The organism is Maribacter aestuarii (assembly GCF_027474845.2).
GTDB classification, from domain to species: Bacteria; Bacteroidota; Bacteroidia; order Flavobacteriales; family Flavobacteriaceae; genus Maribacter; species Maribacter aestuarii.
In genome coordinates this window covers 2,260,948-2,318,618 of sequence record NZ_CP107031.2, presented here as the reverse complement: position 1 = coordinate 2,318,618, position 57,671 = coordinate 2,260,948, and the positions used below count along the sequence as shown (strand labels likewise).

The 57,671-nt window shown below is 39.5% G+C and carries 54 protein-coding genes; 29 read left to right on the top strand and 25 right to left on the bottom strand.

The window, feature by feature from the left end; translation table 11 throughout:
• Nucleotides 1-37: 37 nt before the first annotated feature.
• On the top strand, nt 38-1,426 hold the full coding sequence (locus N8A89_RS10440) for a dipeptidase (protein ID WP_281542211.1): 1,389 nt from the start codon (nt 38-40) through the stop codon (nt 1,424-1,426).
• Nucleotides 1,427-1,484: 58 nt separating this feature from the next.
• Here the strand turns inward: N8A89_RS10440 and N8A89_RS10435 are convergent, their stop codons facing one another.
• A complete protein-coding gene (locus N8A89_RS10435) occupies nt 1,485-2,063 on the bottom strand; it encodes a PhnA domain-containing protein (protein ID WP_281542210.1) in 579 nt (192 codons plus the stop codon).
• A gap of 140 nt (nt 2,064-2,203) precedes the next feature.
• Here N8A89_RS10435 and N8A89_RS10430 point away from each other — a divergent pair, with 140 nt between their 5' ends.
• From N8A89_RS10430 to tamL, 5 genes are all read left to right on the top strand, one after another.
• Complete coding sequence (locus N8A89_RS10430) at nt 2,204-2,569, top strand: BlaI/MecI/CopY family transcriptional regulator (protein ID WP_281542209.1); 366 nt, start codon at nt 2,204-2,206, stop codon at nt 2,567-2,569.
• A 35-nt stretch (nt 2,570-2,604) separates the two neighbouring features.
• Nucleotides 2,605-4,557 (top strand): M56 family metallopeptidase, encoded by a 1,953-nt coding sequence (locus tag N8A89_RS10425; protein WP_281542208.1) that lies wholly within the window; start codon nt 2,605-2,607, stop codon nt 4,555-4,557.
• A 139-nt stretch (nt 4,558-4,696) separates the two neighbouring features.
• Nucleotides 4,697-5,800 (top strand): DUF4407 domain-containing protein, encoded by a 1,104-nt coding sequence (locus N8A89_RS10420; RefSeq protein ID WP_289644284.1) that lies wholly within the window; start codon nt 4,697-4,699, stop codon nt 5,798-5,800.
• A gap of 281 nt (nt 5,801-6,081) precedes the next feature.
• Nucleotides 6,082-11,058, top strand: coding sequence for a translocation/assembly module TamB domain-containing protein (locus tag N8A89_RS10415; protein WP_281542207.1), 4,977 nt, complete (start codon nt 6,082-6,084; stop codon nt 11,056-11,058).
• Nucleotides 11,059-11,071: 13 nt separating this feature from the next.
• On the top strand, nt 11,072-13,408 hold the full coding sequence (gene tamL, locus N8A89_RS10410; protein ID WP_289644283.1) for a translocation and assembly module lipoprotein TamL: 2,337 nt from the start codon (nt 11,072-11,074) through the stop codon (nt 13,406-13,408).
• A gap of 14 nt (nt 13,409-13,422) precedes the next feature.
• On the opposite strand, the gene N8A89_RS10405 is transcribed toward tamL, so the two are convergent.
• The 14 genes from N8A89_RS10405 to N8A89_RS10340 are packed head-to-tail and all read right to left on the bottom strand — an operon-like array spanning nt 13,423 to nt 25,791.
• Nucleotides 13,423-15,264, bottom strand: a complete 1,842-nt coding sequence (locus N8A89_RS10405; protein WP_289644282.1) for a DUF5060 domain-containing protein — start codon at nt 15,262-15,264, stop codon at nt 13,423-13,425.
• A complete protein-coding gene (locus tag N8A89_RS10400; RefSeq protein WP_289644281.1) occupies nt 15,254-15,856 on the bottom strand; it encodes a DUF998 domain-containing protein in 603 nt (200 codons plus the stop codon). Before N8A89_RS10400 ends, N8A89_RS10405 begins: the two co-directional genes overlap by 11 nt.
• A 45-nt stretch (nt 15,857-15,901) precedes the next feature.
• Nucleotides 15,902-17,677 carry a MutS-related protein gene (locus tag N8A89_RS10395; RefSeq protein ID WP_281542204.1) on the bottom strand — a complete coding sequence of 592 codons (1,776 nt, stop codon included), beginning with the start codon at nt 17,675-17,677 and terminating at the stop codon, nt 15,902-15,904.
• Between the two features lie 46 nt (nt 17,678-17,723).
• Entirely contained in the window at nt 17,724-18,077 is a 354-nt protein-coding gene (locus tag N8A89_RS10390; protein WP_289644280.1) for an MmcQ/YjbR family DNA-binding protein, read from the bottom strand.
• A gap of 5 nt (nt 18,078-18,082) precedes the next feature.
• Nucleotides 18,083-18,409, bottom strand: a complete 327-nt coding sequence (locus tag N8A89_RS10385) for a Dabb family protein (protein ID WP_347343924.1) — start codon at nt 18,407-18,409, stop codon at nt 18,083-18,085.
• Nucleotides 18,396-19,109 (bottom strand): DUF4230 domain-containing protein, encoded by a 714-nt coding sequence (locus tag N8A89_RS10380; protein ID WP_281542202.1) that lies wholly within the window; start codon nt 19,107-19,109, stop codon nt 18,396-18,398. Before N8A89_RS10380 ends, N8A89_RS10385 begins: the two co-directional genes overlap by 14 nt.
• Entirely contained in the window at nt 19,102-19,461 is a 360-nt protein-coding gene (locus N8A89_RS10375; RefSeq protein ID WP_281542201.1) for a DUF4260 domain-containing protein, read from the bottom strand. Before N8A89_RS10375 ends, N8A89_RS10380 begins: the two co-directional genes overlap by 8 nt.
• Entirely contained in the window at nt 19,454-20,209 is a 756-nt protein-coding gene (locus N8A89_RS10370) for a cyclase family protein (protein ID WP_281542200.1), read from the bottom strand. The genes N8A89_RS10375 and N8A89_RS10370 overlap by 8 nt, the downstream gene beginning before the upstream one ends.
• An 11-nt stretch (nt 20,210-20,220) precedes the next feature.
• Nucleotides 20,221-21,354: a radical SAM family heme chaperone HemW gene (gene hemW / locus N8A89_RS10365; RefSeq protein WP_281542199.1), complete on the bottom strand. Its 1,134-nt coding sequence runs from the start codon at nt 21,352-21,354 to the stop codon at nt 20,221-20,223.
• Between the two features lie 20 nt (nt 21,355-21,374).
• Complete coding sequence (gene ruvC, locus N8A89_RS10360; protein WP_289644279.1) at nt 21,375-21,929, bottom strand: crossover junction endodeoxyribonuclease RuvC; 555 nt, start codon at nt 21,927-21,929, stop codon at nt 21,375-21,377.
• A gap of 5 nt (nt 21,930-21,934) precedes the next feature.
• Nucleotides 21,935-22,411 carry an energy transducer TonB gene (locus tag N8A89_RS10355; protein WP_289644278.1) on the bottom strand — a complete coding sequence of 159 codons (477 nt, stop codon included), beginning with the start codon at nt 22,409-22,411 and terminating at the stop codon, nt 21,935-21,937.
• Between the two features lie 41 nt (nt 22,412-22,452).
• Nucleotides 22,453-23,592, bottom strand: coding sequence for a tetratricopeptide repeat protein (locus N8A89_RS10350; protein WP_281542197.1), 1,140 nt, complete (start codon nt 23,590-23,592; stop codon nt 22,453-22,455).
• A gap of 12 nt (nt 23,593-23,604) precedes the next feature.
• A complete protein-coding gene (locus tag N8A89_RS10345; protein WP_289644277.1) occupies nt 23,605-25,389 on the bottom strand; it encodes a M56 family metallopeptidase in 1,785 nt (594 codons plus the stop codon).
• A 6-nt stretch (nt 25,390-25,395) separates the two neighbouring features.
• Entirely contained in the window at nt 25,396-25,791 is a 396-nt protein-coding gene (locus N8A89_RS10340) for a BlaI/MecI/CopY family transcriptional regulator (protein WP_281542195.1), read from the bottom strand.
• 193 nt (nt 25,792-25,984) lie between these two features.
• On the opposite strand from N8A89_RS10340, the gene N8A89_RS10335 reads away from it, so the two are divergent.
• Nucleotides 25,985-26,494 carry a DUF456 domain-containing protein gene (locus N8A89_RS10335; protein ID WP_289644276.1) on the top strand — a complete coding sequence of 170 codons (510 nt, stop codon included), beginning with the start codon at nt 25,985-25,987 and terminating at the stop codon, nt 26,492-26,494.
• Between the two features lie 6 nt (nt 26,495-26,500).
• Nucleotides 26,501-27,535 carry a hypothetical protein gene (locus N8A89_RS10330; RefSeq protein ID WP_281542194.1) on the top strand — a complete coding sequence of 345 codons (1,035 nt, stop codon included), beginning with the start codon at nt 26,501-26,503 and terminating at the stop codon, nt 27,533-27,535.
• Here N8A89_RS10330 and N8A89_RS10325 read toward each other — a convergent pair.
• The gene (locus N8A89_RS10325) at nt 27,532-28,086 is read right to left on the bottom strand and encodes a nitroreductase family protein (RefSeq protein WP_281542193.1); all 555 of its coding nucleotides are present in this window, start codon (nt 28,084-28,086) and stop codon (nt 27,532-27,534) included. The genes N8A89_RS10330 and N8A89_RS10325 overlap by 4 nt on opposite strands.
• 15 nt (nt 28,087-28,101) lie before the next feature.
• Nucleotides 28,102-28,998: a LysR substrate-binding domain-containing protein gene (locus tag N8A89_RS10320; RefSeq protein WP_281542192.1), complete on the bottom strand. Its 897-nt coding sequence runs from the start codon at nt 28,996-28,998 to the stop codon at nt 28,102-28,104.
• Between the two features lie 74 nt (nt 28,999-29,072).
• Here N8A89_RS10320 and hutH point away from each other — a divergent pair, with 74 nt between their 5' ends.
• The 6 genes from hutH to N8A89_RS10290 all read left to right on the top strand — a co-directional run bounded on the left by hutH (nt 29,073) and on the right by N8A89_RS10290 (nt 36,774).
• A complete protein-coding gene (gene hutH, locus N8A89_RS10315) occupies nt 29,073-30,653 on the top strand; it encodes a histidine ammonia-lyase (RefSeq protein WP_281542191.1) in 1,581 nt (526 codons plus the stop codon).
• Between the two features lies 1 nt (nt 30,654).
• Nucleotides 30,655-31,902: an imidazolonepropionase gene (gene hutI / locus N8A89_RS10310; RefSeq protein ID WP_281542190.1), complete on the top strand. Its 1,248-nt coding sequence runs from the start codon at nt 30,655-30,657 to the stop codon at nt 31,900-31,902.
• Between the two features lie 53 nt (nt 31,903-31,955).
• Entirely contained in the window at nt 31,956-33,956 is a 2,001-nt protein-coding gene (gene hutU, locus N8A89_RS10305) for a urocanate hydratase (RefSeq protein ID WP_281542189.1), read from the top strand.
• A gap of 5 nt (nt 33,957-33,961) precedes the next feature.
• Nucleotides 33,962-34,918: a formimidoylglutamase gene (gene hutG, locus N8A89_RS10300; RefSeq protein ID WP_281542188.1), complete on the top strand. Its 957-nt coding sequence runs from the start codon at nt 33,962-33,964 to the stop codon at nt 34,916-34,918.
• A gap of 363 nt (nt 34,919-35,281) precedes the next feature.
• A complete protein-coding gene (locus N8A89_RS10295) occupies nt 35,282-36,484 on the top strand; it encodes a hypothetical protein (RefSeq protein ID WP_281542187.1) in 1,203 nt (400 codons plus the stop codon).
• Between the two features lie 62 nt (nt 36,485-36,546).
• Nucleotides 36,547-36,774: a hypothetical protein gene (locus N8A89_RS10290; protein ID WP_281542186.1), complete on the top strand. Its 228-nt coding sequence runs from the start codon at nt 36,547-36,549 to the stop codon at nt 36,772-36,774.
• On the opposite strand, the gene N8A89_RS10285 is transcribed toward N8A89_RS10290, so the two are convergent.
• The 3 genes from N8A89_RS10285 to N8A89_RS10275 form a co-directional block, all read right to left on the bottom strand.
• Entirely contained in the window at nt 36,767-37,387 is a 621-nt protein-coding gene (locus N8A89_RS10285; protein WP_281542185.1) for a universal stress protein, read from the bottom strand. The two genes, N8A89_RS10290 and N8A89_RS10285, sit on opposite strands and share 8 nt — an antisense overlap.
• A complete protein-coding gene (locus N8A89_RS10280; protein WP_281542184.1) occupies nt 37,366-37,668 on the bottom strand; it encodes a universal stress protein in 303 nt (100 codons plus the stop codon). Before N8A89_RS10280 ends, N8A89_RS10285 begins: the two co-directional genes overlap by 22 nt.
• A gap of 153 nt (nt 37,669-37,821) precedes the next feature.
• Complete coding sequence (locus N8A89_RS10275) at nt 37,822-38,439, bottom strand: Crp/Fnr family transcriptional regulator (RefSeq protein ID WP_347343923.1); 618 nt, start codon at nt 38,437-38,439, stop codon at nt 37,822-37,824.
• Nucleotides 38,440-38,560: 121 nt separating this feature from the next.
• Here N8A89_RS10275 and N8A89_RS10270 point away from each other — a divergent pair, with 121 nt between their 5' ends.
• The 10 genes from N8A89_RS10270 to N8A89_RS10225 all read left to right on the top strand — a co-directional run bounded on the left by N8A89_RS10270 (nt 38,561) and on the right by N8A89_RS10225 (nt 48,192).
• The gene (locus N8A89_RS10270; RefSeq protein WP_289644275.1) at nt 38,561-40,957 is read left to right on the top strand and encodes a heavy metal translocating P-type ATPase; all 2,397 of its coding nucleotides are present in this window, start codon (nt 38,561-38,563) and stop codon (nt 40,955-40,957) included.
• Nucleotides 40,958-41,028: 71 nt separating this feature from the next.
• Entirely contained in the window at nt 41,029-41,235 is a 207-nt protein-coding gene (gene ccoS / locus N8A89_RS10265; RefSeq protein WP_281542183.1) for a cbb3-type cytochrome oxidase assembly protein CcoS, read from the top strand.
• A gap of 2 nt (nt 41,236-41,237) precedes the next feature.
• Nucleotides 41,238-43,439 (top strand): cytochrome-c oxidase, cbb3-type subunit I, encoded by a 2,202-nt coding sequence (ccoN, locus tag N8A89_RS10260; RefSeq protein ID WP_289644274.1) that lies wholly within the window; start codon nt 41,238-41,240, stop codon nt 43,437-43,439.
• Between the two features lie 3 nt (nt 43,440-43,442).
• On the top strand, nt 43,443-43,634 hold the full coding sequence (locus N8A89_RS10255; RefSeq protein ID WP_281542182.1) for a CcoQ/FixQ family Cbb3-type cytochrome c oxidase assembly chaperone: 192 nt from the start codon (nt 43,443-43,445) through the stop codon (nt 43,632-43,634).
• A complete protein-coding gene (locus N8A89_RS10250) occupies nt 43,631-44,611 on the top strand; it encodes a cbb3-type cytochrome c oxidase N-terminal domain-containing protein (protein WP_281542181.1) in 981 nt (326 codons plus the stop codon). The genes N8A89_RS10255 and N8A89_RS10250 overlap by 4 nt, the downstream gene beginning before the upstream one ends.
• Before the next feature lie 41 nt (nt 44,612-44,652).
• Nucleotides 44,653-46,071, top strand: coding sequence for a cytochrome c oxidase accessory protein CcoG (ccoG, locus tag N8A89_RS10245; RefSeq protein ID WP_281542180.1), 1,419 nt, complete (start codon nt 44,653-44,655; stop codon nt 46,069-46,071).
• A 21-nt stretch (nt 46,072-46,092) separates the two neighbouring features.
• A complete protein-coding gene (locus tag N8A89_RS10240) occupies nt 46,093-46,539 on the top strand; it encodes a FixH family protein (RefSeq protein ID WP_281542179.1) in 447 nt (148 codons plus the stop codon).
• Nucleotides 46,540-47,244: a sulfite exporter TauE/SafE family protein gene (locus tag N8A89_RS10235; RefSeq protein ID WP_281542178.1), complete on the top strand. Its 705-nt coding sequence runs from the start codon at nt 46,540-46,542 to the stop codon at nt 47,242-47,244. It begins immediately after the preceding gene.
• Nucleotides 47,245-47,250: 6 nt separating this feature from the next.
• Nucleotides 47,251-47,748 carry a GTP-binding protein gene (locus N8A89_RS10230; RefSeq protein ID WP_281543372.1) on the top strand — a complete coding sequence of 166 codons (498 nt, stop codon included), beginning with the start codon at nt 47,251-47,253 and terminating at the stop codon, nt 47,746-47,748.
• 42 nt (nt 47,749-47,790) lie between these two features.
• Nucleotides 47,791-48,192, top strand: a complete 402-nt coding sequence (locus tag N8A89_RS10225) for a group III truncated hemoglobin (RefSeq protein WP_281542177.1) — start codon at nt 47,791-47,793, stop codon at nt 48,190-48,192.
• 5 nt (nt 48,193-48,197) lie between these two features.
• Here the strand turns inward: N8A89_RS10225 and N8A89_RS10220 are convergent, their stop codons facing one another.
• From N8A89_RS10220 to hemN, 4 genes are all read right to left on the bottom strand, one after another.
• Nucleotides 48,198-48,539: a pyruvate kinase gene (locus tag N8A89_RS10220; RefSeq protein WP_281542176.1), complete on the bottom strand. Its 342-nt coding sequence runs from the start codon at nt 48,537-48,539 to the stop codon at nt 48,198-48,200.
• A 91-nt stretch (nt 48,540-48,630) separates the two neighbouring features.
• Nucleotides 48,631-49,089 (bottom strand): COG2426 family protein, encoded by a 459-nt coding sequence (locus tag N8A89_RS10215; protein WP_289644273.1) that lies wholly within the window; start codon nt 49,087-49,089, stop codon nt 48,631-48,633.
• Nucleotides 49,090-49,220: 131 nt separating this feature from the next.
• The gene (locus N8A89_RS10210; RefSeq protein WP_281542175.1) at nt 49,221-50,042 is read right to left on the bottom strand and encodes a universal stress protein; all 822 of its coding nucleotides are present in this window, start codon (nt 50,040-50,042) and stop codon (nt 49,221-49,223) included.
• A gap of 25 nt (nt 50,043-50,067) precedes the next feature.
• Nucleotides 50,068-51,429 carry an oxygen-independent coproporphyrinogen III oxidase gene (gene hemN, locus N8A89_RS10205; RefSeq protein WP_281542174.1) on the bottom strand — a complete coding sequence of 454 codons (1,362 nt, stop codon included), beginning with the start codon at nt 51,427-51,429 and terminating at the stop codon, nt 50,068-50,070.
• Between the two features lie 216 nt (nt 51,430-51,645).
• Between hemN and N8A89_RS10200 the strand changes: the two genes are divergently transcribed.
• Complete coding sequence (locus tag N8A89_RS10200) at nt 51,646-53,037, top strand: Gfo/Idh/MocA family protein (protein ID WP_289644272.1); 1,392 nt, start codon at nt 51,646-51,648, stop codon at nt 53,035-53,037.
• 12 nt (nt 53,038-53,049) lie between these two features.
• On the opposite strand, the gene N8A89_RS10195 is transcribed toward N8A89_RS10200, so the two are convergent.
• Nucleotides 53,050-54,402 carry a Gfo/Idh/MocA family protein gene (locus tag N8A89_RS10195; protein WP_281542173.1) on the bottom strand — a complete coding sequence of 451 codons (1,353 nt, stop codon included), beginning with the start codon at nt 54,400-54,402 and terminating at the stop codon, nt 53,050-53,052.
• Nucleotides 54,403-54,542: 140 nt separating this feature from the next.
• Between N8A89_RS10195 and N8A89_RS10190 the strand changes: the two genes are divergently transcribed.
• From N8A89_RS10190 to N8A89_RS10175, 4 genes are all read left to right on the top strand, one after another.
• The gene (locus N8A89_RS10190; RefSeq protein WP_281542172.1) at nt 54,543-55,427 is read left to right on the top strand and encodes a nucleotidyltransferase family protein; all 885 of its coding nucleotides are present in this window, start codon (nt 54,543-54,545) and stop codon (nt 55,425-55,427) included.
• Complete coding sequence (locus tag N8A89_RS10185) at nt 55,418-56,494, top strand: phosphotransferase enzyme family protein (RefSeq protein ID WP_289644271.1); 1,077 nt, start codon at nt 55,418-55,420, stop codon at nt 56,492-56,494. The genes N8A89_RS10190 and N8A89_RS10185 overlap by 10 nt, the downstream gene beginning before the upstream one ends.
• 70 nt (nt 56,495-56,564) lie before the next feature.
• Nucleotides 56,565-57,158 carry a precorrin-2 dehydrogenase/sirohydrochlorin ferrochelatase family protein gene (locus N8A89_RS10180; protein WP_289644270.1) on the top strand — a complete coding sequence of 198 codons (594 nt, stop codon included), beginning with the start codon at nt 56,565-56,567 and terminating at the stop codon, nt 57,156-57,158.
• Nucleotides 57,145-57,516: a DUF7009 family protein gene (locus tag N8A89_RS10175; protein ID WP_347343922.1), complete on the top strand. Its 372-nt coding sequence runs from the start codon at nt 57,145-57,147 to the stop codon at nt 57,514-57,516. The genes N8A89_RS10180 and N8A89_RS10175 overlap by 14 nt, the downstream gene beginning before the upstream one ends.
• The last annotated feature ends 155 nt before the right edge of the window (nt 57,517-57,671 follow it).

The following is a 57,671-nucleotide window of genomic DNA, read 5'->3' as shown; positions in this document are numbered from 1 at the left end:
TTTGTACTTTTATGTCCTACTTACAATTAGAGCCTACATGAAAGAAGTTAGAGATTACATTTCTGAAAATAAACAACGATTTCTCGACGAACTTATAGAACTACTTAAGATTCCTTCCATAAGCGCCGATCTTTCTTTTTCAAAGGATGTGCTAAAAGCAGCCGAAAATGTACAAATGAGATTGAAAGAAGCAGGATGTGACATTGTCGAAATCCATGAAACTGCCGGCTATCCCATCGTATACGGAGAGAAAATAATAGGTCCAAAATTACCAACGATTTTGGTTTATGGACATTATGACGTACAACCACCGGACCCCATGGATCTTTGGAATTCACCACCGTTCGAACCCGTTATACAGAAGACTAAATTACACCCTGAGGGAGCTATATTTGCCCGTGGAGCATGTGATGACAAAGGCCAAATGTATATGCATGTGAAGGCTCTGGAGGCAATGATACGGACAAGTCAGCTTCCCTGTAATGTAAAATTCATGATTGAAGGCGAAGAAGAAGTTGGAAGTGACAACCTTGCCATTTACGTAGCAGAAAACAAAAAGAAGTTGGAGAACGATATTATATTGATTTCCGATACGGGAATGATTGCCAATGATATCCCATCTATCACCACAGGACTTCGAGGTTTGAGTTATGTACAAGTGGAAGTAACGGGACCTAATCGGGATTTGCACTCCGGACTCTATGGTGGGGCGGTTGCAAATCCCATCAACATACTTGCAAAAATGATTGCGAGTCTACATGACGAGAACAATCACATTACCATTCCAGGATTTTATGACAAAGTAGAAGAGCTGTCCAAAGAGGAGCGAGCGGAAATGGCCAAGGCTCCGTTCGATTTGGAAGCATACAAAAAAGCTTTGGACATTGAGTCGGTTTATGGTGAAAAAGGATACACGACAAACGAGCGCAATTCCATCCGTCCAACTTTGGATGTCAATGGAATCTGGGGAGGTTACACTGGCGAAGGTGCCAAAACGGTTATAGCGAGCAAGGCCTATGCTAAGATATCCATGCGTTTAGTTCCACACCAAGATTGGAAAGAAATCACGGAATTATTCAAAAATCATTTTGAAAGCATCGCTCCGAAAGGAGTAAAAGTAAAAGTCACACCCCATCACGGAGGACAAGGTTATGTAACTCCCATAGATACCATTGGCTATCAGGCGGCATCCAAGGCCTATGAAAAAACTTTTGGCAAGAAGCCAGTTCCACAGCGAAGTGGAGGCAGCATCCCCATTGTATCTCTTTTTGAAAAAGAACTGGGCAGTAAGACCATTCTAATGGGATTTGGCTTGGATAGCGATGCTATTCACTCCCCCAATGAACATTTTGGGGTATGGAACTATTTGAAGGGTATTGAAACGATACCGTATTTCTATCAGTATTTTACGGAGATGAACAGTTAAAAGCGAAAGGGTTATGACCATAGGTAATCCATCAAATTAATTCCCTTTAGCTTGAAGATTAAATCTTCTTAATATACTTCGTAATAAGTACTATCTGTTGACCATCGACCTTGCCTTCAACATATGCTGCATTTTCCCTATCCAGTGATATTCTTCTCACGGCGGTTCCTTGTTTTGCTACCATACTGGAACCTTTTACCTTTAAATCCTTTATTAAAACTACGTTATCACCATTCTCCAAGATAACGCCATTGGTATCTCTATGAATTATCCTTTCACTTTCGGAAAGCCCTTCGCCGGTTGCCTTTGCCCACGCCAAGGTTGTGTCGTCCAAGTCCATCATCTCCAATAAATCCTTAGGCCAACCTTCTAATTTTAAGCGCGAAAGCATTCTCCAGGATATTACCTTAACAACATCATGCTCACTCCACATACTATCGTTTAAGCAGCGCCAGTGATTGGACTCCATAAGCTCCTGATTCTCAATTTGATTTTTGCATGTCGCACAGACTAATATACTACCATCGACACCACCAGTTGTTACTGGTGGCACTTCATATATCTCCAAAGGTCCTGACGATGCACATAATTCACATTTATTATTACTTCTACTCCCCAGTTCCTCCAATAGTTGCATATAGTACTTCTTAAAAACACAAACTTAAGACAAAGCATAGGAACACTGATTTCAACTTGAATTTAAAATATTTTACTCTACACTTGTAGAATTAATATTTTTATTCTATGTTTGTAGAGTACATTCTAAATATCCCACGCATGCAGCTATCAAAATCTGAAGAAGAATTAATGAATATTATCTGGAAGCAAAAAAAGGCTTTCATGAAAGATTTGCTCGATGCTTATCCGGACCCTAAGCCCGCTACCACCACCGTGGCCACTCTTCTGAAACGAATGACGGACAAAGGTTTTGTTGCGTATAAAAGTTTGGGCAGGTCCAGGGAATATTTTCCTTTAGTTAAAAAGAAGGACTATTTCTCCAAGCACGTGAACGGACTTATAAAGAACTTTTTCAATAATAGTCCCGGGCAGTTCGCCTCTTTTTTTACCCAAGAGACTAACCTTAGTAAGTTGGAGTTGGAGGAGCTCAAAAAATTAATAGACAAAGAAATCGAAAAGAAATAAAGATGCTAGATTATCTAATCAAATCGGGGGCTTGCATGGCCATTCTACTCCTCTTTTATAAATTACTATTGGAGCGGGAAAACATGCATGTTTTTAAGCGCTTTTTTCTCCTAAGTGCCATAGTAGCCTCTTTTATTATACCAAGCCTTGTATTTATAGAATATGTTGAGCCAACGATTTCTCCGGAAATGACTACCACTACCATTACTTACTCCCAATTATCCGAGCCTCCAACGGACATGGATGTAATTAATTGGCCGAGACTTTTATGGACCGTTTATTTCATTGGATTATTTGGTTTTGGGTTTCGATTTGCAAAGCACCTTTATCAAATCTTAAGACGTATAAAAATCAATCCTAAATTGAAAGAAAATTTTAGCATCAAGGTTTTGCTCAAAGAGAAGTTACCCCCACATACCTTTTTCAGCTTTATATTTCTAAATAAAAACAAGTTCGAATCCAACGCCATACCCAAAGCTGTTTTAATACATGAGGAAACTCATGCGAGGCAGCGCCATAGTCTGGATGTCCTTTTTATAGAGTTGCTACAAGTGCTATTGTGGTTCAACCCATTTGTTTATCTGTTCAAAAAAAGTATAAAACTAAATCATGAATTTTTAGCGGACAGTGCGGTCCTAAAAAGGGAAAACGGTACGGCCAATTATCAAAACACGCTGCTTTCTTACTTATCAAAGGAAAGTCTAGAAAAATATCAGTCGACGGGCATTGCGAATGCCATTAATTATTCATCAATCAAAAAACGTTTTACAGTCATGAAAAAAAGAACATCGAAAACATCAGTTACACTAAGGAGTTTTTTAATCCTACCACTAGTGGCCTTACTATTATTAGGCTTTAGTGAAAGAAAATTTATCGAAATACAGAGGAACACGCCCGTCATCAATAAAATAGGCATCCTAATAGAAAATATTGAAATCAGGATTAATAAAGAAGGAGAGTTGTTTTTTCAGGAAGGGGAGATGATTGCTGTGGAAGAATTGGGAGACCGTCTTCTAAAACTAAATCAAAGCCTCTCCAAAACGCAAAGAGAACAACAAATTAAAGCTGTCATTAAAGTAGAGGCGGACACCCCTAAGGAGATTATTAAGGATGTGGACCGTATTTTAATGGAATATGGCGTTGCACAAATAAACATCGTTGGGCCAGAACCCATGTACACTGGAAATCTTGTCGAAACTGTTACGGAACAATCACAAATTAAAAAATACAACGGTCTAGCCAAAAAATATAATGCCGTTCCCATCGCAAAAAGAATAATTCCACGAAATGATTTAAAGACTTTGGAATCCATTTATAAGCTGATGACCTCAAAACAGAAAAAAGAAGCGCAACCCTTCCCAGAATGTTGGTCCAAAAACATACAAAATGGTGCCTCCAGAAACCAGATGGCCGAATACAATGCTTTAGCAAAAAAATATAATGAGATGGATAGCAACCATATGAAAATCCTTAGTAAAGATGTGGAGCGCTTGGAATATATCTATAGTTTAATGTCCGACAAACAAAAAGCCGATGCTGAACCCTTTCCAGATTTTCCAGAACCCCCACCGGCACCAAAAGCGCCAAAAGTTCCCAATGAAAGAGAGCAAGCTGCGGTCCAAATAAAAGAAATAATTGAAACACAGGACCCGTATGACGTTATTGGATCAGTCAAAACCTTAGAACCCACTTCACCACCTAAACCACCGAAAGTTTACATTGGCAAAATTGAGAAAGATCCCCCTCCACGGCCTTCTGTATTAAAAAGAGAGGTTAAATCAATGCCGACACCACCTCCTCCAACTCCACCATCTCCATTGGACCATATTATCGACATGGCCAAAAAGGGTGCGATTTTCATGTATAAGGGGAAGGAGATTTCATCCGATAAGGCGATAGCTCTCATAAAAGAATATCGTGATCTAAGCATAAGCACTAAACAATCAAACAATGGAACCCCAATTGTAAAAATTTCGAAGTATTTATAAAGTCGATTTAGCCCGCGAGTTAAAAAAAGCCTTCAAATTGAAGGCTTTTTGTGTAACAATTCCAAGCAAACCACGTTCTAACAGGTAAGGCGATCATCAACACTGAAGAAATTTCAGCATCAATCAAAAAACAAAAAGTATGTTACAAGATTTTTTTATTCTCTGCTCCGGGGCAGATTCCGAAATTTTAAAAACCTGTTCCAAAGGAGAACAAAATAAATATGCCGGTATTGGGGCGACCGTATTTTTCACAGCGGTCATGGCATTTATAGCCAGCAGTTATGCACTTTACACTGTTTTTGACAGCATTTATGCCGCGGTTTTCTTTGGGTTTATTTGGGGCTTATTGATTTTTAATCTAGACCGCTTCATTGTTTCAACCATTAAAAAAAGGGATAAATTTGGCCAGGAATTATTACAGGCCACCCCGCGTATAATTTTGGCCATAATTATCGCCGTGGTCATCTCCAAACCTTTGGAGATGAAAATTTTCGAAAAAGAAATCAACCAGGTTTTATTGGAACAAAAAAATGAACTGACCTTGGCCAATAAGGAACAGTTGGCCCTACAATACACTCCAACTGTTGAGCAACTGAATCAAGATATTGCTTCCTTGAAAGCGGAAATCACTAACAAAGAGGCAGAAACCAATGCCTTATACGATATCTACATCTCCGAGGCGGAAGGGACCGCAGGGACCAAACTTTTAGGAAAAGGCCCGGTTTATGCGGAAAAACGTGAAAAACACGATGCAGCCTTGGCCGAATTAAATGCTCTTAAAGCCATAAATACTGATAAAATAACCGGAATTGAATCCCAGATTTCCGCACTAAATACGGAATACGCAGAGGTTGTTACTAATACACAACCCATTATTGACGGATTCGATGGATTAATGGCTCGTATTACGGCTTTGGGAGAGTTACCATGGTTTCCATCATTTTTTATTTTTCTATTGTTCCTTGCCATAGAAACCTCTCCGATTATTGCCAAACTACTAGCACCCAAAGGTGAATACGATATAAAAATCGAGGAAGAAGAAAGCATATTATCATCTTGGGTAGCCCAAAAAGTAGCACAACGTAAACTCATCGTTACCACCGATGGGGAAATCAACCAAAAGATTTACGAAGATTTGAAAGGAGAGGAAGAGCTTTACGGCTACAAAAAAAGAAAAGCAGAGGAACTGCTGCGTCTACAGGCCGACAGTTTTCACCAAATTCAAGTAAAAGGTCTCAAATAAAGGCTGAAGTCCATATTTATAATTTTTAGTTTGTTTCAAAAGTACTAGCGAAACAGACAAGATTATTGCTGAAAAAGTTAAACGTTTTTGTAACGTAACCTATCTTTACGGCATGGCTTCTTTAAAACAGGCTAAAAGAAAAAAGAGAAGGTTCTACAACCTCGTTATGGTGATTGTCATTATCATTATACTTGCCACTGCATTCATGGTAAATTCGTAGGTAAATTGGTTCTATATCCCATAACTCAATTACCAAACGAATATCATGATTATCCCACAACATGAGAACCATCAATAAAAAGAAAACACTTAAGATAATTGGAAGGTTTTTCCTGTTCTTATTGCTGCTTTTTGTTGCTATAATCCTCTTTATTAGAAGCCCGTGGGGTCAGGAAATTATTGTTTCAAAGATAACCGATAATATCTCCAAGGAAACCAATACCGAAGTAGCTATAGACAAACTTTTTGTGACCTTCACTGGGGATATTCAGGTAGAGGGTCTGTATTTGGAAGACCAGGCTGGGGACACGCTGCTATACACCAAAAATTTACAACTGGACCTACCCATTTATCCATTACTGTTCAAAAACGAATTAAGTATAGATGATGTAGTTTCCAATGGTCTTATAGCCAACATCAAAAGGGGCTCAAACCCAGAAGTATTCAATTTCTCATTTTTACTGGATGTGTTTTCTACATCATCGGATTCGACAAATACAACTGAACCCATGTCCATATCGTTGGGAGATTTCAGTCTTGAAGATTGGAAGGTTAATTACCACGATGCCTATCTGGGGATAGACCTATCTACTGAAATTGGGAATCTGAACACCTCCATAGCCGCATTCGACTTGGAAGAAATGAAATACCATATTTCCGATTTTAGATTGGCAGAAACCCATTTAAGTTACGTTCAAACCCATGCTTTTCCTGTCACTAATGATACCACAAGTGTTCCTTTACCAAAAATTGAGGTCAAAAATTTTGAGCTCTCCAACATAGACGTCACCTATCAATCCGAAAGTGATGGAATAAACACAAATTTTAAATTGGGCAAGGTAGGACTGACTGATGTCTTAGCCGACATCCCAAATAATACCTACAAAACGGATGATTTTATTTTAAAGGACTCAGATATAGCATTGCACGTCAAGGGTATTGAAACAAGAACAGCAGAGTTAGCGGTCAATTCCAATAGCCCTGATGAGTTCCGTTGGCCTGACTTTGTTCTGGGAGCTACCAATATCAACTTGGAAAACAACAATGTTGTGTTTACTCAAAATGATACTCCGCTAAATCCGTCTCAGTTTGATGTTAATGCTTTCAAAATACAGAAGCTAGCACTCAATGCTTCCGGTTTTGAGTATCGCCCTAAAAAATTCAATCTTAAGGTTGCTCAATTATCCTTTTATGAACCAAGCGGTATTCGATTAAATGAATTAGCTTTTGAAGCGGGTTTAACGGTTACCTCAGCCTACTTATCCGACCTTTCCCTTAATTTGAACCAAAGTAGGGTTGATGCAAATCTGCAAGTTGATTTTAAATCCCTTGATCAGGCCATAAAAAATCCCCAGCAAGGTGAACTATCGGCCGAGTTAAAGAACCTTTCTTTGGAAATCAAAGATGTGCAACAACTCCTGCCAGAATTAGCGTCAAATGTCTATCTGGACTCATTAGCTACAAAAACGATTACAGGTAATGCATATGCCAAAGGAAACTTGAAAAAAGTAGATAATTTTAATGCTAATCTGTCTTGGGGACAGTCTACCCAACTATCGGCTTCTGGCAATCTATTAAACCTGACGCAAACAGATTCCATACGTTATGATATGAACGATGTCAACCTTACTAGTTCCCAAACCGATATCAAAAAGTTTGTATCAGAGAAGGACCTGGGCATTTCTATTCCCAAAACTTTGACAGTAAAGGGTTCTATTGCAGGAAGCATCGACAATATCAGCACAAATGCCTTGCTAAAAGTCCCTGAAGGACAAGCCAATGTGGACGGTTCCGTAACATTTGGGGAAAGTATAGGATTTAAGGGTTCTGTGAATATGGATAGCGTTCAACTCGGAAAATTATTGAAGAACGAGCAATTAGGCCTCATTTCCCTACAAGTGGAGGGCAATGGCTATGGGGCGAGTGTGGAAGATTTGGACGCTACTATAAATGGTACGATTTCACAATTTGAGTTTAGGGGCTACGATTATACCGATATTCAAATAGATGGAGAATTAGTAAACGGTTCGGGAACTATATCGGCAAATATCAAAGACCCTAACCTGAACATGAATGTCGATACCAAGCTCAATCTTGGTTCAGCAAATATGAACATAAGTCTAATCTCTAACATTATTGGGGCAGATCTCAAAAATTTAGGTTTTTCCGATAATGACATTAAGATAGCTGCAACAATCGATGGGACCTACAAGGGAACTCCATCCGATTTTACGGTAAATACCACGATTAAGGATGGTATAGCCGTGGCTTACAACGAACAATACCAAGTGGAACAAATATCCATTCGAGCACATATTGAAGACTCTATAACCGATGTTGTTATAAATAGCGGTTTTGTGAACGGTGAGCTGTATTCGAACGCATCCCCGAATAGAATCACTAATGCCCTTAAAGGACAACTTGAAAATTATTTTAGTGCCGATAGTATGGCGACAGCGGATGATACCATAAACGCTAAATTGCAGCTTTCGCTCAGACCCACCCCTATAATTACCAAAGTATTTTTTGATGGCTTTACGGACTTGGATTCGCTCAACGTTGATGCTTCCTTTGATTCCAAGGAAAAAACCCTCTACGCAGAAGTCAAAGTACCTAAAATATCCTATGCCGGAAGTTCCATAGATAGTTTAAACGTACTTCTTAACGGTGATGCGACCGATTTAAATTTCTCGGCAGGTTTAGGTAACCTTACCTATGAACCGATACACCTCAAAAAGACATATTTGGAGGGAAAACTTAGAAATAAAGAATTGCTATTGGACTTTAATGCCGAAAACGACTCGGTACAAGTGGCCCACCTTACCTCGCAACTTGTTTTTAAAAAGGACACCCTAAGATTGCACATAGACCCGGAAGAACTCGTTTTAAACAAGAAACAATGGCAACTTCCAAACGATAATTCCATTGTTATAGCGGAGTCCTATCTTGGCTTAGAAAACCTCATCCTTAGCAGGAACAGCCAAAGTCTACGTATATCTTCAGAACTTCCAAAAATAGAACAGGAACATATTGGGATAGTCTTCGAAAATTTCGAATTGCAAACATTTCTAAGCTTATTCAATCCGGATGAGGCTTTGGCCAAAGGAAGGGTCGAAGGAAATTTTATTTTGCTCAATCCCTATGGTGCATCAGGTTTAATATCGGATATAGAGATAGGGAATTTTCAGGTCATGGAGAATCCCCTAGGCACGCTAATATTGGACGCTTCCTCCAAGTCTTTCTCCGATTATGATTTTGACCTAGCCATTAAAGACGGGGATGCCAAATTAAAGCTTACCGGGGACTATGTTGCCAAAGAGAGTGGTGCGGAACTAAATCTAGAACTGGATATAGAGGAACTAAAAATGAGCGTCATACAGGGATTTTTTAAAGAAGATATTTCCAACGCCAAAGGTTATCTTTCCGGAAGCATGTTGGTTAATGGCACTTTGAAGGACCCCACCTATTCCGGTAGGATAAATTTTAATGATATTGGGCTTACACTGACTTCATTCAACACAACATTGAATATTGATAATGAAACTGTGGACCTGGACCAAGAGAAAATATCCCTCTCAAATTTCAACATAGCGGATGAGACCAAAGGTTCTTTGGTCGTGAACGGGACCATATTCACCCCTAATCTTTTAAATCCAGGCTTTGACCTCAATGTAAAAGCAGACCGCTTTAGAGTCTTGGATTCTAAAAAAGGTGATAATGAGCTTGTTTACGGAATTGCGAGTATAAACGCAGATGTAAACGTTACAGGAAATTTAAAATCCCCAGTGGTTAACGGAAATTTAAGGGTAAGGGATATTACAGATTTAACATACATCGTACCCCAGGACCAGTTAGAGATTCAAGAAAGGGATGGTATCGTAATCTTTGTAAACAAGGAGAACCCCGACGCCATACTTACACGAAACGAAAACAAGAAAAGACCCTCTATTTTTTACGGAATGGACATCAATACCACTCTGGAAATCTCGAATGACGCACAGTTTACCGTAGTACTGGATGAAAAAACCCAAGATAAGTTACAGGCCTCCGGTGATGCAGAACTGAAGCTTAATATCGACCCAAATCAGGATATAAGATTATCGGGTAGATTGGTATTAAATTCCGGCTTTTATCGTACTAGCCTCTATAACCTGGTAAGCCGAGAATTTCAAATAAGAAAAGGAAGTAGTGTCGTCTGGAACGGCGACCCCTACGATGCAAAACTGGACGTTACGGCCATCTACGAAATTGAAACCTCTGCCGCCCCATTGATGTCCGCCATAAGTTCTGAGGGTAATGTGACCGGAAGTTACCAGCAGGCGGCAGAGTTTATGGTCTATTTAAACGTAGAGGGACAGTTAACTGAACCTGAATTATCGTTTGCCCTAGATATGCCAGAAAGCGAACAGGGTAATTTTGGAGGTGCCGTATACGGGCGTATATTGCAATTGAATCAACAAGAGTCCGAACTCAACAAACAGGTCTTCTCCCTATTGGCCTTAAACCGATTTTATCCAACCACAGGGAGTGACGGTAGTAGTGGTGGTGCCATGTCATTGGCAAGAAACAATGTAAACAAAGTACTCTCCAGCGAATTGAATGCCATTTCCGATAAACTACTAGGCAACAGCGGTTTTGAACTGGGGTTTGATTTGGACAGTTTTGAGGATTACGAAAGCGGTACGGCGCAAAGCCGCACACAATTGAACATCAATGCCAGTAAGAAGTTATTCAATGAACGGCTCATCGTTACCGCCGGTAGCGCATTGGATGTTGAAGGAAGTGCCTCCAGCGAAGATAGCGCCACCCCAATTATAGGAAATGTTACTTTAGAATACTTGCTGAGTGAAGAAGGTGTTTACAGGTTAAAAGGTTTTAGAAGGCAGGAATATCAGAATATCATTGACGGGCAATTAATTGTTACGGGTATTGCTTTTATTTTCGATAGAGAGTTCAACAAATTCAGTGAGTTGTTCATTCCCGTGCAGAAAGAAAATAAAAAAACTAAAGCTAAAAAATCTAAGAAAAATACAAATTGACATTCACAACCTATTGAAAAGAATAGTATTCACATATAGTACTTTATGCGTTCTTGCAGTTTTATTACTGTATTCCTGCGGTATTAAAAAGTTTATTCCAGAAGGCGAGCACCTATATTCGGGCGCAACACTTAATATGCGATTGGATAGTGCCATAAAAGCGGAAGTAAAGGGTTTTAAACAGGTAGAAACTGAACTCTTTAATCTTATTCAACCCAATCCTAATACCACTTTTCTAGGAATGAAACCTGCATTGTACTTCCACTATAAGGCGCAGAAGGAAAAGCCCGGATTTTTCTATCGTTTTTTAAACAAGTCTTTTGGGGAAGAACCGGTCTACTTTTCCGATGTGAACACGGAAAGAATTCAAGAATTGATATTGAACAGACTGGATAATAACGGATTTTTCTATAGCAGGGTAGATTCTGAAGAGCGAGTCCAAGAGAAATTTGCTTCGGTCTCTTATGACGCTACACTTCGAGAGCCTTATTTACTTGAAAATTATCAATTAGAATCAGATTCGCTTCCTATTTACAATGAAATTGAGGAATTGATTAAGAACACTCCATTATCCAAGGGTGATAGGTTTGATTTGGACTTGCTTAATTTGGAACGGGAACGATTGGACAATGGTCTGAAACAAAAGGGATATTATAACCTCAGACCTGATTTTCTAATTTTTGAGGCGGACACCAATCGATATCAAACTAAAAAATTTGATCTCTTCCTAAGATTGAAAAAAAACGTTCCGAAACGTGCTGCCATTCCCTATACCATTGATTCCATTACCGTTTATCCCAACTTCTCCATAGAAAATGATACACTCCCGGTAACTGCGAAAAATTCCACTCAAATAAAAGGTATAGACTTCATACAAGAGGAACTTTACTTTAAGCCCAAACTTTTGGAATCCTATTTATTGTTCAATAAAGGCGACTTGTACAATGCCAGCACTTCTAAGCGAACGAGCAACAGACTATCTGCATTGGGAAGTTATAAGTACGTAAATATACAATACACCGAACTGGATACGACACTTACGGATGGTGATGCCGGTTCCTTGGCAGCAAGTATTTATCTGGCACCACTGACCAAACGCTCCATTAGGGCGGAGCTACAGGCGGTCACTAAAAGTAATGGTTTTACGGGACCAGGTATTGCACTTACGTATAGCAACAGAAATCTGTTCAATGGAGGGGAAACTATTAGCATCTCGGCAAATTTTTCGTATGAGTCGCAATTAAGCAGTGGAGAAAATTCCAGTTTAAGTAGTATTGCAGGAGGTATAAAGACCGATTTAATCATACCGCGGTTGATTCCGTTTTCTCCCAGCGTTTTTCAATACAACGTGCCCAAAACTAAGATTTCTTTAGGGGTAGATTTTCTTCAACGTAGTCAGCTTTTTACTTTGAGCTCAATCAACACCTCATTTGGTTATACTTGGAAGGAAAATAGGTATGTGTACCATCAGTTAGACCCAATTAGTGTTAACTACTCCCGATTATTTAATGTTACGGATGAATTTCAGCAGATTTTGGACGACAACCCTTTTCTTAGTCGAAGTTTTGAGCAGCGTTTCATTGCAGGATTAATCTATGGCTTTACCTATGATGAGGTTTCCGACGTTGAAAAAGAATTTCCTATCTACTTTTCCACAAGTATTGATTTGGCAGGAAACACGCTAAGTCTAATAAGCGGTGGCTCTGGTTCCATATTAGGTTCCGAATATGCCCAATATGCAAAAGCGGATGCAGATTTTAGGTTTTATATGCGCTGGGGAAATGAGCAAACTTTGATTTCAAGGGTTTATGCCGGTTGGGGTGTGCCTTATGGCAATAGCCAAACGTTACCCTTCGTGAAACAGTTCTTTTCTGGTGGACCGTATAGTATTCGTGCCTTCAATATAAGATCATTGGGGCCCGGAAGTTTTGATGTTGAAAATGGCGTTACGAACACAGATTATTTTGACCGCTCCGGTAATCTGAAATTGGAGGCCAATCTAGAGTATAGGTTTCCAATTTTCTCCTACCTAAAAGGAGCTGTCTTTGTAGATGCTGGAAACGTCTGGTTGACGGGGGACTACTCGGACTTGGAAAACGAGCAGGTGAACAGTAACTTCTCTAATACATTATTTACCGATGGAAAGTTTGAATCCGATTGGCTAAAAGAAGTAGCCGCCGGGGTAGGTTTTGGACTTCGGGTAGATGTTCAGAACTTTGTAATTCGGTTTGATTTGGCCTCTCCACTTCGGGTACCCTACTTACCCGAAAATGACCGGTGGAACGTACCTTTCTTTGGTAATGTTGATAACAACTTCACCCTCAATTTTGCTATTGGATATCCTTTTTAGGACATTTCGTTTATTTACATCCGCTTAACTAAAACCACCCAATCTTGGTTCTCAACCATCTCCGCCTTATTTGGGGGATTACCAAGCGATACCTTTTTCCCTCCTGAAATTTGGGTTACTGAACCCTTATGTAGACCGTCTCCCGAAAGGGGATCATACCATTCTACTGAAAAATCACCCGTGGCATCACCCAAGTCCATTACATAAGTTTTACCGTCTGGCAGATAAACAGCATAAATTTCGCCTGCCTTTTCTAAACAGTAAGCCTCGCTAGAGTCAACACGTTCGGGATTTCCAGTCATTTCCCAAAAGGGCAAGTATTCACGAAAAAAGTCTAAGGCATAATCCGTCAATTCCCACAGACGGTCTGTTGTGCGCCAGTCCTCTGTATTTAGGTCGTTGTACTTATTATTGGCGCCATAGTACCATTCTACCCCTGCTGCCCCAGATAATAAGGTACCCCAAAGCACATATCTTCTTAATGAATCGTGGTTGTAGTCCATGGAGTCCGGAACTACACCAGTATGCCACATGCCTATTTCATCCATGGTAATCATCCAAGGATGACCCGCCGCCTTAGACTCGGCCTTCCACTTCCTCACTATTTCTGGTGCTCCTTCCCTTTTGTCCACTTGAAGGGAAAGCCCATCTAAATTTTTAAAGCCAACAATCGAATCCAATACGTTACTCCTAGCCGGTTCGTGGGAATGTGTATGCAGTAATATCGGATGGTTATAAGGGTCTATTTCGGTAAGATAGTCGGTCATGGCCCTTCGTTGTGCATCGTTCTGTGCAATGGGGGTAAATTCTGCATAACCATTTTCTTCCCCTAAATTCCAATTGAGACCCAGGTGATGTCCGAAACGGGCCACCATTTCTTGAAAGTATAATTTTCTCATAGGACCGGTATCGCCCTTATCTAGCATTGTTTCGTTCTCAGTTTCTTGCAATACGACATGCAATAAAATACCTTTTGATTGCATGTGTTGGAAAACGATTTCCCATTGTCCCAGTTTGCTGACATCAAAACGGGTGAAATCTTCTGGATCTGCGTAAGGCCAAACATCTTTTCCATCGCCGTTGATATTCAGAGCAAGAAAATAGGCCACGTTCATTCCTTCACCGGACAGATAATTCATAGCGCCGATTAGACCTTTTCCTTTTCCGTCTTTCCATGTTGGATCACCCTCGTTCCAATCGGACACATGAGGAAGGTATTTATGAAGTTGCTCACTCGTTTTGGATTCCCCGTCCCTATCGGCCGCTTGCATCCTATACGTTCCATCAAAGCCTTCATAAGCCAATAAATTTTCTGGACTATCCGCCCCGCCCTTAATCCAATATTTATTGGTATCCTGAAATTTGAAATAACCCTTAGCGTTAATAAGTCTACCGTGCGCTCTAAAATGAATTCCCTTTTTAGTGGATGGAACTACCCTAAACGTTCCCTCATTATTTGAAATTTCCACGGAATTCGTATTTGCCTGGATTTCCTTGATTGCAATACTGTCTCCGTGATATAACTTTGCGTTATATTTCCAATCGCCCAATTGATCTGGGGTAAAACGTACCTGCCAGACATTACCGCTTTCAGCACTAGATTCCGCCGCATTCCCATCAGCCGCGTAAAATCCCGTTATCGTGTAATTAGATTTTTCGCTGCTGAACTCTACTATTAACTTGTAATTCAGAAATGGATTTTCTTCTGCGTTTTCGGAAGTTTCTACACCTTCAAAATCTAAGGTAATCGTATCCCAAAGTTCAAAATTGGTCAAGGTTATCTCCTTCTTCTCATCCTGGCAGGAAACGAGAAACAAAAGTAGAATTAGCTTTATAACAAATTGATTAGTCTTCATTGGTTTTGGTTTTGGTTGATTTTATATAAAATGAGAGGTATACTATCCAAGAAATTATGGAAGCTTCTATTACTCTTTGAAACAATCCTCTATAAGGTCCCTCAGGGTCACCAAATAAAAGTATAACAAACAAAAGACACAAGCTTCCACAGATTGCGCTGAAAACCGTAAGCTTTTTAGACAACTTCAATTTACTAAAAGCGTATGATGATGCCAAAATACTGAACGGTACGACCGCATAAGTTAAATTGCCAACGGTGTTGTGTATAAATTGAGATATTCTGGGATTTTCCGGGTCTAAATAACAACCTACGTCACAGGGATAAATTCCGGTTAGCAAAGTGCCTATTCCGTAGAAGATAGCAAAAAGAAAAAACCAGACTTTCGTATTAGAACGTTTTGGAAAGCAATTCGCTGCAACTATTCCAAAAAAGAACAGCAATAACCCACTACAGATGAAAAAATATTGCCATATAACGGCATAGGGCATTCCCGTCGCATAGCTTTCACTAATGTATTGTTTTACGGGATTATATCCTTCAATTCCAAGACCAGCCAGTACACTGGCTATGGCAAAAAGAAGAGCACCCACGATACCGAACTAGAAAATAAAATATTTTTTCAGGATAACTTAGAATTAATTCACAATCTCCATCTTTTTTAATAAAAATGAAGCGTTCATGTTCTTACAGATTCCCTCCTTAAATTTATAATCAAAATGGAGTTCGTCATTTATAATTTCAGCATCAAAATAGTGATTTTTTACTTGAGGAAGTTCTTTTGCCACTTCGCATAAGCTTAAATCATGGGTAGCAATAATTCCTGTGGCCTTGGCATCTACCAGGCGTTCAACAAATTTTCGAGAACCTTTTGCCTTGTCAGTGCTATTTGTGCCTTTTAGGATTTCGTCCAAAACAATAAAATATTCATCCTTCTGAATTTCGTCCACAATAAACTTTAGTCTCTTTAATTCCGAAAAGAAATAGGATTCATCATCCGTTAATGAATCCGTTGTTCTCATACTTGTTATGAGCTTAATAGGAACATAGGAGATCGAGGTTGCGCAAACGGGAAGGCCCATATTTGCCATTACTATTTGTAGGGATACGGTACGCAGAAACGTACTCTTTCCAGCCATATTAGCGCCCGTAATAATGAAGAATTCACCATTTTTTATTTCAAAATCGTTCAACACGCTCTTTTTAGGGTCTAGCAAGGGATGTCCGGCACCCTTTGATTTAAGTGTACTTCCATTTTCCAATATACTCGGATAAGTGTAATTAGGATGATTGAAGGCAAAATTCCCTAAACTGTTGTGGGCGTCAAAAAAGGCAATCACCTCAAACCATTGCTCAACAGAACTACCATGGGTTTTTATCCAGTTTTCTATCTTATAACACGTTGCCAAGCCACGTAGAAAGAGTCCATTACCCAGAACCAGAAAGAAAAAATTATTGTTTTGTTCCAAACTGCTCAAGAGTTTGGAAAATTCTTTGAGGAGTGATGAAGTTTTTCGACCGTCACTTACGATATGTTCCTTTTTTTGCTTGAGTAGATCTGACGTAAATGACACTTCTTCAATCAACAATAATAACTTGTTGTACTGTTCGAAGGTGGATTGTATTTTCGAAAGGTCCCCACCCAGTTTGGTTATTTTTTTAGTAAATAATCCGGTAATTAAAAGACCAAATAGCGTCCAGTAAATGAGTAATGATTCCGGGACGATATCCCAGAAATATAAGACGATAACTCCAATTGACAATCCTGAAAAAATTATTAGTAGGTAGCGCATCCAACCAGGTACAAAGGGAGTATAATTCTTTAACCAGTTGGCAATGGTCTTTACATCAGTTTTTGACCGGGAGAGAGAGGCGATGGCCTGAAAGTTCTGTCTCCATTCGGTCATTTTGGACAGCTCTTCAACAGCTTCTTGTTTTCCTTCAATATTGTCAATAGAATTATCCGTAGATATACTTGCGAGTGTGTCGCTACCTTCCTTCAGCACCGTTCTGTTTATATATTGATAGAAAGAGCCTTTTCCGAAAAGATCTATATCCTGACTAAAATAATGACTAGGGTTTTTATAGGATTTGCCATCGGGAAGGTGATGGAAATTGCGGTTTAAAACTTCGATTTCAGTTTTATTGATATTGATAAGGGCACTCAGCTTATCCCTTTTGTACTGGAGTTCAGTGTATTTAGAGATCAATAATAGAAATACGACAATGGTAACCAGAATAATCCCAATTACCAGTTTTGTATTGCCATAGGCAAAATATATTCCTACGAAGGAAATGCAAAAAACGAATAAACGCACCATGCTAAAAGCGAATAGTTGCTTTTTGACCTTTGTTAATTTCGATTGGTTTTCTTCTATTTTAGAAAAGTAGAAGGCTTTTGGTGTATCTGACAACTTTGATGTGTATTTAAGGAACTACAAAGATACCACTCAAAATGCTTTAGAGGGCGTCCAACTCCGACTTCAGTTTTTTGGTGAATTTTGATACGACCAAATCATAGGAATGGTCTATAAGTTCTTTTGTTAGTTTAGGCGGTAATCTTTCAATGAAAAGGGTGTTCCAATGTACCTTACTCATATGCCAACCCTCAATAATACCATCGTGGGTTTCTCGTAATTCAACAGCTCTCTCTGGGTCGCACTTGAGGTTTATTTGACAAGGAATACGTTCCAGTCCACATAGCGCAAACATTTTCCCCATGACCTTAAACACCAGGGTAGTTTCATCAAAAGGGAATTCTTCCGTAACTCCTTTTTTTGATAAGCAGTACTCCCTAAATTCCTCAACATTCATTTAACCTAGTTAATTCCTTTGGAATCGTAGACGATCACCTTAGTCCAAAGAGCGCTGGACTCCGCTATGAATAGTTTGTGGGGTTCCTCATCTTGGTACGCCTGTTGTGCCTCAGCAGATTCAAACGTTACGATTAAGGAGTAGGTAAAAGAACCATCCACTACATCCCTACTGGCCTTTGGTGGTTTACCTATAAACTTGGTCTTGGCGTAGGCTGAATTGTCCAAGAATTTTTGTAGCGATTTTTCAAAAGCGGCACGCTCCTGTATGTCATCTGGATTTTCCAACCAAAAGAATACGGTATGGGCAAAATTAGAATCAAATTCTTTCATTTCTTCTTGGTCTTGGCTTAATGCGGACAATGTACAAAATAACATTAAAATGCTTATGACTAAATGTTTCATGATTATCGGTTTTCAATTTTTTTATCTGTTCTTCACTTATCTGTAAAGCTGTATAATCTAGCTTCCATCCAATGGTCTCCACAATCTTCTCTATGAGCAAGACCGTTTCTAACGCTTCTTTTCTAGCAGTTTCCATCAGACCACTTTCCGGTATTTTTTCTTTGATATGTTTTTTTGCCTCTTGGTTTAAACTAGTAAGGTCGTTGGGGGTGAAAACATTAAAAAATCCGCTTTTAATATCATAGAATTCCAGTTCTGGTTCTATGGATAGTACTTCCGGCTGTGGAAAATTCGTAAGTATTATTTTCTTTTTCCCATCATCCGCATGCATCAATATCTTACTTAAGTCATATCCGATCTGAGCTTTCGCCTTTATTACTACAAGAGCCTTTTTCTTGCTACTCACCAAACTCATAAAATATTCCTTGGCATTTTCATACCTATATATCTCGGCAAAATCACCTTCAACGGATATCAACTTGCAAACACTTTTGATTTTCTCCAAAAGGACGGTGGATTGATGTGTTGTAAGCTCTTTACTTTTTTTATTCCTAAAGAAGGAGAACAACCAATACATACTGATGGCTCCCAAAATCAATCCTAAAAAAATTTCTAAAATATTATCCATTTCTTCTTCCTATTTCTCCTAAGTGGGTAAACTTAAAACCTTTTTCGTATTTGAGCCCGTAACCTAAAATTCTGTCCATTGAAGCATGGGCAAATAAAATCACCCCTATTAATTGTACTACAGGCAGGGACAAATACATTCCCAAAAAATATATACCGATGGCGATACCCTTGTGATGGAATACATTATAACACCATGCCCCAATTTTGGGGTTCATTAAATAACCTATCATCCCTAAATCTGGAGCTAAGATAAGAATCAAAAACCACCACCATTCATAGCCCAAAAGCCCGAACATGAAAATGCCCAAGATGAACATGGCCAACTCCTCTATCTTCAAAAGTTTAATCATTGCTTTTAATTTTATAAAGTACCGGTCTACTAGGACTAGCATCGTTCTCAAAAGGAGCAACTTGTAAGTTTAAAAAATAGCTTCCATCCTTTATGTGGCCAGGCACGAAAACCAACTCGGTTATGGTGGCAGAAATCCTTTGTTCCCCATTATAATTCCAAAAAGCTTTGTGTGCCAAAAGTGTCCCGCCGTCTTTTTCCTTATCTACAGAAGGCAAATCTATCAATAAATGCGACACTCCAATTTCCACTAAAAATTCCGCAGCAGCTTCCAACATGTAGGGTGGATTCGTATTGGAATATTGCCTGGTCAACTTTGCGTTAGTATTAGGTAATGTTCGGATAACAACTGCTTCCGGGACTGTGTCTTTCAAAGCATTTTCAAGCTGTTTTCTAGAAATTACGAAGTCTTCCCCTACTTTTCCCGGAGCAATGGTAATTACTTCGGCCAGATAAAAAAATTGGTCTAGATGCTGATTAATGGAATAAAAATCCTCTGTAATATGGCCAACACATTCCGTATGCGTACCATGAGCATGGGGATTGAACCAAATATCATTAAAATTTGTGGATGCTCCTTCCGCAACACTACCTACAAAATCTCCATCCTCATGGGGTTCTATCTTTGGATGATCAACGTACCAAGCATTAACATTCAATTCATTTCCCCTCAACGGCATGGAAATGTCCAATGGCTTGGACAAGTTTATTTCGTATTCCTTTTTGTTATGCGTGATTTTGGTTTTCATTTCTACCGGACTTATTTCAATTTAACCATAAATAAATCACTTGCAATTCCGTCAGCCAAAAACTTACCGTTTTTCGTTGTCTTTAAAATGTCGCCATCCAAATATAATAAATGCTCATCAAGGTGTTTTTTGGCTTGTAACATAAGATACTCCCGAAATTTAGAGCCGAATTCTGATTCAATTTTTGACATTGAAACACCCCAAACTGTCCTTAATCCGGTCATTACGTATTCGTTGTATTTATCCTTTGCGGAAAGAACTTCGACTTCCATGGGAAGCTCACCGCTTTCAATTGCCCTTATATATTTTGGATTGTTATTAATGTTCCAACCTCTACGATTACCATCAAAGGAATGTGCGGACGGACCAATTCCGATATACTTTTTCTGAAGCCAATACGCCGAGTTGTTCTTAGAGAAATACCCTGGTTTACTAAAATTGGATATTTCATAACAATCGTAACCCGCATCTGCCAACTTTTCGTTTAGGATATTAAAGTGTTCCTGTGTTACCTCGTCATCTACCGGTTTTATCAATCCCTTTTGAATAAAAGTCGCTAATGCGGTGTTGGGTTCTACCGTTAATGCATAGCTTGAAATATGCGGAATATTAAAGGTCAGTGCCTTCTCTATGTTTTGAATCCAACGTTCGTTGGTCATGTTCGGCATACCATAAATAAGGTCAATGGAAATGTTATCAAAATGGCGGAGTGCCAGAGATAAGGATGCTATTGCTTCTTTTGACGAATGTGCTCTATTCATCAGTTTTAAATCTTCTTCAAAAAAAGATTGTAGGCCAATACTTAAACGGTTAATGCGACTCTCTGCTAGCTGAAAAATTTTCTTTTCAGAGAGGTCATCTGGATTAGCTTCTAAGGTAATCTCAGGCTCTTTTAAAACTGAAAAATGTTTGTACACAGTATCAATCAAAAGTTCAATTTCCTCAGTTTCCAATACACTAGGTGTTCCACCACCAAAATAGATAGTTTCTACCACCTCATCTGCGAATTCAGACTTGCGTAGTTCCAATTCTTTGGCTAAGGCCGCTATCATGGCTTCCTTCTTTCCCATGCTAGTGGAAAAATGAAAATCACAATAATGACAGGCCTGTTTGCAAAATGGGATGTGGATGTATATGCCGCTCATGTACGTATTCCCTGTGTATTCTACTTTTTAACTCGGTTAGTATTCTGCTTTACAAAGGCATCCCAACCGGTATAAGATTTGCCAACTTCCACCCTACCCTCATTATAAAAATGGCATACGGCGGCTGCCAGGCCATCTGTACTATCAAGATTTTTTGGAAGAGATTTTAAACTGAGCACACTTTGCAGCATCTTCGCTACTTGCTCCTTACTGGCGTTGCCATTTCCAGTGATGGCCATTTTTATCTTTTTGGGCAAGTATTCTGTGATAGGGATTTGACGAGAAAGTCCAGCCGCCATAGCCACTCCTTGAGCACGGCCTAATTTGAGCATGGACTGCACGTTCTTACCAAAAAAAGGAGCTTCGATGGCTATCTCATCCGGATGATAAGTATCTATCAATTCAAGGGTACGCTCAAAAATGAGTTTCAACTTGGTGTACGGGTCCTTGTACTTGGAAAGTAAGAGCTCGTTCATTTGCATGAACTCCATGTTCTTACCTACTACCTTAATAAGTCCAAACCCCATAATGGAAGTTCCGGGGTCAATTCCCAATATGATTTTTTCGTTGGCCAATCTTTCTATTTCGTATTTAATTGAACGGGGATTCTATATTTTGTCCGTACGGGAATACCTCTCTTTAAGGCAGGAGCAATAGCGGGTACATTTTTAAGACTTTGTGAAATAATCCCATCAAATTCTGGCATTTGCTTTAATATAGAAAGGTCTTTTTCTATATCTACTACCATTATTCTTCCTTCAGTATCTATGACAAAGGTAACGAAGACCACTGGATTACTTTCCGAGTCAATGATAAACTCGAACTCATTTAAGGTTGCTTCAAAATGAGTGGTCAATTTTTGCTCAAAACACTGCCTTTGACTTTCCTTGGATGCGGTTTCATCGCAATCTAAAAATAAGGGGTACGAATCTATGGAGTTCCAATCTATTTGCTGAAGTTCGGCATTGATCAGCTCTTGGGTTCGTTTTTCCCTGGATTCAAGGAAATTACAGGAAGCCAAAACAAAGCAAAACAATAAAATCAACAAGCGATACATGGCACCAAATCTATGGTGGAAATTACAATTTTTTAAGGAGTTTACTCTTGGCTAAAATGTATTTCTTCCTTTAGTTCGGATATGCGCCTGGCGACCATTTGCGAAACATAGGGTTGCTTACTACCATATAACTTGATGAAATTTTCATAGTATTCCAGCTTCCTTCCAGGTTCTTCGGCAAGCTGATCGTTTAAGGTGCAGATTTGATAATAATAACGTGGCTCCATGGGTTCTTGAGCGTGAGCCTTTTCATAATAAGATAAGGCGGTCGTTAAATCGTTCCGCTCCCGTGCCAGTCCGGCCAAGGCATTATATCCCGTTGCGAATATGGGCTTCTTGATTTCCATTGCCTTTTTAATAAAAACTTCGGCACTATCCAACTCTTTATTTTTTCTATAGACCTCCGCCAGACTAAAGTAAGTGTCGGAATTATCATCATTCAGCTTTAATAATTCATTATACGTTTCCTTGGCCTTATCAAACTCCCAATTCTTGTAATAACAATACGCCAATTTTTCATACACATATTCTTTGCGCTCCCCAAGGGCCAACACTTTTTCAAACCAAGGAATGGCCTTCGGGTATTGATCGTCATTAAAATATACCAGTGCCTTTAAATTTACCAATGCAACATCATTGCTATAAAATTCCAATCCTTGGTTAATGTATTCCAGCGCTTGGTCCCGTTGTTGTTTCACGGTGAAGAATTTAGCCAATTGAAAGAGGCTTCTTAAGTGCGTACTATCCAGTTGTATTGCGTTTTTATAAGAAACAAGACTACTGGCCGGCTGCCCCAATTCCCTATAGGCCTCTCCTAGGTAATACTGATATTCCGGATTCTCAGAACCACCAGTCGCAAGCTTGGAAAAAAGTTTTCTGGCCTCGTCGTACGCATTGGTCCTCAAGTATAATTTTCCCAATTCGAAAGCGGCAATCTGTAATGCCGGATTTTCAGCTACTATACTTTCATATTGTGAAATTGCCTTATCTAAATTTCCGATGGCTTGGTAGGCCCTAGCTATCTGTAAGTTGGTCCTATCATTACCCATTTTAGCATATGCATTGATGGCCAAAGTATAATTTCCTGTTAGGTATAAGCTATCTGCCATAGAAGAAGCCGAAGATTGGGCTTCGGCCTTGAAAATAATCATGAGAACAATCAAGATAAGCTGATGCTTCATACGGAGCTTACATTAATCCAGTTTAAAGGTAATTGGAATGGAATAGATAACATTGACTTCTTTTCCTTTTTGCTTACCAGGTATCATTTTAGGCAGCTTTTTTATAATGCGCTCAGCTTCCTCATTCAAAATCTGATCTGCTCCTTTATATCTTATATCCTTCACTATGCCATTATCCGAAATTTTGAATAAAAGGTTTACTTGACCTTCAATGCCATTTTTTTCGGCATCTTTGGGATAATTGAAATTTTTACTAATGTGGCTTTGCATCATGTTATTGAAACAAGTTTTTTTGTCTTCAGTATTCTCACATCCTGGAAAAATAGGAATTTCATCCACAACTGAAAATGGCACATCTGAAGCTTCGTCATAATTTTTGGACCTTACAATTTTCTTATCTGATTCTTCTTTAAGGTCCATACTTTCCTTCAATGCTTTTAGTTGCTTATCGAGATTGACAATTACCTTATTGCTTTCATTTGACAATTGCACTAATCGAGCCCTTTCTATTAGTAATTGGCTATATCTTGTGGCCGCTTTTTCCTCTGTTAAATCATCGGAATTATTATCTAATTTGAATGTAATCGGGATAGAGAAAGCTACGCTAACCACATTTCCTTCGTGATATCCAGGTTGCATAACTGGCAATTTGGCAATAATCCTCTTTGCTTCATTCGTAAGCAAAGAATCAGGGCCACGATATTTTGTATCCGTTATTGCGCCCTTGGTATTTATCGTAAGCAAAATTCCTACCCTGCCTTGTATTCCGTTTTCTTGGGCTTCTTTAGGATAGTTGAAATTCTTACGAATATGCTCACGCATACTTTCAAAAAAACAACCACGTTTATCATCGTCATTTTCACAGCCAGGAAAAATCGGCACTTTCTCTACTTCACCGAAGGGCACAACTTTCATTTTCTGAATTTTATTTATTGGGAATACACCTTTTTTTGAGGACGTAAAGGCAAGCATCCCTAAAATTAATGGCACTAATACCACATACTTTAACTGCCAGACTTTTTTAGACTTTGACTTTTTTAACATGACGATTCGTTTTTTGATTAATGAAGTTTTAAAAAATTGATTGACAAAGGATATATTCTGTGTCTGAAAAGCTTGGGACAATAACAACTCGTAATGGGCTTCTCGTTCTGTTTTGGGAACTTGGGCGTCGGCTATAAATTCGTGGAGTTCGGCTATTCGGTTCTGGTATACATAGACCAACGGATTAAACCAATTCACGATACGCATCAGTTCAAAGAATAAAAGATCTAAGGAATGCCATTGCCGTATATGTACTAGTTCATGTGAAATGATCGAATCATATTCCCTTTCAGGTACTTTTTCACCAAGGAAAATCGATTTAAAAAAAGAAAAAGCGATACTACTCTCGGGAACAAGTATGCGTGTAAAGTTTTTAAAATAGTGAACGCTCCCCTCTTTTCTGAGCTTTACTAAACGCCAAATTTTTACGCCGAACCAAATTGTAGCCAATGTTGCTCCCAAGATTATTAATGTCTCTTGCCATGAAAAGTTAAATGCTTTGGCGGATTCACCTTCTAGCAGCATAGCGGACTGGTCCAGGTTCCATAAAAATTCCGCATAGCCGTTAAAGATAGTTGGCGCCTCTGTTTTAAAGGCCTCAATTTTTATCCATGGCAGTATAAGGGACAAGGCATAAGACCCTATCAAATAAACCCGATTCCATTGAAAAAAGGTTTCGCGCTTCAAAAAGAAGTCGTAAATGATGAGGAACACCAATTGAAAGGCGATGCACTCTAGGATATACTGTGTCATTAGATGTTATTTTTGATTTTCCTGTTTCTCATTGTTCAATTTTGGGTCGGCAGTCTTAATTTCGTTCAAAATTGCTTCCAACTCAGCCAAGGTCATATCATTCTTTTTCATAAAGAACGAAACCATACTTTTAAAAGATCCCTGAAAATACCCATCTACCAATTTGTTGATGGACTGATGACTATATTCGGATTTTTTCAACAACGGAAAATAGAGATATCCTTTCCCCTCTTGCTCGTGATCCACAAAACCCTTGCTTTCCAAAATCCGAACGATGGTTGAAACTGTATTGTAAGCCGGTTTTGGATTGGGGAGCTCATCAATAATAGCCGCCACATTACACTTTTCCAATTGCCATAGCACTTGCATTACCTCTTCTTCCGCTTTGGTTAACTGTTTCATTCAACTAACTTTTTAGTTTAATACTGAAACAAATATAACTAAATATTTAGTTTAAACTAATTTTTTAGTTGAAAAACTAAATTTTCTTCTTGAAGACTAGTCATTAGGCTCTAAAGCACCTTTAAGAGGTCCTTGCAATTGTAAACACCTGTAACAAATTCAGCGTATCTTAGTCCAACTATAATATAACTAAATGGATACAGCGTTACTAATTGTTGGATTTATATTTATGATCATTGGAATATTGGGTAGTTTTTTACCTGTCTTACCGGGAACTCCCCTAAGCTGGATTGGTCTTTTACTACTTCATTTAACCGAAGCCGTTCCAATTAATTGGTGGTTTTTAGGAATCACGGCAGCTGTGGCCTTACTTATATTTGTAATGGATTATATTATCCCGGCTATGGGCACCAAAAAATTTGGAGGCTCCAAAGCAGGCATGATCGGTGCCACAATTGGTTTGGTAATAGGTCTACTGGCTCCCATTCCTGGCGGAATTATAATAGGACCATTTCTAGGCGCATTTTTGGGTGAGCTTTCCAACAAAGCAGATAACAGGACCGCTTTGAAGGCCGCCTTTGGATCTTTTCTTGGTTTTTTGACCGGGACGTTTATGAAGTTCGTAACAACGATTATTTTCTTAGGACTATTCTTGTCTAAAGTTTGGGACTATAGACAGGCTTTGTTCCCATATTTTAATTAAAATTATATGGCAATTATGAGATTCAGTAGGATAATTATATTGAGCTATGGAATACCCTTACTAGTTATTCTGATTTCAATAGCCTTAGCTCTTAGTCCCCTATTCCAGGACTATCCCCAATTGGCAATGGGTATTACTTATGATTTGATTCTGACCGCTCCCCTACTTTTTTTATTACTTACCAGAAAAAGTGAGATCTCTAAATTAAAAGCTATACCTTTTTTTGTGGGTGGAATCATAATTGCCTCCTATGTATTACCCGAAAATAGTCAGGCCCATTTAATACTCATTAAAACTTACGCACTCCCGGTAGTTGAACTAACCATACTTACTATACTAATACTTAAAATCCGGGTAATGGTAAAAGCGTTTCGTACAAATTCAAAAACATCTATCGATTTTCATACTTTAACTCTTATGAGTGCCGAAGAGGTGTTTGGAAAATCAAAATTCACCGCTTTGCTTGCCTCAGAAGTGACCCTGTTTTACTACACATTTTTTGCTTGGAGATCAAAGAAGCACAAACATGATGAATTTACAAGTTATAAGGAGAATGGAAGTATTGCTCTAGCCGTTGCATTTCTATTGGTCATTTGTATAGAGACTTTCGCTTTTCATATTTTACTTATGAAATGGAATGCTACTGCTGCGTGGATTTTAACGGGGACTAGCATTTATAGTAGTTTCATGGTAATAGCACATATTAAGGTACTATTCCTAAGACCTACGATTTTAAGCAAAGAAAGCTTATCCTTGAAAAACGGATTAATTTCGGATATCACAATTAGACTTGATGAAATCGACAACATTTATGCCAGTAGCAAAGAAATGTCCTCTACCGAAACTAAAAAGGTTGGAACTATGGGAATCCATAAAGAAAGTACGGGACATAATGTGATTATACATTTAAAAACAAGACACAAGATTCAAAAGCCGTATGGATTAACACAGGAGTGTGATACAATTTTGCTTACCATTGATAACAAGGTGGAATTTGTATCAGCAGTAAAAGAAAAATTGGATGCTGCCGCTACAGTCTAATCCATCCACTGTACCTTATCGGTTATAGAACTCCTTGTTTGTTCGGGAAGTTCACCATCAAAATACCCCATATATAAAAACCCGAGGCACTTTTCACCTTCGTTCATTTCCAGAAATTCTTGCATATACATAATAAGTCCTGGGGAACTCCAATAGCAACCAATACCCATTTCGGTACAACAGAGCCACATATTCTGTACGGCCATTGCCGTGGCTGCGACTTCTTCCCATTCCGGGATACTTTCCTTAGGATCGCGTTGCATACAGATAGCGATAACGGCTCCCGCCTTTTTTGGATTTTCTATGAGTTTTTTGGCTTTCATCTGTTTTGGTTTGGGAGTAATATCAATGTAAGTATTCGACAAAAACTCTCCCAATTCCGCTTTCTTTTCTCCAAGTATCACCTTAAATCGCCATGGCTCCGTTTTCTTATGGTTAGGTGCCCAATTCGCTGCTTGCAAGATTTTTTCTATATCGGTTTTTGCAATAGGTTTATCATTGTATTGCGCCGGAAAAACAGAACGTCTTTTTTTAATTAAATCGAAAATCATGCTGCTTTTTATTAGTTAAGTTGAAGATCTACCTAAAAGTAAATCCATGCAATTTTTTAACACAGGATTGGCATTTTCCTTTTTCCATATCACGGATAGTACAGCCTTCTGCTTCAGTCTCTTTAGTTCTATAAATTTTACGCGCATTTGGAATCCGTGCTGCAGTGCCGTAGGTACAATGGCGATTCCCAAATTATTTTCCACCAGTTTAAAGATGGTATGCGCATGAACGGATTTATGCGATATTCTTGGAATAAAACCGGCATCGGAACAAATACTCATTATCGTTTGGTAATAGAACGGGCTGTATTCTTGACTGAACAATATGAAATTATCATCTGAAAATTGCTGCATCCCGTTGAATTCTTCATCGGACAAGGGATGACTTTCCGGTAAGACCAATGAAAAAGTATCCTCATAAACCGTTTCCATATGTAACCCGGCAGGTACACGTGCCAAACGTACAAAGCCCAAATCAAGCTCATCCTTTAAAACGGCTTCCACCTGAAAAGCGTTGGGGCGCTCTTCTAAGGAAGTTCTTATTTTTGGATACTTATCTTTAATATCCAGTAGAAGTGATGGAATGACATGCTGCATGGCAGAACCTAAAAAACCGATGCGAAGTTCCCCCGTATCTCCCTCTCCAATAAGCTGCAATTGTCGCTTTGTCTCTTTCAGTTGTTTAAACAGAATCTCTGCCTGACTTTTCAAATAATGGCCTGCGGGTGTTAGGGTGACTTTCTTTTTGTTCCTTACAAACAATGTTGCCCCCAAAATCTCCTCCATTTGTTTTATCTGCCTACTCAATCCCGGTTGGGAAATGAACAACTTTTCCGCCGCCTTTCTAAAATGTAATTCTTCCGATACTGCCAAGAAATACGTAAGATGACGTAGTTCAATCTGAGAACTCATAGTTATTAATTATGTATAAAAATAGTATTGGTAATTATCAAACTTAATGAATATTTTTATGGATATAAAAAATCATGACTGAACAACCCAAAACATTCGATTTAGGTGCGGATTGGTTAACCGCAGGTATTGCTATGAACATAGCCAAAGGAAACACTGTGCTGAAAGTGTCCTCTGCTACCCGGGACAAAGTAATCACCTCTTGGGAAATTGTTCAAAGCATAGTGGAAAAAGACCATCCCGTATATGGGATCAACACAGGGTTTGGTCCGTTATGCACGACCAAAATATCCAAATCTGAAACTAGCATATTACAAACCAACATCATTAAAAGTCACAGTGTAGGTGTCGGTGATCCCATTTCGGATGACATTGCAAAACTGATGCTTATTCTGAAGGCCCATTCGCTAGCAAAAGGCTACTCCGGAATTGCCGAAAAAACTTTGGATAGAATAATTTGGCACATAGAAAATGATGCCATACCCTTAGTGCCCTCTCAAGGTTCCGTAGGTGCTTCAGGAGATTTAGCGCCTCTTTCACATTTGTTTCTTCCCTTAATCGGCCTTGGCCAAGTGAACTATAAAAACAAAATAATTTCAACTACTGAGCTATTTGAACAAACCGGTCTGGAATCTTTAACCTTAGGCCCAAAAGAAGGCTTGGCACTTATCAATGGGACTCAATTCATAGCGGCTCATGCGGTAAAAGTGATAGAGAAATTACACTCAGTTCTGTCTCAAGCGGATATCATAGGTGCTATGATGATTGAAGGCCTGCAGGGTTCTGTAAAGCCTTTTTATAATGAACTACATGCCTTGAGGCCTTTTAAAGGCAACGTTCACGTGGCGAAAAGAGTAAAGCGATTGCTTAAGGGCTCGGAAATTATGGAGGACCATATTGATTGTGAACGTGTCCAGGACCCCTACTCCCTTCGATGTATTCCACAAGTGCATGGTGCGTCTCGTAATGCCTGGTTACACCTAAAAGAATTATTGCAGGTAGAATTAAATTCGGTTACGGACAATCCCGTTATCATAGATGAGGAGCTCACGATAAGTGGCGGAAATTTCCATGGACAACCTCTGGCAATGGCGTTGGACTACGCCTGTTTAGCAGCTTCGGAAGTAGGAAATATATCCGATAGGAGAATATATTTGGCCTTGGAAGGTAATAGCCCGGGCGTTCCAAAATTATTGATGAAGGACACGGGAATTAACTCGGGCTATATGATCTTACAGTACACTACCGCAGCTTTGGCAAGTGAAAATAAAGGCTTGTGTTTTCCCTCAAGTGCAGATAGCATTCCTACCTCTTTGGGGCAAGAAGACCACGTCAGTATGGGTTCAATTGGAGCAAGAAAAGCATTGCAAGTTATCGGCAATGTTGAAAAAATATTGGCTATTGAACTCTTAACCGCCGGACAGGCATTCGAGTTTCGGAAACCAATGAAATCTGGCATATTCTTGGATGAAATCCATAAAGAATTACGAAAACATGTGGCCTTTGCGGATAAGGACCGTGTATTTGCCGATGATATTCAAAAAGGCATAAAAATGATACAAAACAAGACCATTATAAAAGTTATTGAAGGTATAAGTTCTAAAAAAGGAATAGCTTTAAAGACTAAATATTCGGACATTTTTGAGAACTACTAATATGAATTCACACACACTTATAGGCCCTTTTAAACAGCTCCTCACATTGACCGGAATACCGATTAAGGGGGCTATCTCCGACGAGCAACTCGTAATTATCGCGGATGCAGGAATATTGGTCGAAAATGAAAAGATAAAATCTATAGGAAAATTCCATGATTTGTTCGAGAATAATGAGGGTGCTTCCGTGCATGAGCTAAAGGGCGACCATGTATGCTTACCAGGATTTATTGATTCGCACACCCATATATGTTTTGGTGGGTCCCGTGCAAAGGATTATGCCATGCGAAATTCTGGCAAGACCTATTTGGAAATTGCGAAGGCAGGTGGTGGCATTTGGGATACCGTAACCCAAACAAGAAAAGCTAAGGAAGAAGAACTGGTCAAAAAAACGGTCAAATTGGCCACCCGTCACCTGAAGAACGGAGTCACCACTTTAGAGGTTAAAAGTGGTTATGGCCTTTCCATAGACGAAGAATTAAAGATGCTCCGTGCCATTAAAAAGGCAGGCGCTACCATTGCTTCTGACTTGATTCCTACCTGTCTTGCCGCCCATATGGTTCCTAGGGATTATAATGGGAGTGCTGAGGATTACTTGGAAGAAATAAGCACAAATTTGTTTCCAGTTCTAAAGAGTGAAAAGCTCACGAATCGCGTCGATGCTTTTATAGAAGAAAGTGCTTTTTCCGCAAAGCAAATTGCACCTTACTTCAAAAAGGCGAAGGAGATGGGCTTCGATATTACCGTGCACGCCGACCAATTTTCAACAGGCGGCAGTAAAGTGGCCGTAGATTTTGGAGCTATCAGCGCAGACCATTTAGAAGCAAGTACCGATAGCGAAATCGCTCTTTTGGCCAAAAGCGATGTTATAGCTACAGCATTACCGGGGGCCTCCCTGGGACTGGGCTGTGCTTTTACGCCCGCCCGCAAATTACTGGATGCCGGTGGGGCCTTGGCCATTGCCAGCGATCACAATCCCGGTTCCGCCCCTATGGGAGACCTCCTGACCCAAGCGGCTATTTTGGGCGCATTTGAAAAATTATCCAATGCGGAAGTTTTAGCGGGAATAACCTTTAGAGCGGCCGCTGTGCTCAAGTTAAATGATAGGGGTAAATTGGACAAAGGACTTTTGGCCGACTTCAGTCTGTTCCATACCGGCAATTACCAAGAGATTTTATACAATCAAGGAAACCTGAAACCATGCATGGTTTGGAAAAACGGAGAGCTGGTTTACAATAAACACAGTTAGCTGCTAACAGGTCTTAATGCTAATAGCGCAAATATTAAATAAGATATCGTAAAATGGATTTTAAAGCGGAAATACTTCAAGGTATCCTATCAGAATTACCCGTAAAGAGGGAACGGTCCACAGAAATAAGTCACGCGCCAAACCGAAAGGACATCCTATCGGTATCGGAAAAGAAACTGGCTATACGAAATGCCCTGCGCTATTTTCCAAAAGATTGGCATAAGGAGTTGTCCAAAGAATTCGCATCGGAGTTGAAACTTTATGGACGGATTTATATGTATCGATTTATGCCTAAATATAGGATGTATGCGAGACCAATTGATTCCTATCCTGCTGAAACACAACAAGCAGCGGCAATAATGTTGATGATTCAAAATAACTTGGATCCTGACGTTGCCCAACATCCAGAAGAATTGATAACCTACGGCGGCAATGGAGCAGTTTTCCAAAATTGGGCACAATACCTGTTGTGCATGCAGTATTTAGCTACCATGACCGAAGAACAGACCCTACATATCTATTCTGGTCACCCCATGGGACTATTTCCATCTTCAAAAGAAGCACCCCGTGTGGTGGTCACGAACGGGATGGTGATACCCAACTATTCCCAACCGGACGACTGGGAAAAATATAATGCCTTGGGAGTTACCCAATATGGTCAAATGACCGCAGGCTCCTACATGTACATTGGTCCTCAGGGTATCGTACACGGCACGGCCATTACCGTAATGAATGCCTTTAGAAAAGTATTGAAAAGTGATGAAAATTCGGCTGGAAAAATATTCCTTACCGCCGGATTGGGAGGAATGAGTGGCGCACAACCAAAAGCAGGAAACATCGCAGGATGTATCACCGTATGTGCAGAGGTAAACCCTGTAGCGGCCAATAAAAGAAATGAACAGGGTTGGGTAGATGAATTGATTGAAGACATAGGTGATTTGGTTCAGCGTTCCAAAAAAGCTATTGAACAAAAAGAAATAGTTTCTTTGGCCTATATTGGAAATGTAGTGGACGTCTGGGAAAAATTCGCTGAAGAGGATATATTCATTCATTTAGGTTCTGACCAGACCTCTCTACACAATCCGTGGGCTGGAGGTTATTATCCGGTCGGATTGAGTTTTGAGGACGCTAACGAAATGATGAGGAATGATCCTAGCACTTTTAAAGTGAAAGTTCAAGAGTCTTTACGTAGACATGCGAGAGCTATTGAATTGCATACGGCCAAAGGCACTTACTTTTTTGATTATGGCAATGCCTTCTTACTGGAAGCTTCACGTGCAGGGGCAGATGTAATGGCTGAAAACAATATCGATTTTAAATATCCGTCTTACGTACAGGATATTTTGGGGCCCATGTGTTTTGATTACGGTTTCGGACCTTTCCGTTGGGTTTGTACCTCTGGCAATCCTGAAGATTTACGAACGACGGATACCATTGCGCTAAAGGTTATGGAGGAAATTAAAAGCGCCGCCCCTGTAGAAATACAACAACAAATGCAGGACAACATCAAATGGATCGAAGAAGCCGAACAGAATAAATTGGTGGTAGGTTCGCAAGCTAGAATTTTATACGCCGATGCCGAAGGACGGGCTAAAATTGCCGAAGCCTTTAACCAAGCTATTAAATCAGGGGAAATTTCCGCACCTATTGTATTGGGAAGGGATCATCACGATGTGAGTGGCACGGATTCACCTTACCGGGAGACCAGTAATATTTATGATGGTAGTAAATTTACGGCGGACATGGCCATTCATAACGTCATTGGTGACAGCTTTAGAGGAGCAACTTGGGTATCCATCCATAATGGAGGTGGTGTAGGTTGGGGAGAAGTAATCAATGGAGGTTTTGGAATGGTGCTGGACGGCTCGGAAGATGCTTCCCGAAAATTAAAAAATATGTTGTTCTATGATGTAAACAATGGGATTTCTCGCAGAAGCTGGGCCAGGAATAAAGAAGCACTTTTCGCTATTCAACGGGAAATGAACAGAACACCGGAACTAAAAGTAACTTTGCCTAACTTAGTGGAAGATGAATTGTTAGACCAGTTATTTTAAAATCAATGGCCCAATATCAAGAAACGCCACCTGATATATATCAAGGGAGGAAATCCGATCAGCAACTCTACTTGCACGAGAAGATTATATGTAAACCCATACAGGAACTAGTTCATCGTAATTCTGAAAAAAATATTTCCATACTAGGCTATTCTTGCGAAGAAGGCGTGAAAAGAAACCATGGACGTACGGGAACCGATCAAGGACCGGATGCCATACGAAAGCAGTTGGGCAAGCTCCCAAATCATCTTATGGACGGCACCATAATATGGGACGAAGGAACTATTAATTGTAACGATTTCAATCTTGAGAACACACAGGCAAAACTTACCGAAAAAATAAGCGAAATTTTAGCTAATAAGTCTTTTCCCATTATTCTCGGAGGTGGACACGATATCGCTTACGGTACGTACAATGGCCTAAGAAACCATTTGGGGAACGCAAAGACGATAGGAATAATCAATTTTGATGCTCATTTTGATTTACGTTCCGACGAAAATGGCAGTAATTCCGGAACACCCTTTTATCAAATCGCACAAGATTGCAAAGGTTCCAACACTCCTTTTCATTACCTATGTCTTGGAATACGGAACGATGCCAATGACCGGAATCTTTTTGAAACAGCTAAGGAATTGGAGGTGAAATATATTCTTAGGGATACTTTTAGGATAGAATTCCATAACGAAATCAATGCTTGGATCAATGCTTTTATTCAAAATGTGGATGCGGTCTATGTTACGATAGATCTCGATGGGTTTTCGTCCGCATACGCTCCTGGGGTAAGTGCCCCCTCTCCCATGGGTTTTACCCCGGATGTTGTTTTGGAATCGCTTAAAACTATTACCGGTTCCGGTAAGTTATGTGCGCTGGACATTGCGGAAATGAATCCAGATTTTGACGTGGATTACCAAACCGCTAGATTGGCAGCTTCGTTGGTCCACTATGTGCTGCATTCTGTCTAGTCTTAGCTCCCCACACACCTAAATACAAAAAAAGCCTCCCTTAGTGGAAAGCCTTTCATTGGTAAAACCGATGTAATATCGATTCACACTAGTTGCCTCAAAACGATGTTTGAGACACAACACAACCCCGCAAAGATAGGAAAGGTTTTTAAAAGTTAGAATAAAGCTCATCAAATTCTAATAGACGAAATGGCCTTATTGCCCCATAAAGCGCAAAATTAGGCCTCATCCCTTATCAGACCAACTACAACTATCATAGTTCAGCTGCAATACCACCGTCTTTCACCGATAAACTGTACCAGTGGCCGCAACACCTTTAAAAGGATAATTATAGATGGTAATTTGGGGTTAAACCCAACACCAATGACCTACCTACGCATTCCATATTCCTATTACCTCTTAGTACTATTTTTCGCGCTATTTGCTTCATGTCAAAAAGATGATATAGTGCTTCAAGAAGACTTTGTGGTAGTCTTGGATGAGGAAATACAGGAAAAGTCGGACACGGATGGCGAGACGGACGCATCCATCGAATCCTATCATAATTGGGTTTTTAAAATGCAGCAATCCTCCGGACTCTTGGAAAGTGTGGAGAACACAGATTTCGTTTCGTTATATGATAATGCCCTAGCGGCCATTCTTTTCATTCAGGAAGATAATCCGGTAAGAGCGGAACGCATATTTGATTTTTATGACGGTAAAAAAGAAGATGAACTTATAAAAAATGGTGGTTTTTATCAGTCTAGGAATGCCAAGGGAGAAGAAGGAGAACGTACTTGGATGGGCGATAACGCTTGGCTGTTAATAGCTTTAAACCATTATGAGGCAAAGTATCAGTCTACTAAATACATAGTTCTTGCCAATGCCCTGGAGGATTGGCTACGCTCCATGCAGGATGAAGATGGTGGTGTAAGAGGAGGTATAAATAGTGATGGAAGTGAAATTCCCAAAGTAACCGAAGGTATGCTTATGGCCTTTAATGCGGTCAAGGGTTTTGATGATTTTCACTCCGGCATCCTAAGGTTTTTAGAAACGCAACGTTGGGATAATACACTTGGAATTTTAATGGCTTGGCCAGAAAATCCGGAATACGCCTATGCAATGGACTTACATCCCCTGAGTAGTGGCGTATTTAGTGACATGCCCGATGATGTTCTATTCCAGGCCAACAGATATCTTAACAGTCAAGAAAATACAATTACCGGAGAGGAAATTTCCGGATATTGCTTTGACGACGACAAAGATGTAGTATGGTTAGAGGGCACGGCGCAAATGGCCGTAGCCTTTTCTAGTATTGGAAGATTTGACCTATCCGATCAACTGATGCTAGATTTAGAGAAAACATTTATTGATAGTAGCACAATTAATGAAGCAAAGGGCATTCCATACACCACCAATCACGGAACAACCTATGGCCATAATCTATTATGGGACCATGCGGACATTGCCCCTGCACTATCCTCTACAATTTGGTATTCCTTTGCGAAAGCGAGTTTTAACCCACTTCATTTGGGAAGAAAAAGTAACATTCCCGAAGAAGAAAAATTTTGGTCACTAAATCTCTAAGTGAGATTTTACAACTTTCTTAACTGCCACTTCTACCTATTTCAGGTAATTTTAAAATAAAAATGAAAAATAGCGGATTACTTTGGGTCGTTATTACAAGCCTTTTACTACTTACGGTAGTTATCATGGTCACCATGAACTTCCCTTTCAACTGGGTGTTCTATGCCACGGTACTTGGTCAAATATTCATAGTTGTCATGGTATACAAAGTGCTTACGGATGATTACAAAACGTCAAAGACTTTCGAAGATTTCTATGAGGACTATCCAATAGGAAATCGCCCTAATTAGAAAAAGAAATTTCCCGTCTATCCGTATTCTTAGATTTACTGGACATAGTTAGTTCGGGTATTATTAGTAAAGGGGTTTGAGCATGAAATGCAACCTTTTTTATAATAGGTTCACGCGATAGCCTTTCCATATAACTATGCTGATAATTCAACATAGCAAGTAGATGTATATCCAATTCTGTCGAGAAGCGTTCCAAGGTTCTGGAAACTGAATTCAATTCGGAAACGGTATGTACATAATGCTCTATGTTCTGCAGATATTTTCTTAACATATCCAGGTTAAAACGTTGTAACTCCGTAAGTGGTTTAATCTCATCTTGAACATTTACGATACGAATTACCGCCCCAAACGTTCTTGCCAATTCTATCAGTGGGCTCAATTCTGAAATGGTATAAAACCGATTAAAATCTGTGGCAAAGGCTATCTCAGTTGGTTTTTTAAATCCAAAAGATTTAGGAATGACCATTATTGGGCATTTTTTTACCATCTTAATCATGCGCACAGCGTTGCTGCCCAAAAACACCTCGGATACTCCACTCGCACCCTTGGTTCCAGCAACCACCAAATCTATTTCATATTTGGAAATACTTTCTACGATTTCGTCCGTGAGCAAAGCAAATGATGATATTGTTTTGAATTTATGATTGGTGTTAGAGTGCTTTTTTTGATTTTGGCAATCGTTCTTTTCAATCCGTTTTCAGAAAATTCATGGGCAGTATTGGCATACACCCCACCATCAAAAGATGCCGCCATAAACCTACTGCTCGCAATAGCCGGCGTGTATGTATTTAATAAGTAGAATTTGCATTCCTCATCTTTGAACAATTTAAGCGCATAGACGATGGCATTCCAAGCATTCTCAGAAAAATCCGTGGGAATCAATATATTTTTCATGTACTGTTACCGTTAATTCAATGAGATAAAATTAGTGGTAGCCGTGATTGGATACTATGATAATTATCAGGTTTTACCGTACTTAAAAACCAGTCACCATGTCCTGAAGGGCCTTTTCGTTAACGATAGCTATTTTCTTGCCAGACGTTTTAATTAAGTCCTTTTTTTGAATTCTGAAATTAAGCGAATACAAGATTCAGTAGCCGTACCTACTACATTAGCGATTTCTTCTCTGGACAGGGTTAAGTTGAGAAAACCATTCTTGTCCTCTCCAAAATTTGTCTTCAAGTATAGAAATGCTTGGGCAATACGTTGTTTCACGGTTTTTTGACTCATGTTTACGATGACGTCATCCGCCTCTTTCAAATCGTGCGCCATATGACGCAAAACTTCCAAAGTAAAATTGGGATTAGAATGTAGCGTATTTACTATACCTTCTTTAGGAATAAAACAGACCTCCATATCACTAACGGCAATAGCGCTTAGATTTACATTTTCTTCGGCTATAACGGAACGTTGACCAATAACCTCTCCCTTACTGGCCAATTTTACTATCTGATCTTTTCCATTGGCACTAAGCTTGGATAGTTTAGAGACTCCGCCCCTAACACAATAGACGCCATCCAACTTATCCCCTTCTTCAAAAAGAGCTTCGCCTTTTTTAATGCTCTTACTTATTTTTGAATCGGAGACACGCTTTAATTCCTCCTTGTTCATTGCCCGTAAAGCATTGAACTGTCGTATGATACAATTTTCGCACCTACTTTCCATTCCTCTTAATTTTTATACCTAACAGCACAAAGGTACTTTGCCTGGGTTAGCCAAAACCTGACAATTATCATGTTTTATGCTGCAGATCATTTCCAATTTTGCAACAGGTATGTAAAAGTGTATGGAAACGACTAAATGTTATCATTGCGGTGATGATTATAATGGTAAAATTATCCAGTTTGACTCTAAGGAATTCTGTTGTAACGGATGTAAAACGGTTTATGAAATTTTTACCTCCAATGACCTGTCCAATTATTACGATATACAATCAGCCGCTGGAGCAACTCCAAATTCGATTGAAGGAAAATATAATTTCCTCGACGATGCGGCTATTGTAGAAAGACTTACCGAGTTTAAGGATGGGGAACTGCAAATTATAACCCTTTATATTCCACATATTCATTGTAGCTCCTGCATTTGGGTACTAGAAAACCTGAATAAGCTCAACTCTTTTGTCACCAGTTCCCAAGTAGATTTCCCTAAGAAAATGCTTCGCATTACCTATACCAATAAGGTTTCTCTAAAGGAGTTGGTAATACTACTTTCCCGTATTGGCTATGAACCTTCCATATCATTGGACGACTTTGATAACAAAAAAATCAAAAAAACAGAAAACAGCCTTATTTATAAGCTAGGGGTTGCGGGCTTTGCTTTTGGTAATGTCATGTTCCTTTCGTTTCCGGATTATTTCGATTTATCCTCAAATACATTATCCGGTGGCGAGTTCTGGTTGAACAAATATGAGGATATATTCCGCTGGTTAATGTTTATTTTTTCTGTTCCCGTTGTTTTTTATTCTGGTAAGGACTATTTCACCTCCGCCTTTAAGGGGCTTCGTTCCAAAATACTAAATATAGATGTCCCCATAGCACTGGGAATATTGGTTCTGTTCTTAAGAAGTACTTTAGAAATAATTTTCGATTGGGGCAGTGGTTTCTTTGATTCGCTTACGGGTTTAGTTTTCTTTCTTCTGTTGGGCAAATTTTTTCAACAGAAAACCTATGCTTTTTTGTCTTTTGAACGTGATTACAAATCTTATTTCCCAATTGCGATTACAAGGATAAAATCTAACGGCATCGAGGAAATTACTCAAGTAAACCACATTAACAAAGGGGACCGTATCCTTATAAGAAATGAAGAAGTTATTCCTGTAGACGGTATCCTTTTAAAGGGTAACGCAAGGATAGATTACAGTTTTGTAACCGGTGAATCGGAAGCGCAGCATAAGACACCCGGAGATAAATTGTTCGCAGGCGGCAAACAGGTAAACGGGGCAATAGAGGTGGAAGCTCTAAAATCGGTATCACAGAGTTATCTGACGCAATTGTGGAGCAATTCGGTTTTTCAACAAGACAAATCAAGCAAATTTCAGACCCTTACCGATAGTATTGGCAAGCGTTTTACCATAGCCGTCCTTACCATGGCATTCGTAGCAACCGGTTTTTGGCTATTCCATGATGCCGGAAAAGCACTCAATGTATTCACTGCGGTATTAATTATTGCATGTCCCTGTGCAATTGCGTTGGCGGCCCCTTTTACCTTGGGTAACATGCTTCGGATTTTTGGCAGAAAAAAATTCTATGTAAAGGATGTGCAAACCATTGAGCGTTTGGCCCAAATAGATACGGCTATTTTTGATAAGACGGGAACCATTACCACTTCCAAAAAAAGCACGGCAACTTATGAGGGGATGCCACTAACATTGGCTGAAGAATCTTTATTGAAAAATACGTTGCGATCGTCCAATCATCCACTGAGTAGAATTTTATATACCATGCTCTCCGAACATAACATTAGCTTCCTGGATGAATATGAAGAACATTTGGGGCAGGGCTTGGAAGGAAGTATGGGCAAAGAACATATTAAAATAGGTTCAGCGGATTTTGTTGGAAGAGAACAGGCATCCGATTTGTTGAACACCTCCGTCCACATCAGTAGCAACGACCATTACAAAGGGAGGTATATTTTTCATAATGAATATCGGGAAGGGGTCGCTAAAGTGTTCGATACCATGTCCAAAAAAATGAACGTGGCCGTACTATCCGGGGACAATGACAGTGAGAAGAAGTATCTGCAACAAATATTACCAAAACTAACCCCACTTTTTTTTAATCAAAAACCTGATGATAAACTAGACTTTATTAAATACTTACAGGAACAAGGTAAAAAAGTTTTAATGGTGGGTGATGGCCTAAATGATGCTGGCGCATTAGCCCAATCAGATGTAGGCGTATCCATCTCCGAGAACATCAATGTGTTTTCACCGGCTTGTGATGCCATCCTGGATGCATCAAAATTTCAGCAACTTTATCAGTATATCCTAGCATCAAAAAAGGCGATGACCATCATTAAATTGAGTTTTATCTTATCACTCTTGTACAACGTCATCGGCCTCTATTTTGCTGTAACAGGACAGTTACAACCAGTTATAGCGGCAATTCTCATGCCCTTAAGTTCAATTAGCGTTGTGGGTTTCACCACATTGATGACAAACCTTTTGGGAAGGAAATTAAAATAATCCATAACCTGACAAATGTCATATTTATTAAAAAGTCGTCACCTTAGTTTTACCCCAGATTTCAGGTAGGTATGAGTGTAATTTATGTGTTATTGGCCATTAGTATTATCGTAGCGGTCCTCTTCTTTGCGGCTTTCATAATAGCCGTAAAAAACGGACAATACGATGATTCCTATACCCCTTCCGTACGTATGCTTTTTGAGGATGAACTTGTTAAACCAAAAACATCCGATCACAAATCCAATTTGAGTAAATCAACCGAAAAAATATCAAATTAATTATGGAAGTTCAGCAGTTTTATTACGATAATAAAATCGTTAAAAAGTTCATTTATGCAACTATGCTTTGGGGCATAGTGGGTATGTCCGTCGGCCTTTTATTGGCTTTTATGTTCATGTTTCCCAACCTTACGGATGGCATATCCTGGTTGAGTTTTGGTCGTTTAAGACCGTTACATACCAACGCGGTAATTTTTGCATTTGTAGGTAACGCAATTTTTGCTGGAGTCTACTACTCCACCCAAAGGCTTTTAAAGGCCAGAATGTTTAGCGATTTCCTGAGCAATTTTAATTTTTGGGGCTGGCAATTGATAATTGTTGCGGCGGCTATTACGTTACCATTAGGCTATACCACGTCTAAGGAATATGCAGAGTTGGAATGGCCAATAGATATTGCCATTGCATTGGTTTGGGTAGCCTTTGGAGTTAACCTGATCGGCACCATGATCAAAAGAAGGCAACGCCACTTATACGTTGCCATTTGGTTTTATTTGGCCACTTTCGTCACTGTTGCCGTACTACATATTTTTAATAGTCTGGAGCTCCCGGTCAGTGCTTTAAAAAGCTACTCGGTCTACGCAGGAGTACAGGATGCCTTGGTTCAATGGTGGTATGGGCACAATGCCGTAGCATTCTTTCTAACGACTCCTTTCTTAGGACTCATGTACTATTTTGTTCCTAAGGCGGCAAATAGACCGGTATACTCCTACAGGTTATCCATAGTGCATTTTTGGTCCTTGATATTTATTTATATCTGGGCGGGGCCGCACCACCTATTATATTCCTCGTTGCCGGATTGGGCACAGAATTTAGGGGTGGCATTCTCCGTCATGCTAATTGCCCCTTCTTGGGGAGGTATGATTAATGGGCTTTTAACATTAAGGGGGGCTTGGGACAAAGTTCGTACAGATCCGACCCTGAAATTTATGGTCGTGGCCATTACGGGTTATGGAATGGCAACTTTTGAAGGTCCAATGCTATCGCTCAAAAATGTGAATGCCATTGCTCATTTTAGTGATTGGATCATTGCTCATGTACACGTAGGCGCGTTGGCCTGGAACGGTTTTCTAACTTTTGGAATGATTTATTGGTTGGTGCCAAAAATGTTCAAGACCCGACTAGCTTCGGTTGGGATGGCAAACTTCCATTTCTGGATTGGAACGCTTGGAATTATTTTGTACGCCCTTCCTATGTACGTAGCTGGGTTTACTCAGGCCTTAATGTGGAAAGACTTTAACCCGGACGGCACTTTGGTATATGGTAATTTTTTAGAAACCGTTAATGAAATTATGCCTATGTATTGGATGCGCGCCATTGGTGGTAGCATGTACATAATAGGTGCACTGGTAATGGTATACAACATAGTAGTCACCATTCGATCAGGTAAAACAGTTGAAGATGAGTTGGCCGAAGCCGCTCCGTTGACCAGGGTTTCGAAAAAGAGGACTGTTGGGGAAACTTTTCATACATGGTTGGAGCGTAAACCTATACAACTCACAATTTTAGCTACAGTTGCCATTCTTATCGGAGGTATTATTCAGATTGTGCCCACTATTTTGGTGAAATCGAACATTCCAACAATCACCAGTGTCAGCCCTTACACGCCTTTAGAACTTGAAGGTAGGGATTTATACATAAGGGAAGGTTGTGTTGGTTGTCATTCTCAAATGGTACGGCCGTTTCGGAGTGAGGTAGAACGTTACGGAGAATATGCTAAAGCTGGGGAATTCGTATACGACCATCCCTTTCTTTGGGGCAGTAAACGTACCGGTCCGGATTTACTCCGGGTTGGCGGGAAATATACGGACAGTTGGCACTTGAACCATATGTACGATCCTCAAAGTACCTCATCTGGTTCAATCATGCCGTCGTATTCCTGGTTAATCCTGAACGAGCATGACAGAAGCGGAATCGAGGACAAGATGGAGGCCATGATATCCTTGGGAGTTCCTTACACGGAAGAGGATATAGCCAATGCACAGACTAATATGAATGCACAGGCAACCCAGATTGAGAAAAATCTATATTCTGATCCCGACTTTGCCAAAACCTACGAGGCAGATAAAACCTATGCGGCCGAGAACGGGGAAGAATTCATAGAAATGCGCAATCGGGAAATCGTGGCGATGATTGCCTATCTCCAAAGATTGGGCACAGATATAAAAATAAAAGGAACGGACGAACTAGTCTCTGATAATAAATAAGTTATGCTAAAATTCGTAAAAGGTTACATGGAAAGTATAGATGGTGTGGCTACCTATCCAATGCTGTCTCTTTTGATTTTCTTCATCTTTTTTGTGATTCTCTTTGGATGGGTATATACCGCATCAAAAGCATATATCAAAGAAGTAAGTGAAATCCCATTAGAAAATAACAACCAACAAAATATTGAGTTATGAGAAATATGTCTCCCTGGTGGATTAGGATTCCACTCCTCTTTTTTATCATTTTTGGGTTAATGGAGTACTTTATAGACTCCGGGGACCAGCCAGCTTTTATTGCCTATCCCATGGCAGCTTTATTTCTGGCCTTTGTTCTTCTTTTGTTAATTGGAATAGAACTAATACTCACTTCTATAGAAAATGTTATGTTCCATACCCTATCGGAAGAAGCAAAGGAAAAGTATCTAGCTTCCACATCCAAGAATTGGGAATGGTCCTGGGGCAAAAGAATGTACAAGAAGCTTCTTGGCTCAAAACCAATTGAAGAAGAAGGCGAGATAATTTTAGACCATAATTATGATGGTATAAAAGAGCTGGACAATAAACTTCCACCATGGTGGGTATATATGTTCTATGCCACAATCCTATTCGGAGTAATTTATATGGCCCGTTTCCATGTATTTGGAGATTACGACCAAGACACTGAGTACCTCACAGAAATTACCCTCGCAGAAGCGGAAATTGCAGAATATAGGAAGAATGCAAAGGACTTGGTAGATGTAAATACGGTAGAACTACTAACCGATGCCACGGATCTTTCCGCAGGTAAAAAAATATTCGAAACCAATTGTGTAGCATGCCATATGGCCGATGGTGGAGGTGGCATAGGCCCAAATCTTACGGATAGAAACTGGATTCTTGGAGGAGGCATTAAAAATGTGTTCAATACGATATCCGAAGGTGGTAGAGATGGTAAAGGTATGGTGGCTTGGAAGCAAAGTTTAAAACCAGCCGAGATGGCCCAAGTTGCCAGTTATGTACTAAAATTCCAAGGCACTACCGCCGCCAATCCAAAAGTGGCCGAGGGTGAAATTTGGATAGACCCCCATATGGACGTGGACGCTGCGGAAGTAGACTCGGTCCGGATCGGTATTGAAATAGACACTTTGGAATTTAAGAAAACCATTGATGGAGCCGGTAATACTATAGAATAGGACAGTTACTTAATTTTTGAAGTAAGAGGGAGGTAAAGACCATGGCACAGGAACAGGAAAACTTCAGGGATAGTATAGGTACCGTTGATGAGGAGGGCAAAAGAGCTTGGATATTTCCGAAGAAGCCTAGCGGTCGTTATTATGAATATCGGAAATATGTGAGCTATGTGCTATTGATATTTTTGTTTGCTAGTCCGTTCATAAAGATTAATGGCAATCAATTCTTGATGTTCAATGTGCTGGAAAGGCGTTTCAATATTTTTGGATTTCCTTTTTGGCCCCAAGATTTTCATTTGTTCGTTATCTCCATGATTATCGGGGTCATATTCATAGCCTTGTTCACTGTGGCGTTCGGCCGTATTTTCTGCGGGTGGATGTGCCCACAGACTATTTTCATGGAAATGGTCTTTAGGCGAATTGAATATTGGATTGATGGGGACCGCGGCGCACAAATCAAGTTGAATAGGCAACCCTGGAATGCAGAAAAAATAAGAAAGCGAACATTGAAGTGGTTGGTCTTTTTTATCATCTCGTTTCTCATCGCCAATGTTTTTCTCGCTTACCTAATTGGGAGTGACAAGCTCATAGGTTACATCACGGACGGACCTTTACAGCATGTGAGTACGTTAATATCACTATTAATATTCACCGCCGTATTCTATTTCGTCTTTGCTTGGTTTAGGGAGCAGGTATGCATTATAGCTTGCCCTTATGGAAGAATGCAAGGTGTTTTATTGGACAATAAATCTATCGTAGTGGCTTATGACCACAAACGTGGAGAAGCAGAAAAAGGTAGAAAGAAATGGCGGAAAAATGAAGATAGGCACGCTTTGGGTTTTGGTGATTGTATTGATTGTTTTCAATGCGTTAACGTGTGCCCCACAGGAATAGATATCCGTAATGGCACACAGTTGGAATGCGTGAACTGTACCGCCTGCATTGATGAGTGCGATACCATAATGGAAAAAGTGAACCTCCCTAAAGGGTTGATACGGTATGCCAGTGAGGACGAGATTACCAAAAAGGAGAAATTCAAGTTTAGCCCTCGCTTAAAAGGGTATACCGCAGTTTTGGTCATATTGATTGGGTTACTCGTTGGAATGCTGTTTCTAAGGAACGACCTTGAGGCCAACATTCTAAGATTGCCTGGACAATTGTACCAGCATAAAGAAGGAAACATTATAAGCAATGTGTACACTTATAAGTTGGTGAACAAGACCACCAAAGACGTGAATGATGTAAGCTTTAAACTGCTATCACATAATGGGGTAATTAAATTAGTGAGGAACGAAAATTTTCAGGTTCCCGCTCAAGATTTGGCCGAGGGAACACTTTTTATAGAGATAAACAATGCTGCTATAAGAAGTGATAAGGAAAAAGTAAAAATAGGTGTTTATAGCGGTCCAAAATTAATAGAGACAACAATGACGGCCTTCTTGGCTCCTAGAAGCTACAAATAGTAATACTTTAAAATAAAAGCGATGAAAATAAATTGGGGAACAGGAATAGTATTGGCATTTATTGGATTTATAGGCTTTATTCTATTTTTTGTAGTAAAAATGAATATGGACGACCGTGCGAACCACGACCTTGTCACGGAAGACTATTATAAAGCGGAGCTAGGTTATCAGCGAGAAATCAACGAACAGAATAATGCGGAAGAAGACATCGCCAGAATTAAAATCAAGAAAACAGCCGAAGGTCTTCTACTTGAATTTCCAGAGAAATTTGACCCAGAAATAATTAAAGGAACAGTATCCCTATATAGGCCATCCAATAAACACATGGATTTTGACTTACCAATTAGTCTGTCCAATGCACATTTGCTCATACCTGACAAACGTTTGTTGGGTGGCCGCTGGGATATTAGTGTTTCATGGGATTATAAGGGAGAGAAGTATTTACATAAAGAACGGTTAACGTATTAAATGTTGGTATCGGCAATTTTATTGGGATTAATGGGAAGTCTTCACTGCGTAGGCATGTGCGGGCCCATTGCATTTATGCTTCCGGTAGATCGATCTAACAATATTAAAAGGTTGGGGCAGACCTTTCTTTATCACATTGGTCGCTTACTTGCTTATGGTATCATCGGATTGCTATTCGGCCTTCTGGGCAAAGGGCTATATGTTTTTGGAATACAACAAAAGCTATCCGTTGCTATTGGGCTAGTTATGATTTTAATTGTGCTTATTCCTTCTAGGACCTTTAATCAATATAATTTATCCAAACCGGTATATCGTATTATTTCCAAAGTCAAAAGCCGACTTGGAAAAGAGTTAAAGAAGAAGTCCCCAGATACTTTCCTGACGATTGGGTTCCTTAATGGATTCCTACCCTGCGGATTGGTCTATATGGCCCTTTTTGGAGCAATAGCAATGGGAAATGCATGGCAAGGGGGTCTTTACATGCTATTATTTGGACTTGGAACTATTCCATTGATGACCACCGCCATTTACTTTAGTAGTTTCTTTAAGGGCAGTACTAAGCGTCATATCCAAAAACTTATTCCAGCATTCGTGATTTTGATAGGTGTATTGTTTATAATAAGGGGGCTGGGCTTAGGCATTCCTTATATCTCTCCGAAACCTGTACTCGAAATTGTATCCGCAAATATTGAATGTCAACCATAACTAGTGATGAAGGTACTGTCCAATGATATTGTCCTAAGACCAAGATTTCAATTGGAATTGCCTCACGACAAGGAGAAAATACTAGCGTTGTTTGAGGTATCTCTAAATCACTCTTTTGTTATAAAACGTATCGATGACCATGTATTCATTAAATTGAATCCACACGACATCCATTTCTGGTCACCTCAGCTCCATTTGGAAATTAACGAATTGGATGATGGCAAAGGAGCCAAGCTTTACGGTCTGTTTGGACCTAATCCAACCCTATGGACTTTTTTCATCTTTCTGCATTTTGGTGTAGCCACCATTTTCATTGTACTAGGAATTTGGGCTTATTCGAGTTGGGCCTTAAACAAACCCTATGGTCTTCAACTCGGCTTAATGGGATTTTTAGTGGTTCTCTGGTTTGCACTCTATTTCTTTGGGCGTATTGGAAAGAAGAAGGGAGAACCTCAAATGAGAGCTTTGTATAACTTTATGATAGAGACTATATCAAACCATTGATTCGTTGCTTTTTTTCACTAACTTGAAATAGACCTTAAAAATTTGAAGGAAAAGAAGTCTGCTATTAAAAATAGGGAAGACATAAATCTTTTGGTTAGGACCTTTTATTCAAAAGTCAGAAAAGATAAAGTTCTTGGACCAATTTTCAACAGTATTATCGCTGATTGGGAATCTCACTTTATTGTGCTTTCCGATTTTTGGGAAACCCAGTTATTCTTGAAAAGGAAATACATCGGAAATCCAGTGGTCGTGCACCAAGAAGTAGATAAGAAAATGAATCACACCGTTACTTCAGAACATTTTGGGCTTTGGTTAAATTTATGGTTTGAGACCATCGATGATCTTTTTGAAGGAGAAACAGCATGGATTGCCAAAAACAGGGCCCAAAAGGTGAGTACGATGTTGTTTCTTAAAATCTTTGAAGAACGTGAACAAGGACGGTAAAAAATCTACTTCGCCAACAGTTCGTAGATAGTACTTTTTTCTTCTAAACTAAACTCCTTTTCCTCAAACCAATTATGCACCTTAATTTTTTCATTTTCAATTTGTGCATTTCTAATAGCCTGTAAAGAGACCTTGTGCCAGTGAGTACCCTTTTTTCGCGAGACGGAATATCCGATATCCTCCATAATATAGGAAGGTTTTGGCTTATTGATTAAGCGGATACCATTTTTTAAAACAGCAAGAGTTTCAGTTAGTTTTACTACCTCGGAGAACGAATATCTTGCAAAATCATCAAAACCGTCCTGTACAACATTGTACATTTTATCTCCAACCTCTAGTTTTTCCATATTTCAAAAAATCTATAAAACTAAAGTCCAAGTACTATTTAAAAAATAATATTTCGCTTTACTTGTTCACAAAATTTATTGAAAAAAATATTTACCCTACACCGTTCATGGTCAGCAACGTAGTGCCCCAGACTATGAGAGATGATAGAAAAATACCAACCGCATTAGCCATAAAAGCTTTCTTTTTTTCCATATTGAAAAGGTAACTGGCAATACTTCCGGCATAAACTCCGGTACCAGGTATAGGCAGCATTACAAAAAAAATAAGACCATAGAAACCATATTTCTTTATTTTTTCGCCTGACCCAACTTTAGCTCTTCTCGCAATGTAGATAGCGGATTTTTTATAAAAAACCCATCTTAAAAGAATCTTATTAATATGCTTTAAAAAAAATAGCATTATAGGAAAAACCAGTAAGTTGGCTAAGAAACAGGCTATAAAAACGATGTAGATATTTACTCCATTAAGAATTCCATATGGGATACCTACTTTTGCTTCTCCAAAAGGCGAAACACTCCAAAGTACGGCTATAATCAAATCCTTAATCAAAATCTAGATTTTAGAATTTGCAAACCTAAACTACGATAGCGGATAAACCCTTTATAAAATCATAAATAATCATTAAAAAAGAGGCTATTACGCCTCTCTTAGAAATCCGTCTAAAAGCAAATATTACGGATTTATATTTTAAATGTGATTACCGGTATTTCGGAATGATTAGCTACGTCCTCCCCAATACTTCCCATAAAGAAATGAGATAAGCCTTTACGGCCATGCGTAGGCATACCAATAACATCGGCTTTACTCTCTTCAGCATAATTCAATACCCCTCTTTCAATCGAATAATCATTGTAGATAGCTATGGATAGATCAGAGCCTACCGCTTGTCTAAAGGCGTCCATTTTTTTCTGAATTTCGGATGTCGCCATAAAATCGTCTCCAGGAGTGTTTACGTATACTAGTTTTAATTTGGCGGAAAATATAGCTGCGATAGAATGTGCTTTTTGGAAGGCATTAATATTTTCTTCTTTTAAGTCGCAAGCAAAAACCATTTGCCTAGGGTTAAAATCCTCTATCCTATTTTTTATCACCAGAACAGGAACACTGGAATTTCTTACTACCCTCTCGGTATTGGAACCTACAAAAATCTCCTTAAGTCCCTCGGTACCGTGGCTTCCCATTACAATCAAATCGGCACTGTGCTCTTGGGCAACCTCACTAATTTCACTGAATACTTTAAAATGCTTAATTATAGGAACCAAATTAACACCTTTTAGGTAAGGCTTGTCCATAAATTCGGACAGACGTTTTTCGGCCAATTTTATGAAAAAAACCATTTGCTCTGGATGTAACTCTACATTGGAGGAGACAATCGCCTGGTTTAGTTCCAACATATGAAGTACATATATGGTTGCATTTTGTTTTTTGGCAATCGATGCCGCAACTTGAAAGGCATATTCGGACTGACTTGAAAAATCTACTGGAACAATGATACTTTTCATAATCTATTTTTTAGGGTTATTAGTGCTAAACAGTCATTGAAAATAAACGGGTTTCCGGAGTTTTCCGATGTAACTTTAAATCAAAGGCCATACAGATGTTACGTACAAAAGCCCTCCCCTTTTCGGTAACTATAAGGTCATTTTGAGTAAGAGCCAGTAAACCGTCTCGTTGCATTTCCTGTAACCTTTCAAGAACCTGGGGTAAAGCCTCGAAATGCGTTTCTTCAGTTGTCCAAGAAGTTTCCATCTGGCACATTAAATTTAATATGTGTCTTCTCACAATTTCATCTTCCCTAGTTAACATATGCCCTCTAAAAATGGGAATAATATTATTTTGGACCAGATGTTGATATTCTTCCAAACCTTTTACGTTCTGCGCAAAGCCGTACCAACTATCACTTATGCTGGAAGCGCCCAAACCTAACATAAGTTGTGTTTTGGATGCCGTATAGCCCATAAAGTTTCTGTGCAAGCCGCCTGTTTCAAAGGTTTTATACAGATTGTCCTTTGTCAGTGCAAAATGATCCATGCCTACCTCTTTATACCCCACTTCATTTAAGAGAATCTTTCCCGCCTCATACTGTTTGCGTTTAACTTCAGCATTGGGAAGGTCAGCATCTTTAAATCCTCTTTGACCATTTCCTTTCAACCAGGGGACATGTGCATAACTATAAAAAGCAAGCCTGTCTGGCATTAAGGCCTTGGTTTTCATAATTGTTTCGGTCACATGCTCCACCGTTTGATGCGGCAGACCAAAAATAATATCATGACCAATGGAGGTATAGCCTATTTCACGTGCCCAATGCGTCACATTTTTTACATTCTCATAAGGTTGTACCCTGTGAATGGCTTGTTGAACCGTCTTATTGTAATCTTGTACCCCAAAGCTAACCCGCTTAAAGCCTAAATCGAATAAGGTTTGTAAATGAATCCTAGTCGTATTATTGGGATGACCTTCAAAACTAAACTCATATTCACCAGCCTTGTCCGCTTTTTTAAAAATACCCTTTATCAATATTTTTAAGTTTTCCGGACTAAAGAAAGTGGGTGTACCTCCGCCCAAGTGTAATTCTTTTATGATTGGACGTTCCGCAAAAAGGTTACAATAAAGTGACCATTCTTTTAGCAGGGATTGTATATAAGGCAACTCGACATCATGCCTTTTGGTAATGCGCTTATGGCAACCACAAAACGTACACATGCTTTCGCAAAATGGCAAATGAATATAAAGGCTTATTCCTTCATTTGGATTGGACTCCTCAAAGCTTTTCCTCACCGACCCTTCCCATTTTTTACCGGAAAAAGAATGTATATCCCAGTATGGGACTGTGGGGTAACTGGTATATCTTGGCCCTGGTATATTGTACTTTTGTATAAGACCGCACATAGATTTTCTTTGGATTTATCACAAAGCTATAATCACACCCTATCACAAACTATGACAAATGTCAGCTTTGATACTTCATTCAACCAAATGGTACGTAAACAATAGTTTGCCCAATCAGAAATACACTCTTATAAATTGGTTAAGCGCATAGACTGTTAAGAAAATCCTTATTTTTAGTCATCTTAGTTCATAAATCCATCCAATTAATTTCAGAGCATGAAAAAAAATAATTCCAGGAGATCCTTCCTTAAAAAGGCAACCTTAGGTTCTGCGGCAATGACAACAGCCCCGCTCGTACTTGCATCATCGTTCGATGAAAAAATAATTTTATCACGCGATTACAGTCACCACCAATTTTCTTTTAACGACCAAATCAATCTCGCATTAATAGGCTCGGGTATTCAAGGAATATATGACACGCAGGCGGCACTAGGAGTCAATGGAGTAAAATTGGTCGCTGCTTGTGATCTTTACCTGGGAAGGCTGGAACGTGCCAAGGAACTATGGGGCAACGACGTAATGGTTACCAGGGATTACCGGAAAATTTTAGAGCGAAAAGATATTGACGCCATAATTATCGCCACTCCCGACCATTGGCACCAAAAAATTGCGATTGAAGCTTTAGGAGCTGGCAAACATGTGTATTGTGAAAAACCGATGATTCAGAAATTTGAAGAAGGTGATGCGCTTATCAAAGCCCAGAAAGAGAGTGGAAGAATTATGCAGGTAGGAAGCCAAGGCATGTCATCTCTTGGTAATGAAAAAGCAAAACAACTCTACGAAGAAGGAGCCATTGGGGATGTTGTAATGTTGGATATGTATAATGATAGGTATTCCGCAGAAGGTGCTTGGCAGTATCCCATACCGCCAGATGCCAATCCAAATACCGTTGATTTTGATACCTTTTTGGGTAATGCTCCTAAAACACCTTATGAATTGAAGCGTTTTTTCCGTTGGAGGAACTATAAAGATTATGGAACCGGAGTTGCGGGAGATTTGTTCGTTCACGCATTTTCCACCCTTAACCATATCATAAGCTCGAATGGCCCTAACAGGGCTTTGACTACAGGCGGTCTTCGCTATTGGAACGATGGGCGAGATGTGCCCGACGTGACTATTACCTTGTATGATTACCCCAAAACTGACACACATGCGGCTTTTAATGCAGCGTTTCGCATCAACTTTATTGCCGGTAGCGGAGGTGGTGGTGGATTTAAGCTGGTAGGTACGGAGGGAGAGATGGAGATTGGTCAAAACTATGTGAAACTAACACGGTCTAAACTTGGGATGGTTCCAGGCGGCTATTCCATGGTTGCCTTTACGGAAGAAACGCAAGAGAAAATACGAAATGAATACGACGCTAAAAATTTAGAGTCTAGGGCTTCTAGTTTAAGCACCGGCACCACCACTTGGGAGGCTCCAAGAGATTATAAGGGTGGCCACTATGATCACTTCAATAACTTTTTTACCGCAATTCGCACTAACGGAAAAGTAGTACAGGACCCAACTTTTGGTTTACGGGCTGCCGGAGCGGCGTTACTTGCCAACGAAAGTTACTATAAAAAGCGTCCTGTGGATTGGGATCCGGAGCTTATGAAATTGATTTAAAATCAGTTTTCGCTAATAGGTTTCCTTCATCCATTTGTACGGGTCCCTTTTAATCCACATGCCTCTTGTAAAATCCGGAAAATCCTGTGGTTCCCCGTTATTGTCAATGGATGCTTCGGACAGCGGGGTAACGGCACTCCAGGCAGCTGCATCGTAAGCATCCATAGGGGGAACTAAATTCTCCTTGGCAGATTCCACAAAAGAGTTCAATACAAAGAAATCCATTCCTCCATGTCCTGCATCCAAGGCATATTCCCCGTACTTTTTCCAAAGTGGATGGTCATACCTATCCAACCATGCGGTCGCCTCGTCCCATTGGTGCGGTTCAGATTGTCCTTCAACATAAATCCTGTTTCCATCTACCTCCCATAAACCGTTCGCTCCCTGTACCCTAAAACCCAAGGAATAGGGCCTAGGCAAATTACAATCATGAGTTATGATTATCGTTTCGCCATTGGCCGTGTCAATGGTTGTAGTGATAACATCGCCTTGTTTAAACCTCACTTTTGCATTTGGATGGTCCTTTCCTCCGACATCTACGATATAATTGTGTAATCCTATGGCCTTTGTTGCGTGGGAAGTAAGCGACATAAAACGGTTGCCCCTATTAATATCCGCCATTACGGCTACAGGACCAAGACCATGGGTCGGGTAAACATCAGCGTTTCGTTTTACGGAATGTTCAGTTCTCCATCTCGCTTCAGATATTCCTTTCTCCCCAAATTCCGCTCCTTTTCCGTAAGCTGTTTTGCCATCATTGAATTTTACGTGACGTAAATCATGCTGGTAGCCACATCTAAAATGAACTAGTTCTCCAAATACATTTTGTTTTACCATATTCAATACGGCTAGGATATCCCTTCGGTAATTTACGTTCTCCAAAATCATCAAATGGGAACCCGTGGCCTCATGCGTATTTACCAAGTCCCAACATTCCTCCAAAGTATTTGAAGCGGAGACTTCAACTCCAGCATATTTTCCGGCCTTCATTGCATCTACCGCCATACGAGTGTGCCATAACCACGGAGTGGCAATAATAACTGCGTCTACTTCCTTAAGCTCCAAAAGGTTTCTATAATCATAAGGGTTATCTCCAAAAAGTTGCGGTACCTTACCTCCTGATTTGTTAATCAAATCTTTGGCTATTGTTATCCTTGTTGGGTCCGTATCGCAGATGGCAGTAACGTTTATGTCTTTCCGCAACAAGAGATTTTCCAAGTGATTTGTCCCTCTTAATCCTACACCGATTAAGGCGACATTAAGTTTATCCGCAGGACTGTATATTTTAGTAGCAAAACTAGGAACGGCGAATAATCCAGCACTTGCCAAAGATGTATTCCTTATAAAACTTCTTCTGGTACCCATATTAAAATGTTGATTTTGAAAGGAAATTATAAAAAAACTTATAGAATAAAGGAAAATATAACAATTTTAAAGGAGGATAATTTACATTTCTCGGCGCTTTTTAATGACATTCCCTATTTTTGCGCCGTAAAACAAAAACAATGACACTACTTTTAATGGCTGCGGGAAGCGGTAGCAGATACGGTAAACTAAAGCAATTTGATCAACTTGGCCCCAATGGGGAGTTCTTAATGGAATTCGCTATTTACGATGCCCTTAAAAATGGTTTTAAACAAATAGTGGTCATTACGAAAGCGGAGAATGTTTCTTTTCTAAACGATTATCTAAAAAAGAGACTTCCAGAAAATATTACCTTGAACGTTTTAGCACAGGAACTTACAGATTTGCCGGAAGGAGTTACGTTCAATGGAGAACGTAAAAAACCATGGGGAACGGCTCATGCGGTTTGGACCGCTAGGGATGTAATTAACGGACCGTTTGTTGTTATAAATGCTGATGATTTTTATGGGCAGTCCGCTTATGAAAATGCGGCAACTTTCATGAGCTCTAGTCTAAACGATAGTGCATATGCGTTATTGGGATATACCTTAAAGGACACCTTATCCGAGCATGGATCTGTTTCAAGAGGCGTTTGCAAGGTAAAAGGCGAGGATTTGATCTCGGTACAAGAACGCATAAAATTGGTTCAAAAAGGAGAGATAATCAAAGACGAGGATACGGGCCTGGAATTTACAGGAGATGAGCAGGCGAGCATGAATTTCTGGGTTTGCAGACCCTCCATTTTTGATAAGATAGAATCTGAGTTCAGGCTTTTTTTAAAAGACGAAAACCGGATAGCTAATAGTGAGCTTTACCTTCCTTTTACAATTCAGGAGATGCTTCAAGACGGTGAAATCGAGGTAAAATGTATACCGGCCGGAGGTGAGTGGTTTGGTGTAACTTATGCGAGCGACAAGGAAAAAGCTGTAAAAAGCCTTCAGGACAAAACTGAAAAAGGACAATATATTTCTCCTTTATGGAACTAAACAATAGTCAATATACCTCAGGTAAACTTCAAAAAATCCTTAGGTATTTTGCTATTGACAATGATGAATTCCAATTTCAAGCCTTATCGGCGGGTTACATCAACGATACATTTTTAGTGTCCAATGTTGGTGGGCCCTTATATATTCTTCAGCGTATTAATCATTTGGTTTTTAAGAATACCGATGTTTTAATGGCCAATATGTCTAAGGCCTTAAATAGATTGATTTCAGAGGACTATATGGCAATTCATCTAATTCCTACCCGTGAAGGTGATAATTTCACAAAAGGAATAGAAGGATATTGGCGCCTTATGAGCTATATCCCCCACAGCACTACGTTCAACAACAGCACCCAAAATCAGGTCGCCTTTGAGGCAGGTCGTGTTATCGGAAAATTCCACCTTTTATTGCAAAATCAAGATTTGGCTGAATACAGGGACATCATTACCAATTTTCACGATTTGGCCCATCGTGAAAAGGAGTTTAAGGAAGCTTTAAGTATGGCAAAACAAAGCAAATCGGAAAGTGCAGAGAAGGCAATTGATTTTGCGAATAGAACCTTGACCAAATTAAATGAAATTAACACTAATCAATTACCATTTCGTATTTGTCATAACGACACAAAACTTAATAATATCCTTTTTTCTACAAGTACTGGCAAGGCGCTCTGTCTGATAGATTTGGATACTATAATGAAGGGGTATTTTTTTTATGATTTTGGTGATGCCGTCCGCACCATCGCCAACACTGCTCCTGAGGACGAACAAGACCACGGAAAAATCATATTTGATAAAAATTTATTCAGTGCTTTCGTAAACGGACTTGCCAGTAATGGTTCCTTTCTGTCACAAGAAGAATTGAGGTCCTTACCCCTAGGAGCGGTTTTTATGCCCTTTATTCATGGCCTTCGGGCCTTAACCGATTATTTGAACGACAACCGCTATTACAAGGTAACCTATGAAAATCAAAACCTAGATCGCTGTTTAAGTCTTTTTGATTTTGCTCAAAAAGCACAGAACAATATGCCTTTTATGGAAAAGGTGATACAAGATTCTTTTTCAAATTAGATTTGGCCGTTCCCTTTTCCCGGCAAATGCTTAATAAGAATTATATTTATAATACAGTACGAAGCGCGCAATGGAAAGCAACGAATTATACCCTATTTTTTTAAAAGTATCCAACCTTCAAACGTTGATTGTAGGGGGTGGCCATGTTGCCTTGGAGAAACTCGCTTTTTTACTAAAATCCAGCCCTAATGCACAGGTAAAAATGGTTTCTCCAATGTTTAGAGGGGATACCATAGCCTTGGCAAAGAAGTTCAAAGTTGAAATGATTAAAGATTCCTATCATTATAAATATTTGAAGGGCCAACATATGGTTGTGGCAACAACGGATGACGTTACTATTAATGAACTGATCTATAAAGACTGTAGGGAAAGGAACATTCTGGTAAATGTGGCGGACAATCCGCCTTTTTGTGACTTTTATATGGGAGGAATTGTAACAAAGGGCAATGTGAAAGTCGCCATTTCCACTAATGGAAAATCACCCACTACCGCAAAACGTTTACGCCAATTTTTTGAGGATGTTATACCTGAAAATATAGATGACCTTGTAAAGAATCTTAACGAATACAGAAAAACCATCAAAGGAGATTTTGAGGAAAAGGTAGAAACGCTGAATGAGTTCACTAAAGGATTAGTCACAAAAAAACAAAATGATGAAGATTAGGATTAAGGGTAACTCCATTCGCTACAGACTAACCAAATCTGAGGTAGAAGGGTTTTCAAAAACCGGAATTAATAAAGAGATAACAGAATTTGACGGTAATACCTTGTCGTATGTACTCAAGGCAGAAGAAGGAATTAACAATTTAGAGGCCAATTTTTCGAACAATACGATAACCCTATTTTTTCCAAAAAGTTTTGTTGAAAATTGGAGGGCTAGTAACAAAGTGGGGTTTTCACATACTTTGGTTTTGAACTCTGGAAATCAACTAGATTTGTTAGTCGAAAAGGATTTTGTCTGTATGGATGAAACGGTAGAAGACCAATCCGACAACTATCCAAATCCCAAAGCCTTGAATTAAATCCAACAAAATCTCAAAACTAAAAAGAGTCTGATTTATTAAGACCAGACTCTTTTACGAGAACACTATATGAAAATGAAAAAATTATACTTCGTTTTTAATTACATGATAAATGTATAGGTAAGGTTGAAAATTTAAAATTAATTGATGTAAAC

What these genes read in the sequence shown, in the direction of transcription:
- N8A89_RS10440 (WP_281542211.1), top strand. Translation starts at nt 38, where the DNA reads ATGAAAGAAGTTAGAGATTACATTTCTGAAAATAAACAACGATTTCTC.
- N8A89_RS10435 (WP_281542210.1), bottom strand. Translation starts at nt 2,063, where the DNA reads ATGCAACTATTGGAGGAACTGGGGAGTAGAAGTAATAATAAATGTGAA.
- N8A89_RS10430 (WP_281542209.1), top strand. Translation starts at nt 2,204, where the DNA reads ATGCAGCTATCAAAATCTGAAGAAGAATTAATGAATATTATCTGGAAG.
- N8A89_RS10425 (WP_281542208.1), top strand. Translation starts at nt 2,605, where the DNA reads ATGGCCATTCTACTCCTCTTTTATAAATTACTATTGGAGCGGGAAAAC.
- N8A89_RS10420 (WP_289644284.1), top strand. Translation starts at nt 4,697, where the DNA reads ATGTTACAAGATTTTTTTATTCTCTGCTCCGGGGCAGATTCCGAAATT.
- N8A89_RS10415 (WP_281542207.1), top strand. Translation starts at nt 6,082, where the DNA reads ATGAGAACCATCAATAAAAAGAAAACACTTAAGATAATTGGAAGGTTT.
- N8A89_RS10405 (WP_289644282.1), bottom strand. Translation starts at nt 15,264, where the DNA reads ATGAAGACTAATCAATTTGTTATAAAGCTAATTCTACTTTTGTTTCTC.
- N8A89_RS10390 (WP_289644280.1), bottom strand. Translation starts at nt 18,077, where the DNA reads ATGAATGTTGAGGAATTTAGGGAGTACTGCTTATCAAAAAAAGGAGTT.
- N8A89_RS10385 (WP_347343924.1), bottom strand. Translation starts at nt 18,409, where the DNA reads ATGAAAGAATTTGATTCTAATTTTGCCCATACCGTATTCTTTTGGTTG.
- N8A89_RS10380 (WP_281542202.1), bottom strand. Translation starts at nt 19,109, where the DNA reads ATGGATAATATTTTAGAAATTTTTTTAGGATTGATTTTGGGAGCCATC.
- N8A89_RS10375 (WP_281542201.1), bottom strand. Translation starts at nt 19,461, where the DNA reads ATGATTAAACTTTTGAAGATAGAGGAGTTGGCCATGTTCATCTTGGGC.
- N8A89_RS10370 (WP_281542200.1), bottom strand. Translation starts at nt 20,209, where the DNA reads ATGAAAACCAAAATCACGCATAACAAAAAGGAATACGAAATAAACTTG.
- hemW (WP_281542199.1), bottom strand. Translation starts at nt 21,354, where the DNA reads ATGAGCGGCATATACATCCACATCCCATTTTGCAAACAGGCCTGTCAT.
- N8A89_RS10355 (WP_289644278.1), bottom strand. Translation starts at nt 22,411, where the DNA reads ATGTATCGCTTGTTGATTTTATTGTTTTGCTTTGTTTTGGCTTCCTGT.
- N8A89_RS10350 (WP_281542197.1), bottom strand. Translation starts at nt 23,592, where the DNA reads ATGAAGCATCAGCTTATCTTGATTGTTCTCATGATTATTTTCAAGGCC.
- N8A89_RS10345 (WP_289644277.1), bottom strand. Translation starts at nt 25,389, where the DNA reads ATGACACAGTATATCCTAGAGTGCATCGCCTTTCAATTGGTGTTCCTC.
- N8A89_RS10340 (WP_281542195.1), bottom strand. Translation starts at nt 25,791, where the DNA reads ATGAAACAGTTAACCAAAGCGGAAGAAGAGGTAATGCAAGTGCTATGG.
- N8A89_RS10335 (WP_289644276.1), top strand. Translation starts at nt 25,985, where the DNA reads ATGGATACAGCGTTACTAATTGTTGGATTTATATTTATGATCATTGGA.
- N8A89_RS10330 (WP_281542194.1), top strand. Translation starts at nt 26,501, where the DNA reads ATGGCAATTATGAGATTCAGTAGGATAATTATATTGAGCTATGGAATA.
- N8A89_RS10325 (WP_281542193.1), bottom strand. Translation starts at nt 28,086, where the DNA reads ATGATTTTCGATTTAATTAAAAAAAGACGTTCTGTTTTTCCGGCGCAA.
- N8A89_RS10320 (WP_281542192.1), bottom strand. Translation starts at nt 28,998, where the DNA reads ATGAGTTCTCAGATTGAACTACGTCATCTTACGTATTTCTTGGCAGTA.
- hutH (WP_281542191.1), top strand. Translation starts at nt 29,073, where the DNA reads ATGACTGAACAACCCAAAACATTCGATTTAGGTGCGGATTGGTTAACC.
- hutI (WP_281542190.1), top strand. Translation starts at nt 30,655, where the DNA reads ATGAATTCACACACACTTATAGGCCCTTTTAAACAGCTCCTCACATTG.
- hutU (WP_281542189.1), top strand. Translation starts at nt 31,956, where the DNA reads ATGGATTTTAAAGCGGAAATACTTCAAGGTATCCTATCAGAATTACCC.
- hutG (WP_281542188.1), top strand. Translation starts at nt 33,962, where the DNA reads ATGGCCCAATATCAAGAAACGCCACCTGATATATATCAAGGGAGGAAA.
- N8A89_RS10295 (WP_281542187.1), top strand. Translation starts at nt 35,282, where the DNA reads ATGACCTACCTACGCATTCCATATTCCTATTACCTCTTAGTACTATTT.
- N8A89_RS10290 (WP_281542186.1), top strand. Translation starts at nt 36,547, where the DNA reads ATGAAAAATAGCGGATTACTTTGGGTCGTTATTACAAGCCTTTTACTA.
- N8A89_RS10280 (WP_281542184.1), bottom strand. Translation starts at nt 37,668, where the DNA reads ATGAAAAATATATTGATTCCCACGGATTTTTCTGAGAATGCTTGGAAT.
- N8A89_RS10275 (WP_347343923.1), bottom strand. Translation starts at nt 38,439, where the DNA reads ATGGAAAGTAGGTGCGAAAATTGTATCATACGACAGTTCAATGCTTTA.
- N8A89_RS10270 (WP_289644275.1), top strand. Translation starts at nt 38,561, where the DNA reads ATGGAAACGACTAAATGTTATCATTGCGGTGATGATTATAATGGTAAA.
- ccoS (WP_281542183.1), top strand. Translation starts at nt 41,029, where the DNA reads ATGAGTGTAATTTATGTGTTATTGGCCATTAGTATTATCGTAGCGGTC.
- ccoN (WP_289644274.1), top strand. Translation starts at nt 41,238, where the DNA reads ATGGAAGTTCAGCAGTTTTATTACGATAATAAAATCGTTAAAAAGTTC.
- N8A89_RS10255 (WP_281542182.1), top strand. Translation starts at nt 43,443, where the DNA reads ATGCTAAAATTCGTAAAAGGTTACATGGAAAGTATAGATGGTGTGGCT.
- N8A89_RS10250 (WP_281542181.1), top strand. Translation starts at nt 43,631, where the DNA reads ATGAGAAATATGTCTCCCTGGTGGATTAGGATTCCACTCCTCTTTTTT.
- ccoG (WP_281542180.1), top strand. Translation starts at nt 44,653, where the DNA reads ATGGCACAGGAACAGGAAAACTTCAGGGATAGTATAGGTACCGTTGAT.
- N8A89_RS10240 (WP_281542179.1), top strand. Translation starts at nt 46,093, where the DNA reads ATGAAAATAAATTGGGGAACAGGAATAGTATTGGCATTTATTGGATTT.
- N8A89_RS10235 (WP_281542178.1), top strand. Translation starts at nt 46,540, where the DNA reads ATGTTGGTATCGGCAATTTTATTGGGATTAATGGGAAGTCTTCACTGC.
- N8A89_RS10230 (WP_281543372.1), top strand. Translation starts at nt 47,251, where the DNA reads ATGAAGGTACTGTCCAATGATATTGTCCTAAGACCAAGATTTCAATTG.
- N8A89_RS10220 (WP_281542176.1), bottom strand. Translation starts at nt 48,539, where the DNA reads ATGGAAAAACTAGAGGTTGGAGATAAAATGTACAATGTTGTACAGGAC.
- N8A89_RS10210 (WP_281542175.1), bottom strand. Translation starts at nt 50,042, where the DNA reads ATGAAAAGTATCATTGTTCCAGTAGATTTTTCAAGTCAGTCCGAATAT.
- hemN (WP_281542174.1), bottom strand. Translation starts at nt 51,429, where the DNA reads ATGTGCGGTCTTATACAAAAGTACAATATACCAGGGCCAAGATATACC.
- N8A89_RS10200 (WP_289644272.1), top strand. Translation starts at nt 51,646, where the DNA reads ATGAAAAAAAATAATTCCAGGAGATCCTTCCTTAAAAAGGCAACCTTA.
- N8A89_RS10195 (WP_281542173.1), bottom strand. Translation starts at nt 54,402, where the DNA reads ATGGGTACCAGAAGAAGTTTTATAAGGAATACATCTTTGGCAAGTGCT.
- N8A89_RS10190 (WP_281542172.1), top strand. Translation starts at nt 54,543, where the DNA reads ATGACACTACTTTTAATGGCTGCGGGAAGCGGTAGCAGATACGGTAAA.
- N8A89_RS10185 (WP_289644271.1), top strand. Translation starts at nt 55,418, where the DNA reads ATGGAACTAAACAATAGTCAATATACCTCAGGTAAACTTCAAAAAATC.
- N8A89_RS10180 (WP_289644270.1), top strand. Translation starts at nt 56,565, where the DNA reads ATGGAAAGCAACGAATTATACCCTATTTTTTTAAAAGTATCCAACCTT.
- N8A89_RS10175 (WP_347343922.1), top strand. Translation starts at nt 57,145, where the DNA reads ATGATGAAGATTAGGATTAAGGGTAACTCCATTCGCTACAGACTAACC.